This is a genomic window from Parablautia sp. Marseille-Q6255 (assembly GCF_951230155.1).
GTDB lineage: Bacteria > Bacillota > Clostridia > Lachnospirales > Lachnospiraceae > Choladousia.
The window spans coordinates 1-50,273 of sequence record NZ_CATNVD010000025.1 but is presented as its reverse complement, the minus strand read 5'-3'; the positions used below and the strand labels follow the sequence as shown (position 1 = coordinate 50,273).

The following is a 50,273-nucleotide window of genomic DNA, read 5'->3' as shown; positions in this document are numbered from 1 at the left end:
AAATGAATATGAGGAACAATATCTTGAAAACATCGAGGAGAATGCAATAAAAATAGCAAGTTAAACTTCGCTCAGAACAGAGAAAATTGGTTACATTTAATTTGTACTTTTTCTTGACATAGGACCATTTCTTGGAATAAAGTCAAACCATCCTCTGGTCTTATTGCCAAGGGACAGCTTGTTACGAATCTCTGCATTGGTAATAACTAAGCTGTTGTTGGAGATGTAGGCGATTTTCTGACCATTTTCTTTGAAGGCCAGTTCATTGTTTGAGAGCTCAGCAGTGAAAGCATTTCCTACTTTACCAAGCTCAATAAGAGCTCCTTTAAAGCGTATATATTCTTCAAGGAGCTCCTGATTAGTTGCGATATTGTCCTTCAGTTCATCTGTGACAGCAGAGAAATCCATGCGGATCTCACTACTGTTTTGCGTAATCGTGGATTGAAAATCCTGCTGGATAGTTGCCATTTCTGAGCGTGAGATGTATTCTTCTCGCACGGTTAGACTGATTTCTTCTGAAGTTTTGGAGATTTCTGAGTAACACTCGCGTACGCTTTCCTGTAACGCAGTAACATCATCAATTACTGTGTCAGTTGCTTCCTTCGCATCTTTGGCTGTAGCTTCTGCGGCATCCGCCTTTGCTATCGCACTTTGTATTTCTGCGGTTTTTCCAATCAAGTCATCGGTGAGTTCAGTGATATTTTCATTCTGTTTGGCCGATAGGGAAGTCAGCTTGATGCCGCTGGCTCCAATGGTTATGGTGTTTCCAGACGGATTTAAGTAATCTACGGTCTTACTCATGCAGGCATAGCGTCCATCAATGCCATGAGGCGGAGATGAGCAGTTCACAAACTGTCTGGCATGAATGCTTCCAATATCGGCACCGGTGTCTGATTCATCCACAATGGTCAGTTCCATACTGGTGATACCGGCAATAAGCTCTGCAAGACGGGCCTTTGCTTTACGGAGAAGGTTGCTCGGAAGCGTGACATCATCCCAGACTTCTGTGGTCCAGATCCAGCCGATTTCTTTTACAGCAGTTTCATCAAATATATAATTTAGCCCATCGTTTACAGAAGTGATATCAACACGTTCATCGGATTCGACTTCATTTCCTTCTTCATCGGTTGTCTTTTTCTTTGCTCCAAGTGGGATAAAAGCTGTAATGCGCTCAGTATGGTCGCGAGATATTTTGGCATCCAACAGATTCTTTCCGTATTCTACAGATTGAATGGAGCGTTCATTAAATTCAGCAAGATAATCCAAAACTTTCCCGGCATCCGTATAACGGACCATTAAATAACCACCATGTGTATTGATCAGCTTGCTTTTGATGGCATCCAGCGTGCAGGAATATTCGGAATTGCTATAACTGATATAGTCATTGTTATCCGTGACTGTAATATTTCCTAGCTTGAAACGCTTCTTTTCTTCGACTGCCTTATTGTGGACAGATAGAAAATATTCCAACAGACCTTTGAGGGGTCCTTTATAGGAGAAAGGTGGCTGCTGGCTATCCTTGAGATATGCCAGAGCCGATTCACAGGTCCAAGTGTGTGTATTATAAAAATCACTGCCATCGTTTAAGGCACGTCCTTCAAAGACCGTTGCATCGCCTTTTTTGCAAACGATGGTAGAAGCCATCGGCCAGATAGAATTCAAATACGGATGATTAAAGGGAGCAGACAGTGTCAGACTGTCGATGTTTTCGGCATCTTCAGACAGCTTTGCTTCTGTGATAGCAAGCTGAGATAACTGTGGATGATAGAAAAGCTGACCGTCTACAAAAATACGAAAGATACTCATAGGCGCCCCTCCCTGAATCGAAAAGTTGTGGTGCCGGTTCCTTGGATTGTGACTGTATTTCTGCCAGCTTGTAATTCAAATTCTGGAAGAGTCCAAATACCGGCGCTCAGTGATTTCCTGAAAGAATCACTGCCGATTGTCCAACTGAGAGATGTTTCGACGGTGGTCGTGATGACAGGAACCACAGGCATAAAATCATTTTCGATAATGAGCGTACCGGAACCAGTTAGATTAACGATGGTCTCTTTATTGTGATAACGATACGAATCTGCATCTTCACAGGAAATCGCAAGCTGGCCTTTACCTGAAAGTGGATCATATTCAGATGAAATCTCTAAAGTACCGATAGCATACAGCTCTGGCTCTTCGCTGGTCGATACCTGTACTAATTGGCCCACATATCGGTTTGCTATCTCAGATACCATTTGGTCATATTTTGCTCTGGTTCCCAGCATAGAAAACGTTAAAGAAAAGCTCCGAGGCTGATAGGATATACGCCCCAGAGCTTCTGTATAACGAATGGGAGAGTTCCTTCCCGGCACTACAATCGTGTTGCTTTGCGACTGTGGTACAGGGAAAGAGATGGTTTCTCGGAGCCAGCCCATAGAAGCGACTGATGTTCCGTTTAATTTAATATCCGGTGTCATAGACTGAGCCTCCTTTGTAACTTTTGAGTTTTGCCGAGCTCACCATCGATTGCAGGGAGCAGGTGTCCAACAAGTGTACCGTCCTCAAGGTAGATGCCTTTACTGGAATTATCCGCAATGACTGCCAGATATTTTTCCATTGCACTGGTATTGAGATGACTGGAAATCATCGTTTCTAGCTGTTTGTAGAAACCGGCGAGAGGAAGGATAGCTTCTGCACCGGCTTCACCTCCAGCCATCAAAGAAGTTCCATTCATTCCAAAGATAGTAGGACTGGTCATGATACCACCTTCCTTGTACCAATCGATAGAAAGATGTGGTACAGAAGGTGGAGCGATAGAAAATTTACCAGTCACCTTGAAATGCGGCAGTTTTATATGTGGAAGAGAAATTTTCATGCCAGAGAAAAATCCCTTGATGGCATCAACTACACTTTTGACCTTGTTCTTTGCGACTTCGATAGGAGTAGTGATGGCGGTTTTTATTCCATTCCACACGAAAGTGGCGGTCGATTTGATTCCGTTAAAGATACTGGCAACTGCGCTCTTTACAGAATTAAATACAGAAGTGACCGTCGATTTAATGGCGTTGACCGGAGTCGTGACTGCTGTTTTGATTGCGTTCCAAACAGTGGTCGCTGTGCTCTTTATCGCATTGAATACCGTCGTTACTACAGATTTGATTGCATTGACGACGGTAGTAACTACGGTTTTTATCGCATTCCATACGGTCGTGAATACTGTTTTGATGGTATTCATCACGGTGCTGATAATCGATGCTACCGCTTGGATGACAGTGGATACCTTGGATTTAATTGCATCCCAGACTGAGATAATAATTTCTTTACAATTCTCCCAAATAAAACGAAATGGAAGTGTGATAATATCAAATGCAGCACTTAAAATGGAACCTATCGCCATGATGCCGGCGGTTACGACATTTTTCAGTGTCTCCCAGATGGTGGTAAAGAACGTAGCAATACCGTTCCAGATTCCTTCAAAGAAGGTCTTGATATTGGTCCAGACCTCATTCCAGCTAGTGCCAAACCAACCAAGGACCACATCTGCGACACCTTTGATGACATTGAGTATGTTTGAAAAGAAGCTGCTGATTCCATTCCAGATAGAAGAAAATATTTCTTTTATGCCATTCCATGCCTGCGACCAGTTCCCGGTAAAGATGCCGATGAAAACATCCAGAATGCCGGTGATTACTCCGGTTACTGTGGAGAGAATATTTGCAATATTGTTAAACACTCCTTCAAAGATTGGAGCAAGGATCTGACAAAAACCGTTCCATACTGCCTTTAGAACATCCACAATATCAGTGAATTGAAATCCCAGAGCATTCAGCCTATCAACAATGCCTTGACAGAAACCGGAGATAGTATCCTTGATACGAGTCCAAGTCCCAATAATCGCATCACGGAAGCCTTCGTTGGTTTTCCAAAGATGAACAAAGGCAGCCACTAAAACAGCGATAACTGCAACAACAGCCAGCACGGGAGCAGAGATGCCGCCAAGAGCAGCACCAAGTTTACCCAGAACCCCGGTTCCACCTTGAATGGCGATCTTCAATTTGCTAATACCATTTGCCAGTTTTACAAAGCCCTGCATCGCCACACCAATTTTGGATATGGTCGTTCCAATGATAATTAGGAGCGGTCCGATAGAGGCTACCAAAAGAGCAATGGTAACAATGGTCCTCTTAGTACCTTCATCCATTCCGTTGAGTTTATCTACAAAGCCTTGTAACTTTGACACGATGGAGCGGATGGCAGGCATCAGGATATCACCAAAGGAAATGGCAAGCTCCTGAAGCTGTGACTTTAAGATGGTGATTTGACCGGCAAGATTATCCTGCATAGTCATAGCCATTTTTTCAGCTGATCCGTCACAGTTTTCAATAGCAGAGGACAGCTTTTCGATATCGCCTTCGCCAGCATTCATTAGAGCGAGAAAGCCGGACATGGCATTCTTACCAACAAGTGATTCTGCAGCTTGGGCTTTTTCAGATTCTGTTAAGTTACCGAAAGCAGAACGACAGTCTGCCAAAATATTGGAAAGATCACGCATGGAGCCATCCGCATTGGTGGTAGCAATAGTGACATCTCCGATAGCCTTACCACTGATTTTTACATCACCGGCAAGGTTATTCATGATAGTACGAAGAGCAGTACCAGCCTGAGATGACTTGATACCGGCATTGGCCATAAGACCAATCGCTTCCGCAGTATCTTCAGCGGAAAACCCAAGCGCACCGGCAATAGGAGCACAGTATTTGAAGGTTTCCCCCATCATAGATACATTCGTATTGGCATTGGAAGATGCTGCTGCAAGGATATCTGCGAAATGACCGGAGTCTTTAGCGGAAAGTCCGAAAGCGGTAAGAGCATCGGTCACGATATCAGAAGTGGTTGCTAGGTCCTCACCAGAGGCAGCAGCCAAGTTCATAATGCCTTCGATACCAGATAACATATCTTCTGTTTTCCAGCCAGCCATCGCCATGTAGTTCATAGCTTCTGCGGCTTCAGTTGCAGAAAATTTAGTCTTAGCGCCCATCTCACGAGCTTTATTTCTGAGGGCATCGAAGTCCTTACCGGTAGCACCAGAAACAGCAGCCACCTGACTCATTGCAGAGTCAAAGTCAGCTGCTGTTTTTACTGCGGCGACACCAACACCACCTATTACAGTGGTTACGCCCATCATCTTTTTACCGGCGCCAGCGATGGAATTGCCAACGGCCTCCATCTTTTGACCAGCCACATCTATTTTAGAAAGTGCAGTGTTTGTAGTGGCAGCTTCCTGTTGCAGGCGTCGTAATTCTTCCTCAGTCTCTACGATTTCACGCTGGAGAGCGTCGTATTTGTCCTGACCGAGTTCGCCATTTTCCAGCTGTTGTTTGGCCTGCTCCTGTGCTACCTTGAGTGAATCCAGCTTTTCCTTTGTGGCTGCGATGGCATCTTTTAAGAGTCTTTGTTTTTGAGAGAGTAGTTCCGTATTGGAAGGGTCCAGCTTCAGAAGGCGGTTGACGTCCTTCAAGGCAGACTGTGTAGAGCGGATTGAAGTATTGACCGACTTTAAGGCTTTATCTAGGCCGGTCGTATCACCGCCAATTTCAACGGTGATACCTTTGATTCGGTTTGCCAAGTGTACGTCACCTCCTTAGAATTTGTCGAAGTCCTCCTGCGTTGCGATTTGCTGGTATTTCACATCGTCATTCGCCTTTTCCGTCCAGATGTCCATAACCATTCCAATGGTCAGAAGATCAAGATCTCGAATAGAGATGCCGATTTCTATGCAACGCAGGAGAAACAACGGTGTGGTCATTTCCCGGCTACTGCGATGAAGTTTTTTTTAGATTCGATTTCTGTTTGGAGGTTCATGCCCCAAAGTTCGAGAATTTCAGGAAGTACCTCATAGATGGAGAACATCTCGAATTCATCCAGCCATTCCTCAATGGTTGACGGAATACTATGGTCTGCATGGTAGGCCATGATATAGGCCACATTCTCAAAAATCTCCAAGTCCTCGATCTCAAAGGATGAACCATCATCAGAGTTATCCTTATAGGATGATTCAAGGCGTGAGAGGTCTTTGAAGATATCACGCTTGAATTTTGCACGGTAGAGTCTGGGAATAGTAGCGGAGGAACGGAATTTGACCTGCTTATCACCGATTGCAATTGTTTTTTCTAACATGCCTTACGTCCTCCTTATCCTTCTGTCTTAGGTACCGGCACATAAACCTGCTGATACCAGTTCTTGTAGGTTTCTGCGTCAGTCTCATCACCGGTACGGCTCTTTACAAGACCATCTTCTCTAGGGTCAGCAGTGAGCGTGAGCTTTTCTTTACCAGGCTCGATGGTGTCTTCTTGGGTTTCAGACTCGATGGACGGACGAGAGGAAGTGCAGTTGTATAGTACATGGCGAATGCTTCTGACATCACCATCAAACTCGAAGAGTAAAGCGAACTTTTCAAGCTCAGTGATGCTTGCGTTTTCAATGAGCACACCATTTGTGTCCAGTTCTTCCTTTAGGATTTCTGTACGGAACCATTCCGGAATGAGTGCAATTTCCAAATCACCGCTGTAACCGTTGTTTGCAGTGGAACGGAAATATACAATACCGTCGGCATAGAACGGAGAACTGTCACCCTCCGCATCTAAGCTGATGCTGACTGCTCCGGGGATAGCTTTCGGTTTGGCGTAGGTAAAGGCGCCATCCTCGCCACGAGTCAGCTTGGCGGCATGAACATTTTTCAGGTTATATTTGACTTTATTACCCATGTTGATTAAACCTCCATTTCAAATGTGTAGAGGACTTCATAGAGCTTCTCGCTCTCAATCCAGACCTCTGTTTTGTTATAAAAAATGCCGTGCTCGTCAAGCACAGCTTCTAGTGTTGCTTCCAATGCCGGGTCCTTACTATCACAGTAGAGTTCAATATGGACCTCATTGATTTTGTAATAGACACGGCCATCTGCAGAGAAATTATCACTTCCCGGAAGCAGGTAGCAGATAAATGGTGGATTTGGTGATTCTCCCTCAGCAAAGTGGTCATAGGCAAAGGGAAGGGCCATCTCCGATAGAATCTTCAGTAATCTATCCATTTTTCAGACACCTCTCAATCTCAGACTCCAGTTCTTTGATACCAACTTCTTCTGCAGGAGCGATATGAGAACGACCGGCCACACGACCACCGCCACGTTTGGCATGACCAAATTCAAGAAGGTGAGCTAGCTGATAGCGATTTCTGGAATACACAGTGACTTCTAGCGATTGGGAAGTTTCCTTGGTGTTCTTCACAGACCAACTCTTGCTGTAGGCGCCGGTATCCTTTGGAGCAGTACTTTGAATTTGCTTTTTAACTGTATTACCTGCTTTTTTGACAGCGGCTTTCATATCTACTGTTGCGAGGTCCGCATATTCGGTCAATTCCTTCATTACGGCATAGGCAAGACCGTCAATTTTTACTTTCTGGGTCATGTCATCGCCTCACTTTCTGGCAGGAGAGCTTGATACATTTTCGTTTAAAATTCATATGGTCTACTGCCAAAATATCATATAGTTCATTTCCAAACTGAATCCGATATCCTGTAGAAGTGAGAATAGCCACTTTCTTGCAGTAACGGATCGTGAAATCAATCTTGGAATCGTCTATCACAAGACCGGTATCGGTGGATTCCTTCCCAGCTTCTGCACTAACGGTGGCATAGCAGGTGTAGTAATCTTTCCAAGCGTTCTTTCGATTTCCGATTGCATCAGAGATGACTTCATTCTTCTGAATATAGATGCGGACATTGAGTAGCTCAATATTCATCAGAAGGCCTCCTTTCTGGATCCGAAGAGAAGAGAGCGTAAAGTCAGTGTCAGAGCATGATGGTCTGCTTCTTCACGGTGTTCGTAAAGATAGGCGACAGCGTAATAGATGGCAGGCTTTGCATTTTCACTTTCTTCAAAGGCATCCTGATCCTGTCTTGTGATATCCATGCAGAGGCGTGTAGCCGATGTGATGAGTGTTTCAATGAGAAAATCGTCATCGTCAAAGTCCACTCGTAGATACTGTTTCATTTCTTCTAAAGTGATAATCATCGTTATCGCCTCCAATCTTGAAAAGGTGGGCAGCGCCATCGAAAGAGGACGACGCTGTCTTTCATGCTTAGCCCTTAGAAGAACCATTGAGTTTCAAAATCTGTACTGCTTCCGGGAGAATCAGCTTGCCATCGACACGTTCCTTTGCCACATAGCCAATCATACCGTTGCCTGCAAAGAGCTCAGTGAGCTGCTTGAAGGAGCGAGTACCACGATCGCCGATGTTGTAGTAACTATAATCACCAAATGCGATGGCGTTCTCTGGTGCATACGCAGAGGTATGAACAGCATAACCCAGTACCTTATCCGGTTCACCGGACTGGTAAGATGGCTGCCAGATGTATGCGCCATTGTTGTCCTTCAGTTTGCGAAGCTGAGCCAGTGTTTTATCATTCATGATGAAACTTGCATTCTTACGATACGGACGCTTAAGAGCATATACCAGATCAAGCATATCATCAGATTTGATCGCAGCAGAAAGTGTACCGGCTACCGTACCACCACCAGTTGCAGCAAAAAGTCCTGTCGGTTTACCGGAACCGTCTCCATTGAGGAATGCATCCTCTTCGGCATTTGCCAAAGCCTTACCAAACTGATCGATGATGTAATTTTCAAGACCGAAGGCATTATCATAGAGAAGTTCCTCAGTTACCTTGATAGCTACATGGAGCTTGTGTGCATCCAAAAGTATCTGACTGAAGGTTGCATCAGAAAACTGAAGAGCACCGCCTTCTTCAATCCATGCAGCTGCAGGTTTCGTAGCAGCGATGTTGATCTTATGCTCACCGGAAGTTGTGATGGTGTGTCCAAGACTTCTCATGATATTTTCTTCGGTAAGAACATCAATCAGACGACTGTCATATTCCTCCGGAACAAGGTAGCCACCGTCTGCATCAACACCTTCCTGTAAAATATTAGATACCTGACGGAAGTTGGTGCGGAGTGCCTGAAGCATACCATTTTTGTATTCATCAGAAGCACGACCGGTTTTTATAGGCTTATCTGTGGTAGAATTGCCCGGCTTAGTAGTGAGTGGTTTATTTACCGGCTTATTAAGCTCGGCATCCAATGCTTCTTGTCTTTCAAGACGAGCGATTTCCTTGCCAAGATCTGCGATTTCCTGTTCCATTCTGGAATAAGTCGCATCGTCCTCTGCAGTGAGAGTACCTTTTTCGGTACGATGAGAATCAAGAAATGCCTTTGCAGCATTCCATGCAGTATTGCGCTTTTCACGCAGTTCTAAAATAGTCATAATCGAATACCTCCATTAAATGTGTTGTTTGATTAGGTCAAGACGCTCCATGAGAGAATCTACGGAGCGTTCTGGTATTTCTGGTTTCTTGATGTGGCATTTGGCAGCCAGTTTATCCATAAGAGAGTTGGTGACAGATGCACGAGAGAAGAGCATAGGGCTAGCGATGTTATTTTCTACAGGTATCTCTGCAGGTCTTGTAAGGATTTCATCGGCAAAGCCCATATCGATGGCTGTATGTGCATCCATCCAAGTTTCTGCATCCATGAGATGGGATAGCTTGGCGCGACTCATACCGGTCTTGATTTCGTAGGCATTGATGATGGATTCCTTGACTTCATCTAGCATGGTGATTGCCTTCTGCATCTCAGAGGTATCTCCCATAGCTGCTGTCATTGGGTTATGAATCATTAGCATGGATACTGGAGATACCAGCACCTTTGTACCAGCCATAGCGATGACAGATGCAGCAGAGGCTGCGATTCCATCAATCTTCACAGTGACATTTCCGGGATACTCCATCATCATGTTGTAAATTTGAGCTGCGGCCACGCAGTCGCCTCCCGGAGAGTTAATCCAAATGGTGATGTCTCCGTTTCCGGCAAACAGCTCATCTCGAAAGAGTTTAGGTGTGATATCGTCGTCAAACCAGCTTTCCTCTGCGATGGTGCCGTTTAGAAATAGTGTCCTCTCTAGTGTCTGCTCCTGCGTCTCCTGATTGGTCACCGTCTGATTCTTCCACTTCCAAAACTTCTTCATCGTTCTCGTCCTCCTTTCCTTCAGCAGTAGTTGCTGCGAATATTCCTGCATCCTCCAGCTTGGTCATGTTTCCATTGATGAGATATAAGTCACCACCAAGTTCCGGTGGGATGAGGTCTAGATTTTCAAGTTCACGGATATCATTTGCGGACATCCAGCCATTCTGCCTTGCAGTAGCGTAACCGTTCATACGACTTTGGTAATCGCCACGTAAGAGGCCGTCAACGTTGAACTTTACAAAATAAGCAGCTTTCTCCGATTCAGATAGAAGGGCTCGGTTGATGGACTGCTCCCAACGGACAATCCAGGGCTCCAAGGTGTACTTCACAAATTCGAGAGATTGCTGCTCAATATTAGAAAAGCTCGACTTCTCAAGATCACCGACCATGTGTGGCGGTACTCTGAAGATTCGAGCTATTTCATCAATCTGAAATTTTCTTGTTTCCAGAAACTGTGCTTCATTTGGGGAGATGGAGATAGGCGTGTATTTCATGCCTTCTTCCAAAACAGCTACCTTATGAGAATTGTTACCAGAGAAGCCTTTGGTCCAGCTTTCTCTGACAGCTTCTGGATTTTTTACAGTGCCGGGATATTCCAGGATGCCTCCTGGTGTGGCACCGTTTGCAAAGAACTTAGCACCGTATTCCTCTGTGGCGATAGCAAGTCCGATAGCGTTCTTGGCCATAGCAATAGGAGAGTAACCGACCAAACCGTCAAAGCCGAGGCCCGGAACATGGAGAACATCGGACGATTTCAAGATTACGGTTCCATTTTTCATGGTAGGTGCATCTGAATCCTGCATTTGATATTGGTAGTAGAGGTGACCTTTATCGTCACGATCCACACTCATTCGATTGGCCATCAGCGGATAGAGCGCGATGACTTCGCCTTTGCCATTTCGTATAATTTGCGCATAGGCATTTCCATAAAGGAGAAGATGCGTCATCAAGGTCTCTCGGAAGACAAAAGATGTCATTTCCGGATTTGGCTCATCGTGAATCAATCGATACAGAGGATGCTTGATTGCCTTTTCTTTACTACCGGAGTCAGTGTATTTATAGATATGGACCGGAAGTCCAGCGATGGACTCGGAAAGAATCCTGACGCAGGCATAAACTGCGGTCATCTGCATGGCACTTCGTTCATTGACGGCTTTGCCAGAGTTGCTTCCACCAAAGAGAAAACGATAGGCGCTGCCATTGGTGCTGTTGGTGGGCTTGTCTCTGGAATGAAATAGACCCGATAAAAATCCCATAAATATTCCTTTCTGCCTTAAGAGGCGTATAAAATTCAAAGTTTCGTCACAAAATAATTTATGCAAATGCTTGCAATTGCAAGCAAAAGCGAATATAATAAAGAAAAAGGAGGCGATACTATGGCAAATACATCCGCTGTTTATGCAAGAATAGATACTAATCTCAAGGATAATGCCGAGAGCATTCTTTCTCAGCTTGGCATTTCTCCATCCAGTGCAATTCAGATGCTTTATAGCCAGATCGTACTGAAAAAGGGTATGCCGTTTGAATTGAAACTTCCTTCTTCTAAGCCATTAGCTGTTGGTGCAATGACCAGAGAAGAACTTGATGCAGAACTCCAGAAGGGTGTTGATTCCATCAAAGCAGGAAAGGTATATTCTGCAGATGAAGTCGACGCGGTACTTGCAAAGGAGTTTGGCATATGACGGATAGCTACAATGTCGGCTATTCTGTAGATGCACTTGGTGATTTACGTGAAATCTATTCGTATATTGCGAATGAACTTCTTGTTCCGGAGACAGCTGCAGCTCAGCTGGGGCGCATACGAAAGGAAGTTCGTTCATTGGATTTTATGCCAGCTCGTTATACGTTAGTTGAATGGGAGCCTTGGCATTCGATGAAAATGCATCAGCTTCCGGTAGACAACTTTATTGTGTATTATCTTGTCGATGATAAAGAGAAGAAAGTTACAGTAGCACGAATATTCTACGGTGGTCGAGATATCGAAGGAATTATAAATTCAAATAAATAAACAGAAGTGGAGCTTTTTGTGTGAAAACAAGAGCTCCATTTTTATATGAATAAAATTCCTCTGTCATCATAGACAGAAGTGCCTGTATTATTTCCACAGCGGATCGCACGGTCAAGTCCCATAATAGTGGCGACGGCTCCGTCGATTTTCTCTGTGGATTTTTCTTTGTCAGCCTTTATATTGCCAGCTGGATCAGTGCGGATATAGATGTTATCCATCATCCAACGGAGTACCGGATGACCACTGTGAGCCAGCTTTTGCTCCAGCGTTAGCTTCATAAGTTCCTTTGTCGGTGGGGACATATCCTTAAATCCCTGACCGAAAGGAACAACAGTAAAGCCCATGCCTTCAAGGTTTTGAACCATCTGAACAGCTCCCCAGCGGTCAAAGGCAATCTCTCTAATATTGAATCGTTCTCCAAGACGCTCGATGAATTTTTCAATGTAACCGTAGTGGACGACATTTCCCTCAGTAGTTTCCAGAAAGCCTTGTCGTTCCCAGACATCATAAGGGACATGGTCTCGCCTTACTCGAAGTTCCAGCGTATCTTCTGGTATCCAGAAGTACGGTAAGATGCAGAACTTGTCATCCTCATCCAGCGGAGGAAATACCAGAACGAAGGCTGTAATATCCGTAGTTGAGGAAAGATCCAGACCGCCATAGCAGACACGACCCTCTAAGGATTCTTCATCAACTTTGAAGGAGCAGGCATCCCATTTTTCCATTGGCATCCAACGGACTGCCTGTTTAACCCACTGGTTGAGTCTTAGTTGCCTAAAGGAATTCTCCTCACCGGGATTCTGTTTTGCAGATTCACAGGCAGCTTCGACTTTATCGATACCGACCGTGATTCCAAGAGAAGGATTGGCTTTCTTCCAGACCTCTGGGTCTGTCCAGTCATCGGTTTCGTCGGCACCATAGATGACCGGATAGAAAGTTGGGTCGATTTTTCTTCCCTCCAAGATATCCTTGGCCTTCTGGTGTGTTTCATAGCAGATGCTGTTTGTATCCGTTCCGGCGGTAGTAATAAGAAAGTAGAGTGGTTGCGTTCTGGCATCACCGGAGCCTTTGGTCATAACATCAAAGAGCTTTCGGTTAGGTTGAGTATGTAGCTCATCGAATACGACACCATGAATATTGAAACCGTGCTTTGAGTAAGCCTCAGCGGATAATACCTGATAGAAGCTGTTGGTCGGTTGGTAGACAATACGTTTCTGAGAAGCGAGAATTTTTACTCGCCTATTCAGTGCAGGACACATACGCACCATATCTGCAGCAACATCAAAAACGATTGTTGCCTGCTGGCGGTCAGCTGCACAGCCATAAACCTCAGCTCGTTCTTCGCCATCACCGCAGGTAAGGAGTAGGGCGACAGCGGCCGCAAGCTCTGACTTGCCCATTTTTTTAGGGATTTCCACATAGGCAGTATTAAACTGTCGATAGCCATTCGGTTTCAAAGTGCCAAAGATATCTCGTATAATTTGTTCTTGCCAATCGATAAGTTCAAAGGGCTTACCGGCCCATGTGCCTTTGGTGTGGCAGAGACATTCAATAAAATTGACTGCGTAATCCGCCATCTGTTTATTGTAGGTGGAGTCCGCAGCCATGAAGCGTGTCGGAGTGTAGTTTTCAAGCTTACGCAAATGCATGCGCCTCCTTTCGCAGAAATAAAAATAGCCGTCTGGTGGCGACGTCTATAACGAGGAACAGCCCCATTTGGGACCGTCCTGCCTGATATTCTTTTCGGGTGAGTTAGTTTAATTCGTTAAGCAGGATACAAAGTGCCAGGTTGGCCTCTTCACAGGTTGGTTCGATGTCCCAGCCTCTGTCGTAGTTGGCGATCCATTCACCATCCATCTTCAGGCTGAGCTTTGAAATCTTACCGCCGTTGATGCCATAGTCTTCACTAGGATCTTCAAAATATTTGACCCAGTATTTTATACTTTTGTATTTGCCGTCTTTCTTCGGGATTCCGATGGTTCCTTCTTTCCACATGGCTTATGCCTCCTTTATCGTCATCTTGATTGCAGGGATAAGGGCGTGATCGCCGGTCTTCAAATCGGTGTAGCGTGCCTTGACTGTGGTAAGGCCTGCCATGCTGATTCCGTGCTTCTCGAAGGCTGCGAGGGTTTCGATGAGACTTGAGAAGGTGGAGCTGATTGTGAATTCTGTGATACCGTTTGATTTCAAGGTCTGAGCGATTTCTTCAATGTCATAATCCCAAATGACCTCGTTAAAGTCGATGAGCTCATTTCCGTTTTCCTTGCTGGTTCTGTAAGCCCAGAATAAAGTTCCGTTGATTCCGAGGTTTTTAAGGCTTCTTGCGTTCTGCTTGATGGCTTCTTCAAATGTTCTGATTTCTTTCATGGTAGGTTCCTCCTAAAAATGTGTTTTTCTTTTGGTAGTACTATATATCACTCTAAAAGCACATAATAGCAAGTCAATTCGGGGCATATAGTACACAAATATTCATGGAGAAAACTGTGCATTTTAGTCGTTGATCGAAACTTTTCGGCAGCGGTCCACACCGTAGATTATGTTAAGTCCGGAGCCGTTGTCCCAATTTACCATGATGCTTCCGGTATCGTCGACACCGATGACAGTGCCACGTGTGCCTGATGGAGGCGCCTGCGCGTCGTCCATCTGGATTAGCTCAACACGTGTACCAGTAGGATAAAGGCGGCGCTGGCGGGCCACCTGTTCCTTACTTGGAAATTGCATGGCCTTCACCTCCTTTGAATGCGCTGTTACCCGGAAGATATCTCATCAGGATTTTACGGTCTGTTTTGTACTCGTTTCCGATGAAGCCGAGGCGAAGAAGGAAACAGCGGAAAGCGTAGCGTTCGTTGTCTACTGGCTTTTCTGTGGCGCTGATTCGTTTTTGATCCTTGCTCATTTTACAAATGGCAGCAATCAGTGTGCTGTAGGCATGGACTTCATCTGGCTCAGGAAGTTCTGAAAACCAAGGAAAGGAAATGCTGTCTCCATTCAGTTCAAAGCGTAGGTCATCAATGTGCAGTGCACGCTTGATGAGAAATCCTTTGGCATCCAGAAGGTTGGTTAGGTTTCCAACATTGACCTTGTCCAGCGGAATGGTAATGTTAAGTCCAGTTTCTTCTGTAGAAGTTGATTTAGCTTCAGGTTCCTGAGCCGGATGAAAGTCTGTTTCTTTCGGACAGTAGCAGCTTGCGTTCAAGAGGGCAAGCAGTTTGTCGTATTCAGCTTGGCTCATAGAGTCCGGGCCTTCAATGTTTCCTTCTCGTGTTAGGATAAGGTCCCCAACCTGATAGGCGTAGGAAGGAGCTCTCAGGTATTGAGGCTTTGTGTTTTTGTACTCGCCAAGCAGGGCGGCCAGCGGCTTTCTTTCGGTTGCGTTTAAAATGATCTTCATGTAGGTGTCCTCCTTTGTTTTGGTAGTACATATATCACTCTAAAAGCACATAATAGCAAGCGATATCGGAGAAAAACATCGACAAATATGTGCCTTCTGGATTGTGTACATTACCGACTTACAAAAGAGTGGCATCCTCAGCTTCCGGAGCGATTTCATCGTAGGAATAGGTTAAGCCATCACGGATGATGGAGACTTTTTCAGAGGAGCCGACCTGTTCGATGTAGCGTTTGACGATAACATCGCAGAATTTCTCATCCAGTTCAATGGTGTAGCAGATACGACCCGTCTGTTCACATGCGATGAGTGTGCTGCCGGAACCACCAAACGGATCGAGGACCAGAGAGTTGGTCATGCTGGAATTCATAATCGGATAGGCCAGAAGAGGAATAGGCTTCATTGTAGGATGATCACCGTTCTTTTTAGGCTTATCAAATTCCCAGATGGTCGTTTCTTTTCGTCCGGTATACCATTGATGTTTACCAGATTTCTTCCAACCAAAGAGGCAAGGCTCATGCATCCACTGGTATGGGCTGCGTCCAAGAACAAGGGATTGCTTTTTCCAGATACAGCAGCCAGAGAGATAAAAGCCAGCATCGGCAAAGGCTCTACGGAAATTGAGTCCTTCGGTGTCTGCGTGGAAAACATATATAGAAGCATCATCTGCCATCGATTCGTACATGCGAGTGTAGGCATCGAGCAAGAATTGATAGAAAGCATCGTTTTCCATATTGTCGTTCTTAATCTTACCGGCGCTACCTTCATAATTGACATTGTATGGAGGGTCAGTCACAACCAGATTTGCCTTCTTTCCGTTCATCAGAAGTTCATAGGTTTCAGGCTTTGTGGAGTCACCACAGACAAGACGATGATCACCAAGGAGCCACAGGTCACCGGCTTTTGAAAAGGTCGGCTTTGCAAGCTCGGCATCCACATCGAAGTCGTCATCCTGAATACCTTTTTTTGTATCTTCTTGGAACAGGTTTTCCAGTTCTTCCGGCTCAAATCCGGTGAGAGAGACATCGAAGTCAGCGCCTTGCAGGTCAGAGATAAGAAGGGCCAACTTGTCGTTATCCCATTCACCACTGATTTTGTTGAGAGCAACATTCAGTGCTTTCTCTTTATCCTCATCCATTTCAACAATGACGCATTCCACTTCCGTGATGCCCATGTCGATGAGGACCTTTAGTCTCTGGTGGCCGCCAACGACACGAGAGGTGGTGGCATTCCAGATGACAGGTTCGACATAGCCGAACTGCTCAATGGAGCGTTTCAATTTTTCATATTCTTTATCGCCGGGCTTTAGATCTTTTCGAGGATTGTAATCAGCAGGAAGAAGCTCTGCGACATCTTTCTTTTCAATTAGCATGATGCAGCCCTCCTGTGTAATAGTTTTTTTAATCCCTTGAAAGCAGCATCTATGTCACCAGCTTTAGCCTGCCCTTTGAGCGTGCTAAACTGCTGGAAAGTTAAATGCTTGCGATATTTCTTTAGCAAGCTCATAAATTCCGATAAATCCATATCAATTTCCTTTCCGTGCCAGTAGAAGACGTTCCATTACATCATCCTGTGGTGTGGCTCCGTTGTATTCAGTGGCACAATTTTCTTTTACGATTTGGTAGATTTCCATCCAGAGACGATTGGTTTGGCTCATGAAGTTCTGACTCATAGCCACATAGGGTGATTGGATAGCATTGCCAGTGGTCGGATGCTTTGCAAGAAAGCCAAACTCAGTGATCGCTTCCTCACATTGAATCCAACGAGCAACACTCATGGCATAGCGCTCCAAAAGCTCAGGAGAGACGAGAGCAGCACAGCCACGTTCATGCAGCCAGTTCCATGTTTTTTTATAGACATCCGCAGCAACCAGCTTCTTACCGTTCTTTTGCTTAGCAGATAACATCTTGGATAGTTTGGGCATCGGCTGACCTTCTAAATCGACGGTGCTGTCTGTAAAGTCGATGACAGTCAACTCACGTTTGCCTGGATTTCCCTCAGCGATTCTCTCAGCTAAGGGCTTTTTCTTGGCTCCAGCGCCGATACGAGCGCCGCCACGGTTTGTACCGTCCTTAGCCATTTGTACACCTCCAGTTCAGGGGCCTATATACCCCGTTTGAAATTGCGACTTTGTGCGTGAGACCCCACGCCCGTTCCCCGGTGACTTCACCGTAGAGAAGTAGACCGCCCCTGCCGGTTGTGCCAGCGGTCGCCATGTTCCGCATGAATCTTGGCATGGCAGGATTTGCAAAGAGCCATCAAGTTTTCTCTATCATGTGTTCCACCTTGTGAAAGAGGCTTTATATGGTGTATCTGCTCGGTTGGTGTGTAGACATCATTCTCAAGGCACCTTTCACAAAGCGGGTGGGCAGCAGCATAGCTGTCACGGATACGTTTCCATGCACGTCCGTAGCGACGCTTGGTATTCGGATCTCGGTTGTACTTCTCGTAGCGTTTGGCTTCCTTCTTTTCATGCTCCGGACAGAAGCGTCCGTCTGTCAGATTAGGGCAGCCGGGATAGGAGCAGGGACGTTTTGGCTTTCTTGGCATCGTATTCCTCCTTCCGTTTGGGTATAAGAAAAGCCCTGCAGGATTCGTCCCACAAGGCTTTCTACGATTCTCACTTTCGCTAGTATAATAATATCAGAAGAGCTTAGTGTCTTTCTATGTCATTTCATGTCCACCTTCATAGGAAGCCGGAACTTTTACTTCTTCCAGTGCCTTTCCATGAAGTTTGTGGATGTAACGCAGCTCATATCCCATATCAACAGCAATCTGCTCCCATGTGATAAAGCAGAGGTAGCGTTCCTCAAGCAAGGTCTGGTATTCAGTATTGCCGACCTGTTTGATAACCTCCACGATTTCCTTCTTTAACGCCACCAGCTCTATGACGTCTTTGCTGATTTCATCCTCCAGCTCGATGATGTCAAGAATGGCAGATTCCATTCTTGAGCCTTCACGGTTAGGACTCTTTGGCATATCGGAGTAGGACGGTGTGCAACGGGTAGCTAATTCATTTAAGGAATCGATCTGTAACAGTTTGCTTTTGATTCTATTATCCAAGTAGCGTGCTTGAGATAAGTATTCTTTTGCAGTCATTGATTGGTACCTCCGAAAAAATAGATTTCCCTCGGATTGGCACGGATTGTCGTATTTCGTCGAAGATTGTCATAGATTTGCTTTTACCGCATCGATAAGGGCGTTCTGGGTCAGCTCCTTTTTGGAGAGAGCCTTTAAGATGCGCTCATCGATGGTTCCTTTTGTGATAATGTGTTCTATCACCACGGTTCCAGAAGTCTGGCCCTGTCTCCAGAGACGGGCATTGGTCTGCTGATATAATTCCAGTGACCATGTCAGCCCAAACCAGATGAGGGTGGAACCACCAGCCTGCAGGTTGAGCCCATGACCGGCAGAAGCAGGATGAATGACTGCGACTGGTATCTTTCCGGCATTCCAGTCGGTGATATCCTTGCTGGATTTTATTTCTCTCACATCAAAGCGTTTTTTGATACGAGAGAGGTCATGCTTGAACCAGTAAGCCACAAGGACCGGTTTTCCGTTTGCGGATTCAATGATATCTTCCAGCGCATATAGCTTTCTGTCATGGAACTCGATGATGTCGCCGGTATCGGAATAAATGGCACCGTTGGCAAGCTGGGATAGCTTTCCGGTGAGAGAAGCTGCATTGGCAGCAGTGATTTCTCCATCTGGGAGTTCCAATACTAGCTCCTGCTTCAATTCTTCATATCGGGTCACTTCATCTTCGGATAAATAAACCTCGTATTCAGAGGAGATAAGTTCTGGCATTTTTAGGTGGTCTGTCGATTTCATGGAAATAGTGATATCGGAAATCTGGCCATAGATGCGTTCCTTTGCATATGGTTGTGGCTTGTAGGAATAGATGATCTGCCCATTCCTCTTGTCCGGCACGAAGTAGTTGTTTCGGTATTCGGTAATGAAGCGTCCGAGGCGTTTCCCTAAATCCAGCAGTCGGAACTCTGCCCATAAATCCATGAGACCGTTACTGCTTGGCGTTCCAGTCAGGCCAATGATACGTTTGACGCTGGGCCTTACCTTCAGGAGAGACTTGAATCTCTTTGAATTGTGATTCTTAAAGGATGAGAGCTCGTCGATGACCACCATATCGTAGTCGAAGGGAAAACCGCTGGATTCGATGAGCCACTGTAGGTTTTCTCTATTGATGATGGTGATGTCTGCACCAGCCATCAAAGCAGCTTTTCGCTCTTTCGGGGTGCCCACACAGACAGCGAAGGTCAGGTGATTCAGGTGCTGCCACTTTCTGATTTCTGCAGGCCATGTATCTCTGGCAACTCGAAGTGGGGCAATCACCAGAATGCGATGGGCCTCAAAGCTGTCGAACAGCAGGTCTGCGATGGCAGTCAGGGTGATGACTGTTTTTCCAAGACCCATATCGAGCAGGACTGCTGCCACAGGATGCGTCTCAATATAATCAATGGCATATGTCTGATAATCATGAGGTGCGAAGTTCATCAATCATTCCTCCAATCTGCTCGATGCTATCAATTACATAGACACGAAAGCCCAAAGAGCGAAGGAGCCGGTGCCTTGCCTTTTGCAATGGGCGTGGGGATTCTCCCGGTGCTTTTAATTCTGCAAAGGCAAACTTCCCATCAGGTAATAAGATCAGGCGGTCGGGCATACCTGCGAAAGAAGGAGACACGAACTTCGGTGCGATACCACCAGCCTTTTTTACTGCGGTTGTCAATTTCTTTTCTATCGTTTTTTCTAACATACTTGTCCTCCATCAGGCCGTTAATTTGAAGATGTGCAAGGTGTATCAATGGTATTTTCCATACTTTTTCTTACTGATATTTTTATAGGCCTAAGAAAAGTTTTATATAGCACATTGATACACCTTGTCATTTGTGGCCTTAATTCATAAAATCTTCGTCTGCACCAGTGTCTTCACGTAAGTGCAAACCTTTAAAGTAACGCTTTCTGTTCACCGTAATTCGCTCAAAGCCAGCCTTCTCCAGTGCAAAGTAGAAGTCAGCGGTACTGCGCACATACTCATTGCAGTCCAAAGAATAGTTGCGGTAAGCCTGATAAAGAGAAGAGGAACTTTCTTTATAGGACGGGTCGACTTCGCATTTATCTGCAAGGAAGTGACCGAACCAGTCGTTCTGACTGCGGTATTCATCGATAGCTTCCTGCACGCAATCCGGCACGGGAATCTGGTAATCAGACTCGATGACCTTTTTGGCACCTTCGATGACCCACGCCAAAATGCTACCGCCAGCGTTGTCGTAAAGGTACTCGCTATAATTCTTGATGTCGCTGCTGCCGGTAATCTTGGCGTTGAACGGGATGACGATAAGTCGTCTCCAGATGCCGTCATCGGATGCAGAGACACGAGGCAGATGGTTGGTGTAAAGCACCAGTGTGTGACAGGGCTTGAAGGAGAACGGGTCCTTGTATTTCTTCTCAGCAAAGACGTCATCTGTGGAGCAGAGTTGCTTAACGGTGGAATCATTCAGACGAGCACCTTCTTGCATCTCGGCAGCGATGAGGAGTCTTTTACCTTTGACCTCAGCCATTTCAGGCTTGATGTTTCTGCGGCATCCGACAGTGAGCGTATCTGCAGAAATGTTACCGGAGTAAAGACCAAGTACTCTGGAGATAGCATTCCAGAAGGTGGATTTGCCATTACGTCCATCACCGTAGGCGATAATAAGTGCTTCTACGTAAACCTTGCCGATGGCAGCCAGACCACAAATCATCTGAACATAATCGATGAGTTCCTGATTACCCTGAAAGATGAGGTCAAGGCAGTCCAGCCAAATCTGCTGTCCCTTGTAATTTGGAGATACCGATGTAATTTTGGTAATGAAATCTTCCGGCAGATGTTCTCTGGCACCGGCCATTCCTTTGCGCAAGTCATAGGTTGCTTCTGGCGTACACAGAGCAAAGCAATCAGCATCAAGGTCACGAGGTGAGATCTCCAGCATTGGACGGGACTCTTTCAGTGTAGAAGTGATATTCTTGGAATCTCTGCGTTTTACGGCGAACTGCTGATATGTCTTTGCGGCCATAAATTCCTGATAGGCTTCCATCTGATCCTCATTCATCAGTTGTTCTGCTTTGTTTTTAGACATGGAGTCGAGAAGGGACTGTGCACCGGAGTTTTTCAGCTTATCGAGTGCTTCGAGCATATCATTGCCAGCTTCCTTTAGTTGCCTTCTGGTAAGTTCGTGGGCCACTGCCTGCGCACCCGGTTCAGATTCCTGCCAGTAATGGTTAGAGTATCGGATGAAGTGGGTGGCTGGAGAGTAGCGGAGCTCACCAGAAAAGTATTTTGCTAATACCTCAGCTTGTCCAACATCGGAAAAATCTCCGGGTTTGTAACAGGAAGGATCATTATATACTTCCGGTGCAATGTAGCCGTCCTGCTGGGAGAGTCTTGCATAAAAACGCTGGGCACTGTGCCAAATAGTAGCGAGCTCGGCTGCTTCCAGTGGAGGTGTGCACTTTGTTGATTCCTCCATAAATGTTTGATATGCTTTGTCGCTGTCTCCGTATTTTTTGATGACACGACCAGCGAAACGAGACATGGTGGCATTTCGGCTTCCTTCTGGGATAGCGGATCCATTGTATTGACCATCCGGTAAATCCACATCGAATAGGTCCTCATCCAAGAATTCAGTCAGATTCATGCGTCCTGGATAAAGGGCAACATCTGCAGTGGTCGTTCCAAAGAAGAAACGTGCTGCATCCAGCGCCTGTGTATCGAAATACGGAAAGATGGAATTGACCAGCTTCTTCATATCGCTGTAAAGAGAGGAATCCGATATATATTCGATTGGAAACAGGACATGAAACTTTGGCCTTGCAGCCTTGCCGTTTTTCTCACGGTTATTGTAGCGGCTATAGTGGATCGCAAAGCTGACGCCAGGAAAGGCCTGCATGATATTATCAGGAGTAACCCAATCATCCGGATTTTCAGAGTGGTCGTTATCGCAATCCACAGGAAGGCAGTCGCTGCCAATGAAGTTATCGCCATTGCGGTAGTTGTTTTTATATTCGGCACAGACATAATCATGGCAGATAGCAGCTTTCAGGCTGTCCTCATCTAAGATGACATGTTTGTGCGGATAGGAGCAGTTGCCAGGATTACCGGTAACGTCTGCAGAATAAATGGTGAACATTAGTCATACACCTCCTTGGATTCATCTTCCAGAACCTTGGTGATAAATTTTAAAGCACGGATCATGGTTTCCAGTTCGCAATCACCACCGAGGCAGACCTCAAAACCGTTACTGCCACAGCGAGTGGTATAGCTATGAATTTCCATGTCTGTGCAGGCTGCATCTTGAATACGAAAATAGGTGCGTCCACCGTGACCGGTATCACCGCCACAATAGCCCGTGGTTCCAGCCTCAACTTCTAAGATATTGCAGCTGATGACGTCTCTACTGTATGTTGTGATTTCGGTTCCGTCTTTTAATATCCTTGAATTTTCTTTTACTTCGTACATGTGTTAAACCTCCTCAAGATTTTCAGTGAAATAGCGCAGGCGGTAATTTTTCCACTTGGCTCGTTTGATTTCTGCTTCCATGCCAGGAGATATATGACTTCCAAAAACCCAAATTTCAGAACATTTGCTCATGATGGCATTTCCAAAGAAAAGGCCAAGTTCACGTTCTTTCGGGTCATTATCGTTCAAAAACTGTGGAAACAGCAGGTGTGGCGCGATGGGGATGTATCCTTGCTCCACTGCAAAGCGGCTGTAGGCTCTGGTAGCAGTTACGTTCTTTTCGATGTCTCCGGCAAAGGGAGAGCAGATATACACGATTGGTCTGAAAGCACGTAGTGCACGGGTCTCGTTTTCGATTGAAGAAAGAGCACCGAAAGCAGTAGGGTCAGGATAGCCTTCATTGTTGTATTTGCTGATTGACATGTCAGGTTCCTCCTTTCCGGATGGACATGGAAAAAGGACGCCCATCTCTAATATCCATTGGAGATGAACGTCCCATTTTGACGAAAAACAGAAATGAAATTTTCTATCTCCACTATTAAATGGAGATGAGTTTGCCGTTTGGCCGAAAAAATCTAATCTTTTTTATAAAAAGGTGTCGTATAGCCATCGGCTCTTAAAAGCAGTCCCTTGGCCCAAGGTGGTGTACGGCCCATTTGCTCACAAACTGCATCCAACGACATACTGGGATCCGCTTCGATGACAACTTCATCGTGAATATGCATGACGATAGAACAGCAGCGGAGTGTCTGCATAGCATAGCAGAGAATATCACGAGCAGTTGCCTGTACGATGTTCTCAACAAATTTCGGACCGTAGGAATCGAGACGTTCCCACTTCTTTGTGCCGCCGATGCCTTCATAGGTGATACATTGGCCACCAAATTTATTGGTCCCAATCTTCGGTTTTACATACGCCAACTTTCTCCCTGATGGGAGAGTAATAAAGAGCATGCCACTTCTGCAGGAGAAGGTCAGTCCATATTCCGAAGTTGTGTGCTTGAACTTTACAGCTTCCATGACAGCATAGTCCACATCCCACCAAAACTTAACGATATTCGGGTTAGACTGTCTCCATGCATCTACCAGCGGATGGAGTTCTTCTTCGGTGAGCCCCATATCCAAAGCACCCATTGCTTTTAGTGCACCCACAGAACCACCGTATCCAAGGGCAAGTTCTGCAATTTTGCCTTTTTGACGGAGATGACCATTGATACCGTGTTTTTCAACAGGAACTTTGAACATTTGCGATGCAGAGGCGCAGTAGATGTCGCCGCCTTTGGCAAAGACATCTTGACGCCATTTTTCACCGGCAAACCATGCAATGACACGGGCCTCAATAGCAGAAAAGTCAGCCACCAAAAATTGTGCACCTTCTCTGGGAATAAAAGCAGTACGAATGAGCTGGGAAAGGGTATCTGGCACATCTTCGTAGAGAAGTTCCACAGCTTCAAAGTCACCGGAGCGCACTAGAGAGCGTGCCTCTGCAAGGTCTGCAAGATGATTTTGCGGTAGGTTCTGCAGCTGAATATTACGACCGGAGAATCTGCCGGTTCGATTGGCTCCATAAAACTGGAACATGCCACGGGCACGACCATCGGCACAGACAGTCTTTTCCATCGTCTGATATTTGCGGACAGATGACTTGGCCAGCTGCTGCCTTAAGGTGAGGACCTGTGAGAGCTTCGGAGAAGCAGATTTTAAGAGTTCTGCAACAGTTTTCTTGCCAAGGGTATCTGTCTGCAATCCATTATCTGAAAGCCATGCTTTCATCTGTTGGACGGAATTTGGATTTTCCAGCTGCGTGATTTCCTTCATGGTATCGGTCAGTTGCGTTCTGGAGCGAGTATCCATTTCAATGGCAGCAGCAACAAGTTCCATGTCCAAGCGTACACCATGGTCATTGATTTCTTGGTCTTGATGGTATTCATCCCAGACCTGATCCGGAACGGGAAATTTTGCGAGCCTCTGCTGGATGCCCATTTCGGTCTCCACATCTCGGACATTATATTTTTTGAACATGGCCCATTTATCCGGAGCATGGAAGGGGCGATTTCTTGTACGCTGCCCATTGGTCTTCGTGGGAGCACAGGGCTGGCAAAAATATTTGATGAGATCTTTTCCTTCTGAGATCTTTTGTTTTTCCAAACCGAGAACAGCACCGACACCTTCCAAGGAGAGTGGGAGTCCCATTGTAGCTGCCCAAATCATAGAGCAGCGCCAGCTTTCTGGATCCAGATATTCTCCGGTCGAGTATCCTAAGAAACGAGAAAGGCAGATGCGTTCAAAAGCTGCATTGAATGCCCACTTGATGACAGAGTCATCTTCCAGGGCGAGAAGGACTTCTTTGGGAATCTGTTCTCCGCAGGCGAGGTCGATAACTTGAACGGGCTGGTTGTCTACGCTATAGGCAAAGAGTAAGATTTCAAAATTTGGAGACTCCACATAGCGATAGACGCCTGTTTTCTGAAGAGGCACATCACTGTAGGTCTCAATATCAATACTGAGTGTTTTCATGAGATTGTCCTTTCTGTAAAACAGGCAGCAGAGAAATCCCTGTCGCCTGTCGTGCTTACTGTTTATCTTTATTGGATTTGTATTTATTGATGTCACGGCGGATGTGGTATATCGCATAGCGGATAAGATAGAGAATAATTTTCCCTACGTTATAAATGATGAAGCCATATACCGCTACAAAAAAGGTGTATGCGATGACGTTAGCAATAAATAGATTTAAGATTTCTGCAAATTCATTCATAGATTGTCTCCTTTTGTCGAAAGATGTGCTGGCGGAAGTAAGACCACCGCCAGCAGGTTGATAGATTACTTAAAGTCTTTCATGCGTTTTTTATGATATTCGAGATCACGCTTGTCCTTTTCCTGTTCACGCTTTTCTCGTTTGTGGTCATTGATGATACTCTGAATTATAGAGATTGCAGTAGTAAGGCCAACACACGCAAAGCAGGCGATACAGATGTTTACAAGAATTGTGCTAATCATAATTGTCTCCATAGTTTGTCACCTCCGTTAGTCAAGGAAATCATCATCGTCATCAGTTGCAAAGTCAGATTCAGCAGAAGCCTTACCACCAAGAGGCTCGCCATCACGAATCTTCTGCAGATTGTTAAGGCCGCAGGCGATGCCCTTATTACCAGAGCTGTTGAAAGCGTAGAAGCTGATACTGGCACGACCGTAGACTCCAGAGTAAACCTCAGAGCGAGTGAGGATAGGATTGCGGTCTGCATCTACGATGCCCGGAGCAGAGGTTGCATTGGCATTCACAAAGTAGCTGCCAGCGTAAGCAGGGTCGTCCGGCCTTTCAAGATCTCCGTCACGAAGAGGAGTCTTAAGTACGGAAAGAGCTGGTACAGACTTGCCGTTGCCCTTGAGCTTTGCTTCCCCTTCACGGTATGCAGCCTCGATAGCAGCTTCAATCTTTGCGACAGTCTTTGTGTCGGACTTCGGGATAATCAGGCTGACACTATACTTCGGAGTGCCACCGTTGATGGACTTCGGTTCCCAGACGTTGGCGTAGCTCCAGCGTGTGTTAGGACCAGTGATAACCTTCATGGGATTTTTCATTTTTACATTTTTACTCATTGTCATATTCCTCCATAAAATCATTTTTTGCTGTGTTAATTGCCGGGCGTTTATCACTTTCCGGCACAAGAGTAGGTTTGCCTTGTGGCTTTTCGATATAGGCTGCAAGAAGCTCTTCGAAGCGAGACTTACCGAGCAGCTTCTGCATGGCTGTGATACCAAGCAGCTTCTTTTCGTAAGGGTCAAAGCCAGCAGCTTCGACAGCCTTCGATACGGCGCCTTCGTTGGTATATCTACGGTTGGAGCGACCCTCGACCAGCTTCCAGCCAGTCCATTCTTTACCGCTGATTGCCTGTTGGAGTGCATACTCCTTGATATCATTGGCCCAAGAGACCAGTTCATCGACACGGGAGAGGATGACTTCAATTTCCGAATCCTCCAACAGTGGCGGCAACTTGAAATCGTGCTGTGCGAGTAGAAGATTGGCTTCTGCTCTGGCCCTGCATTCATGCTTTGCCTTGCAGAATCCGCACCATTCACCACACAGGAAATTACCATCACCGGCAAAGGCGAGGTCTGCGGTAGGCTTCAGAACTTCATCGGCCCATTGATACAGGTCATCCTTGCTGACTTCGTAGGTAGAAATGTTCTGGCGTCTTGGCTGATAGATGGTCATGCTGACCGTATCGATGTCGTAAATATCATCGAAGAGTTCCAGTGCGCCAAGAGCGTAGCACTTCATCTGCGGATTGTCTTCAGCGGATACGAGGATTCCAAGACCATGTTTGTAGTCAATTACGTGCATAGTTCCATCGCTGATGAGAATGGCATCCGAGGTTCCAAAGCCTTGCTCCACCCAGCGGGAGAAGTCCACTCGCTGTTCAATCAGAACAACTGGATCGGAGCAGGTCTGCCTGGCATCTTCTAAAAGCTCCATAACAAAGCTGGCGTACCCAGTGGCACAATCTTCCATTTCAGCGTTGTACCAGTCGAGACTTTTGATTGGATCAGTAGCTTTCATGCCGAGAGCTTTACGGAGCTTGTACTCACAAAGAGCGTGTGCGTCGGTGCCTTCAGCTGCATAGTCACTACCTTTATCTTCATAGGTTTCGCAGAGCCTTGCTGACGGTGGGCAGTGGAGCCAGCGGTCAGACGAGGATGCGGAGAGAATTGCATGTCCTTTAGGTGGCATATTAGAGCACCTCCGCTTCCCTAAGCAGGGCTTCATAATGTTTCGGGTCTACGAGTGACAACTTGCTTGCACCGTACTTTTTAAGAAGTTCTCGAATTTCAGCTGTGTGTCCGGCACGAGATTTATCAGCCAGAACAGCTCGAACATCCTCAAGAGTCAGTGCAGGTTTTGTTTTCTTTTCTGGTCTAGCAGCAATATTTTTAGCTTGCTGCTTATCATCAGATGAAAACTGCTGTGCGAGCCAGTTTGCTGCATCGTTAATAGCAGTGGCAGCATTTCTCAGTTCTTCGATGGTCATAGCCATATCGTTCATTTTTGACATTTACTGTTCCTCCTTCCTCGGATTGTCTGTGTGCGGCGATGATTCTGAGATTCTTCGCCATTCTTGCGGATACTTGACTGATTGCAGTGAGAGTTGCAATCATTTCTGCGTCAGTGCCGCTTTTGTTGTGAAAAGTCTTACTCACGATGTTCACCTCGCTTTCTGTAGGTCGCTTTGTTTCGCCTTACACTACTCAATGGAGGTGAGATGGTCGTTTGGCCGAAAAATATAAGAAATTTTTTTTGAAAAGAAAAATCGTCCCCTGAAAAATCAGAGGACGACCATTCATATTAGATGTAGTCCTTAAGCTCGGAGCGGAGCTTCTGGAACAGCTTGTCCCTGCGATACACGAATGTATTACGAGAGAGGCCCATTTCCTTGCCGCAGTCACGTTCCGATTTTCCTTCCATAATAAGCTGACAGATAAGACGACCTTCCGGGTCCAGCTCATTCAGCTTTGCATAGAGAGCGTGAAGAAGTTCTGCATCCTCTAATACTTCAGCGATAGCTGCAGACTCATCTGGCATATCATCAAGCCAACTCTTTTCGTTTCCGTCACCGTCACTAATGGTGTTGTCGAGAGAAAGCTGATCGCCAGCCTTAGCATAAGGACAGGTTAAACAATCCATGTCACATAAGTAGCGTTTGCTTGCAGGGCAGACACAGCGGCCATGCTCTTGCTGACGTTTGCGATAGGCGTTGATGTCACGATAGTAGTTCGTATAGAATTCCTTGTTTACATCCACCCAGCTCTTGGATTCCTTGATGTAGATACGATACTGTTTACTCTGATTTGCATTGTTTGACATATAAAAACCTCCATCTTGTCAATCCGAGATGGAGGTTCCTTGATGCTACCGGCAAAAGGGTATAGTGGTACCACGGTCAGGAGAAATCTCCATCTCATGTGTGCCACCAGCCTTTCCAGTTGCTGGGAGCGATATATTCTGTTGTGTGGTCACTTCAGCACTGGAAAGCTGTCTGCGCAAACTGCTGAAGTGATGTGGTTATAGCAAGCAAATAAGAAAAATTCTTTTTCGTATCGCTGTTCATAATTTTGTCATCGCAAAGTTATTGTTTTTCTTATATGCTTCTGCTATAATTAAAAAGTGTAATATCGGTAGGAGTGTATCTAGCTCTCTTGCGATTACAATTACAGCATAACAAAATAAAAATCCACCGGCCGGACACCAGTGGACAGTGTTGGACAGTGAACTGTCCAAAGAAAAATCTGAAGTTGGAGGTAAACGATGAGATTTAGTGATTTCGTACAATTGATGCATCGATATATCGGTTGTAGTGTGACACAGCAGGAGTATGTGCTGTATCTGACGAATCTCGTTATTCGTGACCCGATGACGGATGATGAAGAAAAGTTAGATGAAAACGATGACTTTAATCCACTATCGAGTAAAGATGTTTCAACTCTATCTAAGATATATTCTGGTGCTCAGAATAGAAAAATAAAGCAGGATGACGCACGCACTATTCAGAGCCGATTTAGCAAAAGTAAGTTTGTTGATGCTTTCCAAACAGCGGACTATGAAGCTAGAGAAGAATTGATCGGCAAGCTAAAGGAATTTGGAATACAAGGAAACCTTGAAGCTGATAATATCGATGAAGTGTGTGCAGAGCTTTTCTATCGCTTTATTGATGCTATGGCATCTAATAAAGGATACATTGATACGACGCTTCCGGTTCATATTGATTCCTATGGAAATAGATATGTAACGGTTGAAGTAAGCACAGTTTATGTAAAAGACGGAAAGCTACATGTTGGAGATGAGGTTTTAGAGCTACCGACAGCACTTGCTCCTGAAAAAGATATTAAACCGGAAGAAATGCCGTATGTTAATGCTCTTTGTGCAGCGTATGCAGATGCGCTTGCCCAAGCCGTCACTCCAGATGTTATTGGAACGTTGCCGGGGAGATACCGTAGAGATTTCACTTCACAAAGGACATCTTATTATGAGGCAGAATGGCTGCATCATTCCGTAAGGGATGTATTTGATGGCGGAGAAGAAAAATTTGAAGCGCTAAAAAAGGATGCCTACGATGGTATAGAAAGTACATATCTTCAGGATTACGATAATGGGTACCAGCGATTGCAAGCGGTCCTTGATAAAATCACCAATACGACATTAGACACTTCTTCGATTGATAGGATAAAAAGCCTTATGAAGAATGTACACAAGAAAGGTATTTGCCATATTCTGGTGAATGACGGAACTATAAATTCGTGGGTGGATATTGATGAATAAAATATTTAACACCACATTTGAATCTAGCCTTAGAATACTATTGCTTTTGTCTGTTTCGGAAGATGAACAGATGACGCTGGATAGAATAGCGAATTATGATTTCATTACAATTTACAGTAAGTACTTTGGTATCAGCGATATGGCACTGCATGGAGAGAATGAGTTCGGTCTTAGTGAATTTGCTGCACGAAGAGGAATGATGCAAAGCACGATGAAATCGTTGGTGCTTGATGGTCTGGTATCTGTAAAACGTAGACAGAATGGATTTCAATATTCTATTTCTGTAGTTGGCAAAACTGTGGCAGGAAAAATGAAATCAGAATATGCAAATAATTATAAGATGTTGGCTCTAAAGACGGTGGAACATTTCAAAGGACAAAGCGAGCAGAAAATTATGAAAACAATAAGTAATACATCGACAGAATTTTTGAGGAGGTAACGATATGGCTGGTTTTTATATAAAAAGAATAATCGCCAGAAGTGATTCGAAAGAAGATGCCATTGTCGAGTTTACTTCCGGTTTGAATATAATACAGGGACGTTCGGATACAGGAAAGTCCTGCGTCCTGAAGTGTATGGAGTTCGTGTTCGGTGGAAATTACGATAAACTAAAAAACCCATTCAAAGAATCATCAGGATATGATTCAGCGTCCGTTGTTATTGGCACAGAACAATATGGTGACGTGATTCTTTCACGTAAAGTTGGCTCTGGACAAGTAGAGGTGGTTGCGGATTCTGAAGAAATTGAGAACGGGATATATGTCGTTAAAAAGCCAGGCAAGAATGTAAAAAAGCCGAAGCCGGTCCTTAATTTAGTGATGATGAAACTGTTAGGCATCGATGGTGAACCTGAAGTGCCTGGTAATATGCGCTTTGAGAAGAAACGTATGACTTGGGAAAATCTTCTTCGCTTGTATTACATTAAGGAAGAGAGAATTGATAAAACAGATCCACTGTTTGAGCCAGTTGCGACCTACGAAAAAACATTATTTCTTTCGTCTCTATTATTCCTGCTTACTGGTAGAGATTTTAGTGAACATGATGCTCAGACCCAAAAAGAGATAAAGAAGGCTCGTAAGGAAGCAGTTCATGACTATGTGAATCAGAAAATTCGGGAAGCAAATCAGCGTCAGAAAGAACTGGCAGTTCAAATAGAAAATTTGGACGATGCTAATGTAGAAGAACAACTACGTGAGATGGTGGAATCTTTACAGAAAACCGAATCATCTATTTCTGCTGCAATTGAAACCAGCCAGAAACTGCTTGCGGATATTATGGAACAAGAAGCAAAAGTAACAGAATGCGAAGTGCTTCTTTCAAGATATGGACATCTGCGTAGTCAATATAGAGCAGATATTCAACGCTTGACTTTCATTGTTGATGGCGAGCAAAATATGAGCACAGCACCGAAGGTTTCAACTTGTCCGTTCTGCGATGGAAAGATTACTCCTCGTGCAAAGAAATCATACATTGAGGCATCTCGTGGTGAATTGTCTCGAATAGTTTCTCAAATGGATGGGTTGGCAGCATCAGAAAAAGATGTTCAGGTGGAAAAAGCTGCTGCCGAAGAAAAATTGAGAGAACTCAAGGAACAGAGAGCTGACATTGAGAAGCTCATACAACAAGAACTGAAGCCACAGGCATCAGAAATAGAAAAGACTATAGAGACATACAGAAGTTATATTCAGTTATCAAATGAGGTCGATCTTATTGTTCAATATGCAAAAGGCTGGGAACAGGATTTGACTAGATATGACATTGCAGAAAATGAAGAAGAGAAGGCAATCGAATATCATCCAAAAGAATATTTTGATACTGAATTCCAGACGACTGTAAGCGAGGATATGGATTCGATATTAAGAGAATGTCAGTACTTGAATTTGACTGGTGCTCGATTTAATTTAAGCAGTTTTGATATAGAAGTAAATGGTGAGACAAAGGCTTCTCACGGTAAGGGATATCACTCTTACTTGAATACAGTTGTAGCTCTTGCCTTTAGAAACTATTTTCATGATCACGCAAAGTACAATGCAGATTTCTTGATTATAGATACTCCATTGCATGGATTTGATGAAAATGATACTGAATTACCCGATAGCATGAAGGATGGTCTGTTTAAGTATTTTGTTCATCATTTGACGGGACAGTTGATTATTGTGGAAAATACAGATCACGTTCCGAGTAATATTGATTTTGAGGCTCTCGGAGCCAATGTCATCACATTTACAAAGAAACTTAATGAAGGACGATATGGATTCCTTCATGATGTATATTGATACTGTTTTTGATTTATAGCTGTAACGACGGAGGTAGAAAATGCGTATCAGTTACAACAGATTATGGAAACTTTTAATAGATAAAAATTTGAAGAAAAAAGATTTGATGGAACGATGCAGTATTAGTTCGGCATCGGTTGCAAAACTCACGAAAGGCGACAATATTACAACAGATGTTTTGCTGAGAATATGTAAAGGACTTGATTGTGATTTTGCAGATATTATGCAGGTAATACCTGATGAAAAACCGGGAGAAAAAGAAACTTAATTTTTCGGTCGAAGATGGATCATCAGAGGAGGAAAACTAAAATGGCAGATAAAAATACAGCCGATATTGGATTTGAAAAACAAATATGGGATGCGGCCTGCGTGCTTCGTGGTAATATGGATGCATCAGAATATAAGAACGTTGTTCTGGGATTGATTTTTTTGAAGTATATCTCAGATAGATTTGATGATAAGTATCAGGAACTTGTTGAAGAAGGCGATGGATTCGAGGAGGATATCGACGAATATACTTCTGAGGGTATCTTCTTTGTACCAGCAGGTGCACGTTGGAGTGAGATTGCAGCAAAAGCACATACTCCGGAAATCGGAACGGTGATCGATGATGCCATGCGTGCCATCGAAAAAGAAAATAAGCGTTTGAAGGATATTTTGCCTAAGAACTTTGCACGTCCGGAGCTGGACAAGCGTAGACTTGGTGATGTTGTGGACCTGTTCACCAACATCCAGATGATTGAACACGGTAGTGAAAAAGATATCTTGGGCCGTACCTATGAATATTGTCTTTCTATGTTTGCTGAACAAGAGGGAAAACGTGGCGGTGAATTCTTTACACCTTCATGCGTAGTACGCACTTTGGTGGAAGTTTTGAAGCCTTTCAAGGGACGAGTATATGACCCTTGTTGTGGTTCAGGAGGTATGTTTGTTCAGTCTGCTAAGTTTGTTGAGAATCACAGTGGTAATATCAGCAATATTTCTATCTATGGTCAGGACTCAAATCCTACTACATGGAAGATGGCGCAGATGAATCTTGCAATTCGTGGAATTGAGCCTGATCTTGGAACCTATGCGGCAGATACATTCCTTGATGATCGTCATCCAACGTTGAGAGCAGATTATATTATGGCTAATCCCCCTTTTAACCTTTCCGATTGGGGATTGGATAAACTAAAAGAAGATCAGCGATGGAAATACGGAACACCACCAGCAGGAAATGCCAACTTTGCATGGCTTCAGCATATGATTTTTCATCTTGCACCAGCAGGCCGTATTGGTATGGTATTAGCAAATGGTTCCCTTTCTTCTCAATCAGGCGGAGAGGGTGATATTCGTAAGAATATTATCAATGCTGATTTAATTGAGTGTATTGTTGCAATGCCTACTCAGCTTTTTTATACAACGCAGATTCCAGTTTCACTTTGGTTTATCAATAAGCAGAAAAAACAACCGGGAAAGACTTTATTTATTGATGCTCGAAAGATGGGAACAATGGTGAGCCGAAAGCTTCGTGAGCTGACGGATGAAGACATCAATAAGATTTCAGAAACCTACGAAGCTTTTGTTGACGGAACACTTGAAAATATTAAGGGATTTTGTGCTGTTACGGATACAGCTGAAATTGAGAAACAAGATTATATACTTACACCTGGACGCTATGTGGGTATTGAAGAGCAGGAAGATGACGATGAGCCCTTTGAAGAAAAGATGGATCGGTTAACATCTGAACTTGCGGAAATGTTTGCAAAGTCGCATGAACTGGAGGACGAAATCAGGAAGAAGCTGGGGGCGATCGGATATGAGCTCAAGCAGTGAAATAACGTATTGTTTGATTTTTGATACGAATGCGTTGTTTCAAGCATATGAAAAGAAGGCAGATTTCACAACCTTTAGCTTCAATGCAACATTTGAACATGTAGTTGGTATGATTGAACAACTTGATATATATGAATATGTAACCATAGCTATCCCATCAGTTGTCTGGAGTGAAATGGAGAAGCAGATTATAGAAAAGCATGATGAATTGCTTGTTACATATAAAAGTACAATATCAAAGAAACAGTTTCCTGAGTATTCTATACAGGAGAATCCTACAATAAATTATCCAGAATATATAAAAATTAAGATTGAGGAATATAAGAAGGAGATTTCAGGAAGAGGAAATAGCGTTATAGAAATTCCAATTGCTTCTAATGATAGATTTGAAAGTATAGTGAATCGTGCATTTAGTAAATTACCTCCTTTTGAAGGAAAAGATAAAAAGTCTGATAAAGGATTTAAGGATGCATTGTTATGGGAAAGTGTTTTGGAATTTGCATTAAAACACCGCAACTCAAAAATCATATACTATTCCAAAGATAATGCTTTTGGAGAATTTCTGCTAAAGGAGTTTGCAGAAAATGTATCAGATTCATCACTGTTCATATGCAAAAATGAAAATGAAGTTAAGGTGCAGTTAGAAGCGTGGGCAAAGGAAATTGACAAATATTCGTATCAACCAATTGAAGATTATGATGAAAATAAGGAAATTGTTGATTGGTTAAATTCTGGAGATTTTTCTGTGCAGATAATAGAGCGAGACTTTGGTCTTGTTGAAAAAGGACGGTTGATTACTTCAACTACAGCTCATTTGATTAGCATTGATAATATTGAATCCTTGAATTCGGACGAGAATGGAATTGAATATTATATTGAAGCAGCTTTGTAGTTTATATACGAATTGAAAGATGGAGGAAAAACACAGGACACAATCAACGTAGGCATAGATGTTAAGATGCTGGATGATGCTACTTATTCGGTTGAAGATGCTTATAGAACGGATGAAGATGAAACTGAAAGTGAGAGTTAGCTTATGAATACAGGACAAGAAAGAATAAACGAATTTGTAATTCGTGAAAAACTGGAGGCGATTGAGTATGAAATCTGAATGGACAAAAAAGAAGCTCTCTGATATTGCAGATTTCAATCCGAGAGAAACAATAAAAAAAGGTGCTATAGCTAAGAAAATCCCTATGGATGTGCTCCGCCCATTTTATCGCGATATTCCATATTATGTTGAAGAATGTTTTTCTGGTGGTACGAAGTTCCGTAATGGAGATACAATTATGGCACGAATTACGCCGTGTTTAGAAAACGGAAAAACAGCTCAGGTTTCAATCTTAAATGATGGAGAAGTTGGCTTTGGCTCAACGGAATATATCGTATTCCGAGCAAAAGAAGGAATCGCTGATAAAGACTACTTGTACTATCTCGTTTGCAGCCCGGAAGTAAGAGAACCAGCGATAAAATCTATGGTCGGCTCATCTGGACGACAGCGTGTGCAGACGGATGTGGTAAAGAATCTTGAAATTGATGTTCCACCATTGATTGAACAAGAAAAAATCGGCTCATTCCTGAAGGCGTTTGATGATAAAATTGCACTCAATGATAGGATAAACAAGAATTTAGTGGCTTAGAGGTCAAGGTTGGAGACATTCAATTCGCCGGACATCAGCTTTGGTAATAATGAATCTCTAATATCTGTTAAACACTTGGATTCTGCAACATTTATGGACAGCTGATTAAAAAGTACTTTTAATGTATCATTTAATGGCTGCAAGTCAGATTGTGGTAACAACGGAACACTGAGCGCCTGAATATTTTTAATTGGTAATTTTGCTTGAACAGCTCCAACAGTACCTTTTTTAATTTCTTCAGATCCGTGTTGAGAACGAAGATATAAGAGAAGGTATTCTGGGGAGATGCCATGTAGGTTCGTGACCTTAACACAATTTTCCGTTAAATTTGCCATGTTCAATGATTTATCTACAATTGCTGTTAATCCAATTGTTCCAACGATAGATATCAATACGTCACCTGTTGTCGTAATGTAACGTGAAATCGTCTTTTGTGTTTCATCATCAACATACTCGTAATTTGCTGAAAGACTGGCAAATACGACATCATTGAGGTCTCGAACACGAATATAAGGGTGTGAATTAGGTATACTCATCAAATTTGCTCCTTTAGGAAGCCTTTTTCCACCTTTAACATCAGCCAATGATCCTAACTCAACATAAGTAACAGACTTTGACTGTTCTATTGCATTATTAAAAATTGCCATTGCTTGCTGCTCTAAATTCTTGTTTACCATAGAAACATAACGAAAAATACAGGAGGTTGAATATGCCGAGTTTATTTACAGAAGATACATACGAACAAGCAATCATTGAATTGTTTGAAAACATGGGCTATGACCACCTCTACGCTCCGGATTTTGATAGAGATTATACCAGTCCGCTTCTGGACTCTATTCTGAGAGATAGCTTGGTGCGTATCAACCGTGGTCTGCCTGTAGAAGCTATAGATGAGGCACTAGCCAAATTGAAGAATTTTGATACTGGAAGTCTGTTGCAGAAGAACATCATTTTCATGGATTATCTGCAAAATGGTATCACGGTTAAGTTCTTTGTAAAGGGCGAGGAGCAATCATCTATTGTACGTTTGATTGATTACGCCAACGTAAAGAACAACTCTTTCTATGTGGTAAATCAGTTTACGTTTTTAGAAAACGGAAATAACCGTCGTCCAGATATTATTTTATTTATTAATGGATTGCCTCTTGTTTTGATGGAATTGAAGAGCCCGGCTAAGGACGAGGTAGGAGCTGAGAATGCCTATCATCAGATTCGCAATTATATGCAGGATATTCCATCTATCTTTTATTACAATGCAATCTGTGTAATTAGCGACTTGTCTACGAATAAGGCCGGAACTATTACCTCCGGATTAGATCGTTTTATGGAATGGAAAACCAAAGACGGTAATTACGAAGATACTGCGTATGCTTCCTTTGAAACCTTCTATGAGGGTATGTTCCAAAAGGAACGTCTACTTGATATTTTGAAAAATTTTATTCTTTTCTCAGGCGTCAGCAATAGTCGATTCAAAGTATTAGCTGGATATCATCAGTATTTTGCAGTACGCAAGGCAATTGAAAAGGCGAAGGTAGCCACTAAGACCGATGGTAAAGGCGGCGTGTTCTGGCATACACAGGGCTCTGGTAAGTCATTGTCGATGGTATTCTATGCACATTTGTTGCAAGATGCATTAGATAGCCCAACTATCGTAGTTATGACAGACCGTATTGATCTGGATGATCAGCTTTATGCACAGTTCTCACAATGCGCAGATTTCTTGCGTCAGACACCGGTACAGGCAGAGAGCAAAGAACATTTGAAGTCACTTCTTGATGGCAGAAGTGCAAATGGAATTATATTTACAACAATGTTCAAGTTTGAACGTGGAGAGAAGGCTTTGTCAGAACGCAGAAACATTGTTGTTATGGCAGATGAAGCACATCGTGGGCAGTATGGTTTTGATGAAAAAATCGTTATGTCAGAGAATGAAAACGGTGAAAAGGAAGCGCATACTGTAATTGGTAATGCTCGTATTATCCATGACGCGTTGCCGAATGCTACCTTTATCGGATTTACTGGTACACCGATTTCAGCCAAAGACAGAAACACTCGTGAAGTTTTTGGTGATTATATCGATGTTTATGATATGACACAGGCCGTGGAAGATGGTGCTACTTGTCCGGTTTATTATGAAAGCCGAGTTGTTCATTTGAAGTTGGATGAGAACACATTGGCGTTAATTGATTCTACTTATGATGTCTTAGAGCAGCAGTCCGATGCACAAACAATCGAGAAGAGTAAAAAAATGCTTGGTCAGATGGAAAGTGTACTGGGAGCTGATTCAACAATAGAATCTCTTTGTGATGATATTGTTGAACATTACGAAAAATATAGAGCAAATCTTCTGACGGGTAAAGCCATGATTGTGGCGTATTCTCGTCCGATTGCAATGAAAATCTATCGCCGAATCTTGAAAATTAGACCTGAATGGACGAATAAAGTCGGTGTAGTTATGACTGGCGGCAACAACGATCCGGAAGATTGGAAAGAGATCATCGGAACTAAATCGCACAAAGAAGAGCTCGCAAGGAAGTTTAAAGACAACAATGACCCGATGAAGATTGCCATTGTAGTTGATATGTGGCTCACCGGTTTTGATGTACCTTCTTTGGCTACCATGTATGTGTATAAGCCGATGCATGGTTATAACTTGATGCAGGCTATTGCCCGTGTTAACCGTGTATTCAAGGATAAAGAGGGCGGATTGATCGTAGACTATGTTGGAATTGCCTCGGCCTTAAAGGCTGCAATGAATGAATATACGAAACGTGATCAGTCTAAATACGGTGATATGAACATTGCAAAGATGGCATATCCGAAGTTTCAGGAAAAGCTACAAGTTTGCAAAGATTTATTGCATGGCTTTGATTTTAGCGGATTTGTAGGTGGCTCTCCACTTACAATGGCTAAGCTTATTACGGGTGGCGTAAACTTTATTCTCGATGCAAGTATACCAGAAAGAAAAGATTTGTTCTTGAAGGAAGCCATGCTTTTGAAACAATCACACTCGCTCTGTTCCAGTATGACAACAGAGCAGGAACGGCATGAAGCGGCTTATATGGAGGCTTTGCGTTCTACGGTTATTAAGATCACGTATGGTGGAACAGGTGGAAAAAGTTTGTCGCTTACTGAGATCAATGATCAAATCAATGAACTTTTGAAAGCGGCAGTACAGAGCGAAGGTGTCATCAGCTTATTTGACAGCAGCAAGAGTGGCGGTGAAAATTTCAGCCTGTTTGATCCAGCAGTCCTGGACGAAATCTCTAGAATGAAGGAAAAAAATATAGCTGTCGAGATTTTGAAAAAACTTATGGCTGAGCAAGTGGCTCTCTATAAGAGAACAAATGTGGTACAATCACAAAAATTTTCGGAGAAAATAGCACAACTGATGAACTCTTATTATAACGGACTAATCACCAATGAAGAGGTTATTAAAGAACTTCTGAAAACTGCAGAAGAGATTGCAAATCTCTATAAGAATGGTCAGAAACTGGGACTTTCACAAGAAGAACTTGCATTTTATGATGCTCTTACAAAACCTGAGCATATCAAGGATTTTTATAAGAATGATGAATTGATTGCTCTGACAAGAGAACTTACAGAAATGCTTCGTAAGAATCGCACTATCGATTGGCAGAAGAAAGAAACTGCTAGAGCACAGATGCGTAAGATGGTTAAGCGACTCCTTAAGAAATATAAGTATCCGCCGGAAGACTATGATTTTGCAATAAGCACAGTAATTAGTCAGTGTGAGCTTTGGACGGATAATGTGGAACCACGAAAAGAGGAAAAACTCTATAAATATGTATCTGAAATAGAACTAAGCAAAGTGGCAGAGGATACGGTTTCTTATGGAGAAAAGAGGTAATGGAGGTGCGATATGGATGCACGTAAAGGCAATATTTATGAGATATTGAACGGAAATAAGCAATTCTTGATTCCGGTTTATCAGAGATTCTACAGCTGGGATATAGATCAGTGTAAACGACTTTGGAACGATATTGTAGAGATGCAGAGAAAAGGTAAAGTGGGCCATTTTGTAGGTTCTATTGTTAATATTGCTGAACAGGCAATGCCAACAGGTGTTCAGAAATATATGATTATTGACGGCCAACAGCGAATGACTACCTTAACGCTGCTTCTTCTGGCTTTGCGCGATTATGCAATAAAGAATCCAAGTGACACAACAATCAATGCTCGTCGTATAGATAATATGCTTCTAAAAAACGAGTATGAAAGTGGTGATGAACGATATAAGTTACTGCTGACTGAAACAGATAGAGATATTCTTATAAGCCTCGTTGAGGAAAAACCAATTGCAGAAGGCACTAGATCAAGACTGATTGATAATTACAATTTTTTTGCTAACAAGCTAGCTGATAAAGAAATTCAGCCTGCAGAGGTATATGAGTCAATTGGAAAATTACAAATTGTTAATATCACATTAGATCGTGCTGTTGACGATGCACAGGCAATTTTTGAAAGTTTGAATTCTACCGGTAAGGAACTTTCTGAATCTGATTTGATTCGTAACTCTGTTTTGATGGGGCTAGAGCCATCAGAACAAACTTATGTATATGAACATCTTTGGCGGCCTATGGAACAGCTGTTTATTTATGAAACGCAAGGAACAGTAATGGATGCTTTCTTCCGCCATTACTTGACCATGAAACTTTCTCGCATTCCAAAGCAAGGACGCGTATATGAAGAATTCAAATTGTATCATTTGAATTGTGAATTTGGAACTATCAGAGAATTATGTCAAGATTTGCTTGAATATGCAAAATATTATACAAACATTGTATTCAAGCGAAATACTGATACGAATTTAAAGAAGTTATATGAAGACATTATCGATTTAAGAATGGAAGTATCTTACCCATTCTTACTGAAAATTCATCATGATTGCGTAGAAGGACTAATTACATCAGATGAACTAAAGGAAATTCTGAGGCTTTGTATTAGCTATGTTCTGAGACGTGCAATTTGTGAGATCCCGACCAACTCAATGAACAAAACCTTTGCAACATTGAAGAATTATATTAGACCAGATGATTATCTGAATTCTGTTAAGGCATTTTTCGTGGTGCAGGATACATATAAAGAATTCCCAGATAACGATAAGTTTGAAGGTGCATTTGTAAGCCGTGATGTTTATAATATGCGTGCTAGAAATTATATTCTTAGTCGTTTGGAAAACTTTGAAAACAAAGCTCCAATTATAATAGAGAATTACACCATTGAGCATATTATGCCGCAGAACAAAAATCTTTCTTTAGAGTGGCAAGCTGATCTTGGTACTGAGTGGCAAGAGGTTCAGAAAAAGTATTTACATACAATTGGCAATCTTACTTTGACTGCATATAATTCTGAAATGAGTGACAGGCCTTTCTTGGAAAAGATGGATATGCCGGGTGGATTCAAAGAAAGTGCACTTAGGCTTAATAAATATGTGGTTTTGCAAAATAAGTGGAATGAAAAACATATCCAAGAGCGAGCAAACGAATTAGCAAAGAAAGCAGAATCTATTTGGCCATATCCAACTTTAACAGCCGCAGAACTTGCGCCATATCAAGTAGAAGAAAAAGCAGTGCAGAAGTATTCATTGGAAACGTATGATGTGAATGCTTTTACAAGAATACTGTTCGAGTCTTTAGATAAGCGTATTATGAACTTATCCCCTGCGGTTAAGAAGGAATATAAAAAGTTGTATGTTGCCTATAAACTGGATACTAATTTTGTTGATATTGTTTTTCAGAAACAAAGATTGCGTATCTCGATTAATATGAAGTTTTCAGAGATTAATGATCCTAACGGTATTTGTAAAGATATTACCGGTTTAGGACGTTGGGGAAATGGCGATGTAGAATTGTTCATGGAGCATCAGGATGAATTGGATCAAATCATGGAAATTGTGAAACAATCCTTTGATGCACAGGCAGAATAATGATTTTGCGACGTAAAAGGAGGCCTCCTATTTGAAAAAGAAAAAAGACGAAGTAACCATCCGTTCCAGTGCAGCGGAATACCTGACCTATGTTGCCTCTGTGGGTGATCAGCAGGACAGTATTGAGATGCGCTATGAGGATGAGAATATATGGCTGACACAGAAGATGATGGCCACATTGTATGATGTAGATGTTCGTACAATCAATGAGCATATTAAGAAGATTTATTCCGACTCAGAACTTGAGGAAGAGGCAACTATCCGGAATTTCCGGATAGTTCAAACCGAAGGTTCACGTCAGGTGACTCGTGATACAAAGCATTATAATCTTCAAATGATTATTGCGGTTGGATTCAAGGTTAATAATGAGCGAGCAGTACAGTTTCGCAAGTGGGCCAATGGCATCGTGAAGGATTATACCATCAAAGGTTGGGTCATGGATGATGAACGCCTGAAAAATGGTGGCTCTGTGCTTACAGTAGAATACTTTGACCGTTTGCTTGAGCAAATTCGTGAAATCCGTCTCTCTGAGCGTAGATTCTATCAGAAGATAACAGACATCTATGCAACAGCTCTTGATTATGACCGAACAGCAAAAACAACAAAGCAGTTCTTTGCAAAGGTTCAAAACAAGATGCATTATGCGGTTCATGGACACACAGCGGCGGAGTTGATTTACGAGCGGGCCGATGCTGATAAGCCACATATGGGATTAACTACATGGGCAGCAGCTCCTGAAGGAAAGATTGTAAAAAGCGATGTCAGCATTGCGAAGAATTATCTTTCAGAGAAGGAAATGCGTTCATTAGAGCGTATTGTATCTGCATATTTGGATTTGGCAGAAGACCGTGCAGAACGTCATATTCCAATGACAATGGAAGACTGGTCAAAGCGTTTGGATTTATTCCTGATGGCAGATGACAGAGAGATTCTTCAGGATGCAGGCAAAATCACAGCGGAGATTGCAAAGGCAAAAGCGGAGACCGAATTTGAAAAATACCGCGTGATTCAGGACAGATTATTTATGTCTGACTTTGATAAGTACATGCTGGAACTGGAAGAGAATGCGAAGAAGTAGTAGTATCGCCATTAAGATTTTTAGCTTGCCAAGGTCGAGTGCATGGGAGTTGGGGCATCAGTCGGGGCGAAAAATAGCCGTTGACCTGTTCTTTGTAGGAAGAAAGGACAAGGTTGAGGCGATGGCAGTTTTTCATTAAATTTGACTTTTATGTTGGAATCACTATAATAGTAGAAACGAATAAAAAAGTTGAACTTTTTCCGTGGACAGGCGAGGTTCAGACTGTGATATGGATGCGAATTGTATTAATACTTTTTTGCTACAGAATTTGTTGATATGTTTCCGCAAACAAACGGAGATATTTTGCTACAGTCTACATTAGTCTGGATCGGTTCCCGAAAACTGACATCAATCAGGACGTATCGTGCCATGTGGAGACTGTGGTACTGATGTCAAAAGTCAAAGAATAGAATAGCGAAAAAGTGTAGAAAACAAGGGATTTCCGGGAGCCGGGGCTTGTCAGAGGACGGGTTCGGGTTCCCGGATTTTTTCATTTTACGGGTAAGTGGGAACTGGTCTACTGTGAAAACGGCGGGGAGTTGACGAGATTGTTAAAACGAAAAAAGCACGTTGTTCCTTCAGCAGAATCAACATGCTTTTCACATCGTATTCATTAAATCAAGCAAGAGCCGCTTCTGATCATCCGTGAGTGTACTCCATGTCGAAAATAGTTTTTGCTGTTCTTCAGTTATTGGAGATTCTCCATCTTCAGTGAAAAACTGTGCCAGTGTAATACCAAATGCCCTGCATACTGCCTCTAAAGTTGGAAACGTAGGTGCATTGTTCTTGTTGAACATATTTGTAACTGTGGAGTGAGAGAGGTTTGCTTCTTTTGCCAGACGGTAATCTGTCCAGCCACGTTCCTCCATCAACTGCTTTATGCGTTTCTGCAAAGAAATATAACAGTAGAAGAAATGCGGTCAGTTATGCGGCCCAGGAAACTACAGACAAATGGAACATATTTCTTAGATGGAGCCAGGGGCTTTGCAAGTTAGAATAAATACAGGACGCGGTGGTTTATATAAGAGAACTATCGTGTCCTGTTTTTCATTTTGAGAGGTAGAACGAGTTAAAACATAATGAAATGGAGGACGTTATCAGATTTACTGGAATGATTTCAAAAACCAGTCATTAAACTGTCACTTGTGTTTGGTATAATGTAAAATAAAAGAAGTTTGCTTGTAAGGGAAAATTCATAAGAGAGCAAACCGATTTGCTGTGGGTGAAGTATATCTGATTGAATCTCATTAGTTAGTCCGACAAATATAAAAGAGAAAGGTGTAAATGAGCTATGGTAGATTTGTATTATATTGAAGATGATCCTAATATTGCATCGGCTGTAAAGGAATATCTGGAACAAAAGAATTTTAAGGTAACAATCTGCATGACACTCGCACAGGCGAAGCAGATATTAAACGAGCGTGTTCCAACTCTTGTGTTATTGGACTGGAATATGCCCGACGGTCATGGAGACGGTTTGTGCCAGTGGATTCGCAGCAACTGGAAAGAACTTCCTATAATTTTTCTTACCGTTCGTGGAGACAGCGCGGATATTGTTGCGGGTTTCAGAAATGGTGCAGATGATTATGTGGTAAAGCCTTTTGAATTAGAGGTATTGCATTCACGGATTTTGGCATTGCTGCGAAGAACAGGTAATGTGGCAAAACAATATCTTTCCTGTGACGGAATCGTCATTGACAAAAATCGCCATGTAGTTTTCTGCCATTCAGAGGAAATAACTTTAAGCGCAGCAGAATTTCAATTGCTTTTGTGCCTGATGGAAAACAAAGGAAAGACGGTGACCAGAGAAAAGATTTTGGAGCAGGTATGGGATTTGAATGGAAACTATGTGAGTAATAACACCTTAACAGTTACCATCAAGCGGCTGCGGGATAAACTGTATCAACCGAAATGTCTGAAAACTGTCAGAAGCGTGGGATATCGCATGGAGGACACCATATGAACGGCAAGAAAAATATGTTAGTGACTTTTGGATTTGTATTATCCGTCAGTTTGATTGCCGTCGCTGTTTCTGTTCTGCTTGTTTCTTATCATTACAGTCAGCTTCAGTTTGACCTGTTAAATGCAGTTTGTGGTGAAGTAGTGGAGCAAGAGCCAGAAGCAGAAAAAATAATATCTGCTGCATTAAAGGAATATACAGGCGGGAATTCAGACGGTGTAAGGGAAGATGATATATTGTCTGCATTGGGCTACCGTACATCTGATTTTTCAGGCTTAACTGATGAGCAAAATATTATATTTGTGACAACAGGTTTCATGGTAGGAATTTTGCTTTTTGTTTTTACTTTTCTGTGTCGGAATAAGATAGAAATTATGCGGATTCGGGCTTTAGCGGAGTATTTGGAACAGGTGAATATTGGAAAGGCGGTTGTTCTTTCTGCTTCCGGGGAGGATGAGTTCTCTAAACTGGAAGATGAAATATATAAGACGGTAACCTCACTTTATCAAACTAAGGATCTGGCAGTACAGGCAAAAAACCATTATGCGGAAAATTTATCCAATATCGCACATCAGATCAAAACGCCGATTACTGCTATCTCTCTGTCAGTCCAGAGAATGGAGCAAGATTCTGACAGTAAATATCTGAAACAGGTAGAGAAACAGCTTTTACGGCTGACTTATTTAGAGGAAGCCTTATTGGTCTTATCCAGAATTGATGCCGGAACATTATTTTTACATAAAGATGAAGTGGATGTCTTTACCCTTCTTGTTCTTGCGGCGGATAACTTACAGGAATTATCTGAAGGTTCTGGTACTACTGTTGATATACCAGAGTTGGGGGAAATGCTGGTCATTGCAAATCTGGATTGGACAATGGAGGCAATCATGAACCTGATGAAAAACTGTATAGAGCATAGCCCTGGTGGAACAATTCATTGTTCTTATGCACAGAATCCATTATACACAGAAATATTAATTTGGGATAATGGGGAAGGATTCGTCGAAGAGGATATTCCTCATCTTTTTGAACGGTTTTACCGTGGACAGAATGCGAATGAGGGCGGCATTGGTATTGGACTGGCTCTATCAAAGGAAATTATTGAACGTCAGAACGGGACGATACGAGCGAAAAATGTGCCCGATGGCGGCGCTTTTTTTGAAATCCGTTTTTACAGTCACTGAGTTGTAATTTTCGTTTGCTATACTGTTTATTGTAAAGGTATATCATACGCAAAAGAAATACCACAAGGGATATATCTAAATGCCTTGAAAAACAGATAAACAGATGAAAGGAGACCAGCAAAAATGGAAATTTTGAAATGTGAAGGAGTCAGAAAAGTATATGGCTCTGGCGGTAACCAGGTGGTGGCACTTGATGGAATTGACCTGTCCGTAAGTAAAGGTGAATTTGTGGCAATATTAGGCGCGTCAGGATCGGGAAAATCTACATTGTTACATATTCTTGGCAGTGTAGATAAGCCAACAAGCGGAAAGGTTATCATAGATGGAACTGATCTATCTAAATTAAACCAGACACAGGCGGCAATTTTCCGGCGCAGGAAGGTTGGACTGGTATATCAGTTTTATAATCTGATCCCTACCCTCACAGTGCGGAAAAATATCCTTATGCCTCTGGCTCTTGATAAGAAAAAAGAAAATCAGGAATATTTTGAAAAGGTTGTCGGCTCTCTTGGTATTACCGATAGATTGGACGCATTGCCGAACCAGTTATCTGGCGGCCAGCAGCAAAGAGTTGCAATCGCACGTTCGCTGATTTACCGTCCGGCTCTGCTTTTGGCAGATGAGCCGACCGGAAATCTGGATCAGAAAAATTCCAAAGAGGTTATTGATATGTTGAAACTCTCTAATCGCAATCTGGAGCAGACCATTTTATTAATTACCCATGATGAAAAGGTTGCCCTGGAAGCAGGGCGTATCATTACTGTTGAGGATGGGCGTATCATCAGCGATGAGCGGCGGAGGTAACAGATATGTGGAAAGATTATTCATCAGGCTATATTAAAAACAACCGCTCCTCTGGACTTTCAGTGATGATTGCGGCATTTATCTCAGCCCTGCTTTTGTCTTTGTTGTGCGGACTGTTTTATAATGCATGGAAATACGAGGTTGAAAGGATTGAATTGGAGGAAGGCGGCTGGCAGAGTCGGCTTATTGGAGAATTTACTCAGGAAGATGTGGAATCCATAAAAAACTATGCCAATGTAAAAGATGTAGTGGTAAATGAAAAAGGCTATGAGGAAGCAGAACCCACAATAGATATTTATTTTGATGATATGAAATCTGTATTTTCGGATACTCCCCGTATTGCGGAATTGACTGGGAACTCGACGAAAAAAATAGTTTATAACTATGAGCTTCTGGCAATGTATTTGATCCGTGGCGGAGGAGATACAGCGCCAAGACTTCTGTTTCCGATGTTTATATTGGTTACACTATTGGCATCGTTCTCGCTGATAATCATTATCCATAATTCATTTGCGGTATCAATGAACGCCAGAATTCATCAGTTTGGTATTTTTTCAAGTATTGGAGCTACACCAAAGCAAATTCGCTCATGTCTTTTGCAGGAGGCAGCTGCTCTCTGCGCTGTGCCGGTTATTGCTGGAAACCTGTTAGGTATCGCAGGAAGTATGGGGCTTTTGCAAATGGTAAATGTTCTGTTGGGAAGCGATATCGCAGGAAGACATAGAGCAGTTTTTGGCTATCATCCGCTGGTCCTGGCGCTGACATTATTGGTAACGGTTGTTACCATATGGATTTCTGCATGGCTGCCAGCCAGAAAACTGAGCAAACTGACACCGCTTGAAGCAATCAGAAATACCGGTGAACTACAATTAAAGAGAAGAAAAAACTCCCGTTTACTTACTCTGCTTTTCGGAGTGGAGGGAGAGTTGGCAGGCAACGCGCTAAAAGCGCAGAAAAAAGCCTTACGGACAGCATCGTTATCACTCATACTATCGTTTATGGCATTTGCGGTCATGGAGTGTTTCTTTTCTCTTTCTGGAATCAGTACAAGAGAAACCTATTTTGAAAGATATCAGGATGTATGGGATGTAATGGTTACAGTTAAAGACGTTGACGTGGATAATTTTGAAGAAAGAGAGGCTGTCCAAAGACTTGATGGGGTAGAAAGTGCTATTGTGTATCAGAAGGCAGAAGCAAAAAGAATCATTACTGAGGAAGAAATGAGTGAAGATATGAAGTCCTTTGGCGGATTTTCCCTTGCTTCCGGTAACTATGTAACACAAGTGGATGGCGGATGGCTGATTAATGCCCCAATCGTCATACTGGATGATAACAGCTTTTTGGCCTATTGTGAGCAGATTGGTATCACGCCACGGCTTGATGGGGCGGTAATTCTAAATCAAATCCGCGATGTGACAAATTCGGATTTCCGGCACCCGGAGTTTATGCCCTATATAAAAGAAGAAAATGCAACAAGTGTTTTAAGACAGTCAGGAAAAGAAGAAATGACAGCAGAGATACCTGTTCTGTCCTATACAGAAGAGGCTCCTATTTTGAGGGAGGAATATGCAAAACTTGACTATTATGAACTGGTGCATTTTATTCCGGTTTCTGTATGGAAAGAGATAAAAGGACAGATAGGGGGAACGGAAGAGGAGAGTTATATCTGTGTCAAAGCAGGAGAAGATGCAACTTTAGAAGAATTGAATACACTGCAAAATGAGATCGCAGGGTTTACCGGCGAAAAATATGAGATAGAACAGGAAAACCGGATTCAGGAGTATGAAACGAATGAAAGTCAGATACAGGGAATGATGACTATAATCGGTGCTTTCTGCACCCTGTTGGCAATTATTGGAATCGGCAATGTGTTCTCCAATACATTGGGATTTGTACGTCAAAGGAAAAGAGAATTTGCAAGGTATATGTCAGTCGGTCTGACACCGAAAGAACTCAAAAAAATGTTTTGTACAGAGGCATTGGTGATAGCCGGGAAACCGATTATAATTAGTCTTCCGATTGTGCTTATTGCAGTAGGATATTTGTTGCGGACGAGTTATGTAGAAGTGGGAGTTTTCATGGCTGAAGCCCCATTCATTCCAATCATTATATTTATGTTGGCTATTTTAGGCTCTGTAGCTCTGGCGTATTATCTTGCATGGCGAAATGTGCGTAAAATTAGTCTGGCAGAGGTACTCAGAGACGATACTATGATGTAAAAATAGGTAACTGCGTTGCCAGGTTTTGTCAGACAGTTCAGTCAGCTATTAGTTGGCTGAACCGATCTGATATATTGCCGTGGTAAGATTGTCGGTGGAATATATGATGACAGATTATTAGTAAAGCCAACAAAAACAGCTCTTTCTTATATGCCAGAGGCATCATCCGAACAGCTTTATGAAGGAGCAAAAGAAATGCTTTGCGTGGACAATGTTGACTCAAAAAATATCTGACAAAATTATTTGAAGAAATGTATGATGAATTGCCTGTGACTACGTGTAAGAAGAAATAATCAGGGAGGTAGCGCATATCAGCAAGCGATTAGTGTGCTATGTGCAGTGGCATACACGCTTAAGATGAGCTATAAGACAGATTGCAAAATGGGAAAGTTTCTTTGAGTATGTTGTTTCAACACGTGAAGGATTCTGATGGCAGGAAGATGTATGCGATGTGAATTACGGCAACAAAGGTACTTTTAATTGGATTTCTGACATAAGGTTACCTGATTTTATTACCAAAAAGCCTAATTCCCCCACAAGAGATGATAGCGTCAGTGAACAGGGAACAACACGGTCAGAAATGTCCGAATTTGCGCTCCTGCGTCGTTACTTTCGCTCCGCGTACATCCAGTACGCGTCGTTCAAGTGCCTTGCAGGGGCACACAAATCGAACTATTTCTGATTCTCCGACCTCAGCCATCGGAATTCCGCCTATTTTCAAGGCAGACGATGGATGGACGTACGCCGACTGAGGATAACGTAGAAAATAGGCGAAATTACATGGCGTGAGGCGTGTTGCCCCTTGTCCACTGATGCTATAATGACTTACTAAAAACAGACAGGTATAATGAAAATACTAGGTGCGAATGGGAAGTAAACATAAATTTTCCAGGAGATTCGCACCAAAAAATAACTCATATTTCATTAATCTGGAAAACTTAGAGTATAATTATCATTGGCAAAAATAAAGGGAAGAGATCGAAACCTCTTCCCAATCATACAGATTTATCTTATTGTTTAATTGCTGAGAAAAAACATAAGGAGTCTGTATGATGAGTTCAAT

Annotated in this window: 53 protein-coding genes and 1 pseudogene; 17 read left to right on the top strand and 37 right to left on the bottom strand. The window is 43.0% G+C overall.

The features are described 5' to 3' along the window. Positions 1–96 precede the first annotated feature (96 nt). The 12 genes from QOX44_RS17125 to QOX44_RS17070 all read right to left on the bottom strand — a co-directional run bounded on the left by QOX44_RS17125 (position 97) and on the right by QOX44_RS17070 (position 11,311). Positions 97–1,806 carry a phage tail spike protein gene (locus QOX44_RS17125; RefSeq protein WP_283684944.1) on the bottom strand — a complete coding sequence of 570 codons (1,710 nt, stop codon included), beginning with the start codon at positions 1,804–1,806 and terminating at the stop codon, positions 97–99. Then, positions 1,803–2,453, bottom strand: coding sequence for a hypothetical protein (locus QOX44_RS17120; RefSeq protein ID WP_283684942.1), 651 nt, complete (start codon positions 2,451–2,453; stop codon positions 1,803–1,805). The genes QOX44_RS17125 and QOX44_RS17120 overlap by 4 nt, the downstream gene beginning before the upstream one ends. Then, positions 2,450–5,602 (bottom strand): phage tail tape measure protein, encoded by a 3,153-nt coding sequence (locus tag QOX44_RS17115; protein WP_283684941.1) that lies wholly within the window; start codon positions 5,600–5,602, stop codon positions 2,450–2,452. Before QOX44_RS17115 ends, QOX44_RS17120 begins: the two co-directional genes overlap by 4 nt. Before the next feature lie 176 nt (positions 5,603–5,778). Then, positions 5,779–6,153 carry a hypothetical protein gene (locus QOX44_RS17110; RefSeq protein ID WP_283684940.1) on the bottom strand — a complete coding sequence of 125 codons (375 nt, stop codon included), beginning with the start codon at positions 6,151–6,153 and terminating at the stop codon, positions 5,779–5,781. A gap of 14 nt (positions 6,154–6,167) precedes the next feature. Continuing rightward, on the bottom strand, positions 6,168–6,740 hold the full coding sequence (locus QOX44_RS17105; protein WP_283684939.1) for a major tail protein: 573 nt from the start codon (positions 6,738–6,740) through the stop codon (positions 6,168–6,170). 5 nt (positions 6,741–6,745) lie between these two features. Further along, positions 6,746–7,063 carry a hypothetical protein gene (locus QOX44_RS17100; RefSeq protein ID WP_044906147.1) on the bottom strand — a complete coding sequence of 106 codons (318 nt, stop codon included), beginning with the start codon at positions 7,061–7,063 and terminating at the stop codon, positions 6,746–6,748. Next, a complete protein-coding gene (locus QOX44_RS17095) occupies positions 7,056–7,439 on the bottom strand; it encodes an HK97 gp10 family phage protein (protein ID WP_283684938.1) in 384 nt (127 codons plus the stop codon). Before QOX44_RS17095 ends, QOX44_RS17100 begins: the two co-directional genes overlap by 8 nt. A gap of 1 nt (position 7,440) precedes the next feature. Beyond that, the gene (locus tag QOX44_RS17090; protein ID WP_283684936.1) at positions 7,441–7,773 is read right to left on the bottom strand and encodes a phage head closure protein; all 333 of its coding nucleotides are present in this window, start codon (positions 7,771–7,773) and stop codon (positions 7,441–7,443) included. After that, complete coding sequence (locus QOX44_RS17085) at positions 7,773–8,045, bottom strand: head-tail connector protein (protein ID WP_044906152.1); 273 nt, start codon at positions 8,043–8,045, stop codon at positions 7,773–7,775. Before QOX44_RS17085 ends, QOX44_RS17090 begins: the two co-directional genes overlap by 1 nt. 67 nt (positions 8,046–8,112) lie before the next feature. Beyond that, positions 8,113–9,297: a phage major capsid protein gene (locus tag QOX44_RS17080; protein ID WP_257269674.1), complete on the bottom strand. Its 1,185-nt coding sequence runs from the start codon at positions 9,295–9,297 to the stop codon at positions 8,113–8,115. A 15-nt stretch (positions 9,298–9,312) separates the two neighbouring features. Continuing rightward, positions 9,313–10,056: a head maturation protease, ClpP-related gene (locus QOX44_RS17075; protein ID WP_283684934.1), complete on the bottom strand. Its 744-nt coding sequence runs from the start codon at positions 10,054–10,056 to the stop codon at positions 9,313–9,315. Next, positions 9,941–11,311 (bottom strand): phage portal protein, encoded by a 1,371-nt coding sequence (locus tag QOX44_RS17070; protein WP_283684933.1) that lies wholly within the window; start codon positions 11,309–11,311, stop codon positions 9,941–9,943. The genes QOX44_RS17075 and QOX44_RS17070 overlap by 116 nt, the downstream gene beginning before the upstream one ends. A 120-nt stretch (positions 11,312–11,431) precedes the next feature. On the opposite strand from QOX44_RS17070, the gene QOX44_RS17065 reads away from it, so the two are divergent. Together QOX44_RS17065 and QOX44_RS17060 are read left to right on the top strand one after the other, a co-directional pair. After that, entirely contained in the window at positions 11,432–11,737 is a 306-nt protein-coding gene (locus QOX44_RS17065; RefSeq protein ID WP_176930350.1) for a type II toxin-antitoxin system RelB/DinJ family antitoxin, read from the top strand. After that, complete coding sequence (locus tag QOX44_RS17060; protein ID WP_283684931.1) at positions 11,734–12,063, top strand: type II toxin-antitoxin system RelE/ParE family toxin; 330 nt, start codon at positions 11,734–11,736, stop codon at positions 12,061–12,063. Before QOX44_RS17065 ends, QOX44_RS17060 begins: the two co-directional genes overlap by 4 nt. A 41-nt stretch (positions 12,064–12,104) precedes the next feature. Here the strand turns inward: QOX44_RS17060 and QOX44_RS17055 are convergent, their stop codons facing one another. The 22 genes from QOX44_RS17055 to QOX44_RS16950 form a co-directional block, all read right to left on the bottom strand. Beyond that, positions 12,105–13,712, bottom strand: a complete 1,608-nt coding sequence (locus tag QOX44_RS17055) for a terminase large subunit (protein WP_283684930.1) — start codon at positions 13,710–13,712, stop codon at positions 12,105–12,107. 103 nt (positions 13,713–13,815) lie between these two features. After that, positions 13,816–14,058, bottom strand: coding sequence for a DUF7678 domain-containing protein (locus tag QOX44_RS17050; RefSeq protein ID WP_283684928.1), 243 nt, complete (start codon positions 14,056–14,058; stop codon positions 13,816–13,818). 3 nt (positions 14,059–14,061) lie between these two features. After that, a complete protein-coding gene (locus tag QOX44_RS17045) occupies positions 14,062–14,430 on the bottom strand; it encodes a DUF7698 family protein (protein ID WP_283684926.1) in 369 nt (122 codons plus the stop codon). A 123-nt stretch (positions 14,431–14,553) separates the two neighbouring features. Continuing rightward, positions 14,554–14,784 carry a DUF4314 domain-containing protein gene (locus tag QOX44_RS17040; protein ID WP_283684925.1) on the bottom strand — a complete coding sequence of 77 codons (231 nt, stop codon included), beginning with the start codon at positions 14,782–14,784 and terminating at the stop codon, positions 14,554–14,556. Next, a complete protein-coding gene (locus tag QOX44_RS17035) occupies positions 14,768–15,454 on the bottom strand; it encodes a virulence (RefSeq protein ID WP_283684924.1) in 687 nt (228 codons plus the stop codon). Before QOX44_RS17035 ends, QOX44_RS17040 begins: the two co-directional genes overlap by 17 nt. Positions 15,455–15,572: 118 nt before the next feature. Next, complete coding sequence (locus tag QOX44_RS17030) at positions 15,573–16,823, bottom strand: site-specific DNA-methyltransferase (protein ID WP_283684922.1); 1,251 nt, start codon at positions 16,821–16,823, stop codon at positions 15,573–15,575. Further along, a complete protein-coding gene (locus tag QOX44_RS17025; RefSeq protein ID WP_283684920.1) occupies positions 16,817–16,975 on the bottom strand; it encodes a hypothetical protein in 159 nt (52 codons plus the stop codon). The genes QOX44_RS17030 and QOX44_RS17025 overlap by 7 nt, the downstream gene beginning before the upstream one ends. Before the next feature lies 1 nt (position 16,976). Further along, positions 16,977–17,531, bottom strand: coding sequence for a P27 family phage terminase small subunit (locus QOX44_RS17020; RefSeq protein WP_283684919.1), 555 nt, complete (start codon positions 17,529–17,531; stop codon positions 16,977–16,979). An 86-nt stretch (positions 17,532–17,617) separates the two neighbouring features. Further along, positions 17,618–18,001 (bottom strand): HNH endonuclease, encoded by a 384-nt coding sequence (locus QOX44_RS17015; protein ID WP_283684917.1) that lies wholly within the window; start codon positions 17,999–18,001, stop codon positions 17,618–17,620. Positions 18,002–18,115: 114 nt separating this feature from the next. Next, positions 18,116–18,397 (bottom strand): hypothetical protein, encoded by a 282-nt coding sequence (locus QOX44_RS18145; protein WP_331488445.1) that lies wholly within the window; start codon positions 18,395–18,397, stop codon positions 18,116–18,118. Positions 18,398–18,619: 222 nt separating this feature from the next. After that, complete coding sequence (locus QOX44_RS17005) at positions 18,620–19,963, bottom strand: DEAD/DEAH box helicase (protein ID WP_283684915.1); 1,344 nt, start codon at positions 19,961–19,963, stop codon at positions 18,620–18,622. Beyond that, positions 19,944–20,225, bottom strand: a complete 282-nt coding sequence (locus QOX44_RS17000) for a VRR-NUC domain-containing protein (protein ID WP_074748517.1) — start codon at positions 20,223–20,225, stop codon at positions 19,944–19,946. The genes QOX44_RS17005 and QOX44_RS17000 overlap by 20 nt, the downstream gene beginning before the upstream one ends. A gap of 139 nt (positions 20,226–20,364) precedes the next feature. Beyond that, positions 20,365–22,638: a phage/plasmid primase, P4 family gene (locus tag QOX44_RS16995; protein ID WP_283684913.1), complete on the bottom strand. Its 2,274-nt coding sequence runs from the start codon at positions 22,636–22,638 to the stop codon at positions 20,365–20,367. After that, complete coding sequence (locus QOX44_RS16990) at positions 22,638–22,967, bottom strand: hypothetical protein (protein ID WP_009587727.1); 330 nt, start codon at positions 22,965–22,967, stop codon at positions 22,638–22,640. Before QOX44_RS16990 ends, QOX44_RS16995 begins: the two co-directional genes overlap by 1 nt. Positions 22,968–22,970: 3 nt before the next feature. Then, the gene (locus QOX44_RS16985) at positions 22,971–23,390 is read right to left on the bottom strand and encodes a DUF7768 domain-containing protein (RefSeq protein WP_283684912.1); all 420 of its coding nucleotides are present in this window, start codon (positions 23,388–23,390) and stop codon (positions 22,971–22,973) included. A gap of 152 nt (positions 23,391–23,542) precedes the next feature. Continuing rightward, positions 23,543–25,483 (bottom strand): DNA polymerase, encoded by a 1,941-nt coding sequence (locus tag QOX44_RS16980; RefSeq protein ID WP_283684911.1) that lies wholly within the window; start codon positions 25,481–25,483, stop codon positions 23,543–23,545. Between the two features lie 55 nt (positions 25,484–25,538). After that, a complete protein-coding gene (locus QOX44_RS16975; protein ID WP_129795604.1) occupies positions 25,539–25,724 on the bottom strand; it encodes a hypothetical protein in 186 nt (61 codons plus the stop codon). A 65-nt stretch (positions 25,725–25,789) separates the two neighbouring features. After that, complete coding sequence (locus tag QOX44_RS16970; protein ID WP_283684910.1) at positions 25,790–25,978, bottom strand: hypothetical protein; 189 nt, start codon at positions 25,976–25,978, stop codon at positions 25,790–25,792. Between the two features lie 15 nt (positions 25,979–25,993). Next, positions 25,994–26,566 (bottom strand): DUF2815 family protein, encoded by a 573-nt coding sequence (locus tag QOX44_RS16965; RefSeq protein WP_283684909.1) that lies wholly within the window; start codon positions 26,564–26,566, stop codon positions 25,994–25,996. After that, the gene (locus QOX44_RS16960) at positions 26,559–27,698 is read right to left on the bottom strand and encodes a DUF2800 domain-containing protein (protein WP_283684908.1); all 1,140 of its coding nucleotides are present in this window, start codon (positions 27,696–27,698) and stop codon (positions 26,559–26,561) included. Before QOX44_RS16960 ends, QOX44_RS16965 begins: the two co-directional genes overlap by 8 nt. 1 nt (position 27,699) lies before the next feature. Further along, entirely contained in the window at positions 27,700–28,020 is a 321-nt protein-coding gene (locus QOX44_RS16955) for a DNA ligase (RefSeq protein WP_283684907.1), read from the bottom strand. A gap of 290 nt (positions 28,021–28,310) precedes the next feature. After that, positions 28,311–28,829, bottom strand: a complete 519-nt coding sequence (locus tag QOX44_RS16950) for a helix-turn-helix transcriptional regulator (RefSeq protein ID WP_283684906.1) — start codon at positions 28,827–28,829, stop codon at positions 28,311–28,313. A gap of 441 nt (positions 28,830–29,270) precedes the next feature. Between QOX44_RS16950 and QOX44_RS16945 the strand changes: the two genes are divergently transcribed. The 7 genes from QOX44_RS16945 to QOX44_RS16915 all read left to right on the top strand — a co-directional run bounded on the left by QOX44_RS16945 (position 29,271) and on the right by QOX44_RS16915 (position 36,015). Then, positions 29,271–30,281, top strand: a complete 1,011-nt coding sequence (locus QOX44_RS16945) for an ABC-three component system protein (protein WP_283684905.1) — start codon at positions 29,271–29,273, stop codon at positions 30,279–30,281. After that, positions 30,274–30,720 carry an ABC-three component system middle component 2 gene (locus QOX44_RS16940; protein ID WP_283684904.1) on the top strand — a complete coding sequence of 149 codons (447 nt, stop codon included), beginning with the start codon at positions 30,274–30,276 and terminating at the stop codon, positions 30,718–30,720. The genes QOX44_RS16945 and QOX44_RS16940 overlap by 8 nt, the downstream gene beginning before the upstream one ends. Positions 30,721–30,724: 4 nt before the next feature. Then, a complete protein-coding gene (locus QOX44_RS16935) occupies positions 30,725–32,557 on the top strand; it encodes an AAA family ATPase (protein WP_283684903.1) in 1,833 nt (610 codons plus the stop codon). A 40-nt stretch (positions 32,558–32,597) separates the two neighbouring features. Continuing rightward, complete coding sequence (locus QOX44_RS16930) at positions 32,598–32,825, top strand: helix-turn-helix domain-containing protein (RefSeq protein ID WP_055298791.1); 228 nt, start codon at positions 32,598–32,600, stop codon at positions 32,823–32,825. Between the two features lie 41 nt (positions 32,826–32,866). Continuing rightward, entirely contained in the window at positions 32,867–34,375 is a 1,509-nt protein-coding gene (locus QOX44_RS16925) for a class I SAM-dependent DNA methyltransferase (protein WP_283684902.1), read from the top strand. Then, positions 34,359–35,267, top strand: a complete 909-nt coding sequence (locus tag QOX44_RS16920; RefSeq protein ID WP_283684901.1) for a PIN domain-containing protein — start codon at positions 34,359–34,361, stop codon at positions 35,265–35,267. The genes QOX44_RS16925 and QOX44_RS16920 overlap by 17 nt, the downstream gene beginning before the upstream one ends. A 208-nt stretch (positions 35,268–35,475) precedes the next feature. After that, positions 35,476–36,015 carry a restriction endonuclease subunit S gene (locus QOX44_RS16915; protein WP_283684900.1) on the top strand — a complete coding sequence of 180 codons (540 nt, stop codon included), beginning with the start codon at positions 35,476–35,478 and terminating at the stop codon, positions 36,013–36,015. Here the strand turns inward: QOX44_RS16915 and QOX44_RS16910 are convergent. Next, complete coding sequence (locus QOX44_RS16910) at positions 36,012–36,662, bottom strand: restriction endonuclease subunit S (protein ID WP_283684899.1); 651 nt, start codon at positions 36,660–36,662, stop codon at positions 36,012–36,014. The genes QOX44_RS16915 and QOX44_RS16910 overlap by 4 nt on opposite strands. A 62-nt stretch (positions 36,663–36,724) precedes the next feature. Here QOX44_RS16910 and QOX44_RS16905 point away from each other — a divergent pair, with 62 nt between their 5' ends. From QOX44_RS16905 to QOX44_RS16895, 3 genes are read left to right on the top strand one after another with little or no spacing between them, the layout of a single operon-like run. Beyond that, positions 36,725–39,886, top strand: a complete 3,162-nt coding sequence (locus QOX44_RS16905; protein WP_283684898.1) for a type I restriction endonuclease subunit R — start codon at positions 36,725–36,727, stop codon at positions 39,884–39,886. A 12-nt stretch (positions 39,887–39,898) separates the two neighbouring features. After that, complete coding sequence (locus tag QOX44_RS16900) at positions 39,899–41,965, top strand: DUF262 and DUF1524 domain-containing protein (protein WP_283684897.1); 2,067 nt, start codon at positions 39,899–39,901, stop codon at positions 41,963–41,965. Positions 41,966–41,996: 31 nt separating this feature from the next. Next, positions 41,997–43,043: a virulence RhuM family protein gene (locus QOX44_RS16895; protein ID WP_283684896.1), complete on the top strand. Its 1,047-nt coding sequence runs from the start codon at positions 41,997–41,999 to the stop codon at positions 43,041–43,043. A 599-nt stretch (positions 43,044–43,642) separates the two neighbouring features. On the opposite strand, the gene QOX44_RS16890 is transcribed toward QOX44_RS16895, so the two are convergent. Beyond that, the gene (locus QOX44_RS16890) at positions 43,643–43,936 is read right to left on the bottom strand and encodes a helix-turn-helix domain-containing protein (RefSeq protein WP_283684895.1); all 294 of its coding nucleotides are present in this window, start codon (positions 43,934–43,936) and stop codon (positions 43,643–43,645) included. 398 nt (positions 43,937–44,334) lie between these two features. On the opposite strand from QOX44_RS16890, the gene QOX44_RS16885 reads away from it, so the two are divergent. From QOX44_RS16885 to QOX44_RS16865, 5 genes and pseudogenes are all read left to right on the top strand, one after another. Then, complete coding sequence (locus QOX44_RS16885) at positions 44,335–45,006, top strand: response regulator transcription factor (RefSeq protein WP_283684894.1); 672 nt, start codon at positions 44,335–44,337, stop codon at positions 45,004–45,006. Continuing rightward, positions 45,003–46,187 (top strand): sensor histidine kinase, encoded by a 1,185-nt coding sequence (locus QOX44_RS16880; protein WP_283684893.1) that lies wholly within the window; start codon positions 45,003–45,005, stop codon positions 46,185–46,187. The genes QOX44_RS16885 and QOX44_RS16880 overlap by 4 nt, the downstream gene beginning before the upstream one ends. A 123-nt stretch (positions 46,188–46,310) precedes the next feature. Then, positions 46,311–46,991, top strand: a complete 681-nt coding sequence (locus tag QOX44_RS16875) for an ABC transporter ATP-binding protein (protein ID WP_283684892.1) — start codon at positions 46,311–46,313, stop codon at positions 46,989–46,991. Between the two features lie 5 nt (positions 46,992–46,996). Next, positions 46,997–49,210 carry an ABC transporter permease gene (locus QOX44_RS16870; RefSeq protein WP_283684891.1) on the top strand — a complete coding sequence of 738 codons (2,214 nt, stop codon included), beginning with the start codon at positions 46,997–46,999 and terminating at the stop codon, positions 49,208–49,210. A gap of 66 nt (positions 49,211–49,276) precedes the next feature. Further along, positions 49,277–49,503, top strand: a pseudogene (locus QOX44_RS16865) (TfoX/Sxy family protein); the annotation flags it as partial. Positions 49,504–49,784: 281 nt separating this feature from the next. Here QOX44_RS16865 and QOX44_RS16855 read toward each other — a convergent pair. Further along, positions 49,785–49,910 (bottom strand): hypothetical protein, encoded by a 126-nt coding sequence (locus tag QOX44_RS16855; RefSeq protein ID WP_283684890.1) that lies wholly within the window; start codon positions 49,908–49,910, stop codon positions 49,785–49,787. Positions 49,911–50,273: the final 363 nt, after the last annotated feature.

Bases quoted from the DNA above. Each gene is read 5' to 3' on its own strand.
- QOX44_RS17125 (WP_283684944.1), bottom strand. From the start codon at position 1,806: ATGAGTATCTTTCGTATTTTTGTAGACGGTCAGCTTTTCTATCATCCA.
- QOX44_RS17120 (WP_283684942.1), bottom strand. From the start codon at position 2,453: ATGACACCGGATATTAAATTAAACGGAACATCAGTCGCTTCTATGGGC.
- QOX44_RS17110 (WP_283684940.1), bottom strand. From the start codon at position 6,153: ATGTTAGAAAAAACAATTGCAATCGGTGATAAGCAGGTCAAATTCCGT.
- QOX44_RS17105 (WP_283684939.1), bottom strand. From the start codon at position 6,740: ATGGGTAATAAAGTCAAATATAACCTGAAAAATGTTCATGCCGCCAAG.
- QOX44_RS17100 (WP_044906147.1), bottom strand. From the start codon at position 7,063: ATGGATAGATTACTGAAGATTCTATCGGAGATGGCCCTTCCCTTTGCC.
- QOX44_RS17095 (WP_283684938.1), bottom strand. From the start codon at position 7,439: ATGACCCAGAAAGTAAAAATTGACGGTCTTGCCTATGCCGTAATGAAG.
- QOX44_RS17090 (WP_283684936.1), bottom strand. From the start codon at position 7,773: ATGAATATTGAGCTACTCAATGTCCGCATCTATATTCAGAAGAATGAA.
- QOX44_RS17085 (WP_044906152.1), bottom strand. From the start codon at position 8,045: ATGATTATCACTTTAGAAGAAATGAAACAGTATCTACGAGTGGACTTT.
- QOX44_RS17080 (WP_257269674.1), bottom strand. From the start codon at position 9,297: ATGACTATTTTAGAACTGCGTGAAAAGCGCAATACTGCATGGAATGCT.
- QOX44_RS17075 (WP_283684934.1), bottom strand. From the start codon at position 10,056: ATGAAGAAGTTTTGGAAGTGGAAGAATCAGACGGTGACCAATCAGGAG.
- QOX44_RS17070 (WP_283684933.1), bottom strand. From the start codon at position 11,311: ATGGGATTTTTATCGGGTCTATTTCATTCCAGAGACAAGCCCACCAAC.
- QOX44_RS17065 (WP_176930350.1), top strand. From the start codon at position 11,432: ATGGCAAATACATCCGCTGTTTATGCAAGAATAGATACTAATCTCAAG.
- QOX44_RS17060 (WP_283684931.1), top strand. From the start codon at position 11,734: ATGACGGATAGCTACAATGTCGGCTATTCTGTAGATGCACTTGGTGAT.
- QOX44_RS17055 (WP_283684930.1), bottom strand. From the start codon at position 13,712: ATGCATTTGCGTAAGCTTGAAAACTACACTCCGACACGCTTCATGGCT.
- QOX44_RS17050 (WP_283684928.1), bottom strand. From the start codon at position 14,058: ATGTGGAAAGAAGGAACCATCGGAATCCCGAAGAAAGACGGCAAATAC.
- QOX44_RS17045 (WP_283684926.1), bottom strand. From the start codon at position 14,430: ATGAAAGAAATCAGAACATTTGAAGAAGCCATCAAGCAGAACGCAAGA.
- QOX44_RS17040 (WP_283684925.1), bottom strand. From the start codon at position 14,784: ATGCAATTTCCAAGTAAGGAACAGGTGGCCCGCCAGCGCCGCCTTTAT.
- QOX44_RS17035 (WP_283684924.1), bottom strand. From the start codon at position 15,454: ATGAAGATCATTTTAAACGCAACCGAAAGAAAGCCGCTGGCCGCCCTG.
- QOX44_RS17030 (WP_283684922.1), bottom strand. From the start codon at position 16,823: ATGCTAATTGAAAAGAAAGATGTCGCAGAGCTTCTTCCTGCTGATTAC.
- QOX44_RS17025 (WP_283684920.1), bottom strand. From the start codon at position 16,975: ATGGATTTATCGGAATTTATGAGCTTGCTAAAGAAATATCGCAAGCAT.
- QOX44_RS17020 (WP_283684919.1), bottom strand. From the start codon at position 17,531: ATGGCTAAGGACGGTACAAACCGTGGCGGCGCTCGTATCGGCGCTGGA.
- QOX44_RS17015 (WP_283684917.1), bottom strand. From the start codon at position 18,001: ATGCCAAGAAAGCCAAAACGTCCCTGCTCCTATCCCGGCTGCCCTAAT.
- QOX44_RS18145 (WP_331488445.1), bottom strand. From the start codon at position 18,397: ATGGAATCTGCCATTCTTGACATCATCGAGCTGGAGGATGAAATCAGC.
- QOX44_RS17005 (WP_283684915.1), bottom strand. From the start codon at position 19,963: ATGAACTTCGCACCTCATGATTATCAGACATATGCCATTGATTATATT.
- QOX44_RS17000 (WP_074748517.1), bottom strand. From the start codon at position 20,225: ATGTTAGAAAAAACGATAGAAAAGAAATTGACAACCGCAGTAAAAAAG.
- QOX44_RS16995 (WP_283684913.1), bottom strand. From the start codon at position 22,638: ATGTTCACCATTTATTCTGCAGACGTTACCGGTAATCCTGGCAACTGC.
- QOX44_RS16990 (WP_009587727.1), bottom strand. From the start codon at position 22,967: ATGTACGAAGTAAAAGAAAATTCAAGGATATTAAAAGACGGAACCGAA.
- QOX44_RS16985 (WP_283684912.1), bottom strand. From the start codon at position 23,390: ATGTCAATCAGCAAATACAACAATGAAGGCTATCCTGACCCTACTGCT.
- QOX44_RS16980 (WP_283684911.1), bottom strand. From the start codon at position 25,483: ATGAAAACACTCAGTATTGATATTGAGACCTACAGTGATGTGCCTCTT.
- QOX44_RS16975 (WP_129795604.1), bottom strand. From the start codon at position 25,724: ATGAATGAATTTGCAGAAATCTTAAATCTATTTATTGCTAACGTCATC.
- QOX44_RS16970 (WP_283684910.1), bottom strand. From the start codon at position 25,978: ATGGAGACAATTATGATTAGCACAATTCTTGTAAACATCTGTATCGCC.
- QOX44_RS16965 (WP_283684909.1), bottom strand. From the start codon at position 26,566: ATGAGTAAAAATGTAAAAATGAAAAATCCCATGAAGGTTATCACTGGT.
- QOX44_RS16960 (WP_283684908.1), bottom strand. From the start codon at position 27,698: ATGCCACCTAAAGGACATGCAATTCTCTCCGCATCCTCGTCTGACCGC.
- QOX44_RS16955 (WP_283684907.1), bottom strand. From the start codon at position 28,020: ATGTCAAAAATGAACGATATGGCTATGACCATCGAAGAACTGAGAAAT.
- QOX44_RS16950 (WP_283684906.1), bottom strand. From the start codon at position 28,829: ATGTCAAACAATGCAAATCAGAGTAAACAGTATCGTATCTACATCAAG.
- QOX44_RS16945 (WP_283684905.1), top strand. From the start codon at position 29,271: ATGAGATTTAGTGATTTCGTACAATTGATGCATCGATATATCGGTTGT.
- QOX44_RS16940 (WP_283684904.1), top strand. From the start codon at position 30,274: ATGAATAAAATATTTAACACCACATTTGAATCTAGCCTTAGAATACTA.
- QOX44_RS16935 (WP_283684903.1), top strand. From the start codon at position 30,725: ATGGCTGGTTTTTATATAAAAAGAATAATCGCCAGAAGTGATTCGAAA.
- QOX44_RS16930 (WP_055298791.1), top strand. From the start codon at position 32,598: ATGCGTATCAGTTACAACAGATTATGGAAACTTTTAATAGATAAAAAT.
- QOX44_RS16925 (WP_283684902.1), top strand. From the start codon at position 32,867: ATGGCAGATAAAAATACAGCCGATATTGGATTTGAAAAACAAATATGG.
- QOX44_RS16920 (WP_283684901.1), top strand. From the start codon at position 34,359: ATGAGCTCAAGCAGTGAAATAACGTATTGTTTGATTTTTGATACGAAT.
- QOX44_RS16915 (WP_283684900.1), top strand. From the start codon at position 35,476: ATGAAATCTGAATGGACAAAAAAGAAGCTCTCTGATATTGCAGATTTC.
- QOX44_RS16910 (WP_283684899.1), bottom strand. From the start codon at position 36,662: ATGGCAATTTTTAATAATGCAATAGAACAGTCAAAGTCTGTTACTTAT.
- QOX44_RS16905 (WP_283684898.1), top strand. From the start codon at position 36,725: ATGCCGAGTTTATTTACAGAAGATACATACGAACAAGCAATCATTGAA.
- QOX44_RS16900 (WP_283684897.1), top strand. From the start codon at position 39,899: ATGGATGCACGTAAAGGCAATATTTATGAGATATTGAACGGAAATAAG.
- QOX44_RS16885 (WP_283684894.1), top strand. From the start codon at position 44,335: ATGGTAGATTTGTATTATATTGAAGATGATCCTAATATTGCATCGGCT.
- QOX44_RS16880 (WP_283684893.1), top strand. From the start codon at position 45,003: ATGAACGGCAAGAAAAATATGTTAGTGACTTTTGGATTTGTATTATCC.
- QOX44_RS16875 (WP_283684892.1), top strand. From the start codon at position 46,311: ATGGAAATTTTGAAATGTGAAGGAGTCAGAAAAGTATATGGCTCTGGC.
- QOX44_RS16870 (WP_283684891.1), top strand. From the start codon at position 46,997: ATGTGGAAAGATTATTCATCAGGCTATATTAAAAACAACCGCTCCTCT.
- QOX44_RS16855 (WP_283684890.1), bottom strand. From the start codon at position 49,910: ATGGCTGAGGTCGGAGAATCAGAAATAGTTCGATTTGTGTGCCCCTGC.